Source organism: Aquirufa sp. OSTEICH-129A (genome assembly GCF_054558355.1).
The window spans coordinates 1-57,671 of the sequence record NZ_JBPXKC010000005.1 but is presented as its reverse complement, the minus strand read 5'-3'; the positions used below and the strand labels follow the sequence as shown (position 1 = coordinate 57,671).

51 protein-coding genes (1 of these 51 running past the window's edge) are annotated in these 57,671 nt (G+C 38.0%); 32 read left to right on the top strand and 19 right to left on the bottom strand.

All coding sequences use genetic code 11. From position 1 onward, the window contains the following. The 3 genes from SKC36_RS10190 to SKC36_RS10180 form a co-directional block, all read right to left on the bottom strand. On the bottom strand, positions 1 to 600 hold the beginning of the coding sequence (locus SKC36_RS10190; RefSeq protein ID WP_459465795.1) for a helix-turn-helix domain-containing protein. Its footprint begins 603 nt before the window's first position; the window shows 600 of its 1,203 coding nt (coding positions 1-600); the start codon lies at positions 598 to 600; its stop codon lies beyond the left edge, outside the window. A 481-nt stretch (positions 601 to 1,081) separates the two neighbouring features. Continuing rightward, positions 1,082 to 3,316 carry a xanthine dehydrogenase family protein molybdopterin-binding subunit gene (locus SKC36_RS10185; RefSeq protein ID WP_459465794.1) on the bottom strand — a complete coding sequence of 745 codons (2,235 nt, stop codon included), beginning with the start codon at positions 3,314 to 3,316 and terminating at the stop codon, positions 1,082 to 1,084. Between the two features lie 91 nt (positions 3,317 to 3,407). Next, a complete protein-coding gene (locus SKC36_RS10180; protein ID WP_459453695.1) occupies positions 3,408 to 3,851 on the bottom strand; it encodes a nuclear transport factor 2 family protein in 444 nt (147 codons plus the stop codon). Between the two features lie 162 nt (positions 3,852 to 4,013). Between SKC36_RS10180 and SKC36_RS10175 the strand changes: the two genes are divergently transcribed. The 5 genes from SKC36_RS10175 to SKC36_RS10155 all read left to right on the top strand — a co-directional run bounded on the left by SKC36_RS10175 (position 4,014) and on the right by SKC36_RS10155 (position 9,597). Continuing rightward, a complete protein-coding gene (locus tag SKC36_RS10175; protein ID WP_459465793.1) occupies positions 4,014 to 4,928 on the top strand; it encodes a helix-turn-helix domain-containing protein in 915 nt (304 codons plus the stop codon). Positions 4,929 to 4,936: 8 nt separating this feature from the next. After that, entirely contained in the window at positions 4,937 to 5,785 is an 849-nt protein-coding gene (locus SKC36_RS10170) for an aldo/keto reductase (protein WP_459465792.1), read from the top strand. Positions 5,786 to 5,863: 78 nt separating this feature from the next. Then, on the top strand, positions 5,864 to 6,325 hold the full coding sequence (locus tag SKC36_RS10165; protein WP_459453999.1) for a (2Fe-2S)-binding protein: 462 nt from the start codon (positions 5,864 to 5,866) through the stop codon (positions 6,323 to 6,325). Position 6,326: 1 nt separating this feature from the next. Beyond that, a complete protein-coding gene (locus SKC36_RS10160; protein ID WP_459465791.1) occupies positions 6,327 to 8,561 on the top strand; it encodes a xanthine dehydrogenase family protein molybdopterin-binding subunit in 2,235 nt (744 codons plus the stop codon). Between the two features lie 115 nt (positions 8,562 to 8,676). After that, entirely contained in the window at positions 8,677 to 9,597 is a 921-nt protein-coding gene (locus tag SKC36_RS10155) for an alpha/beta hydrolase fold domain-containing protein (protein WP_459465790.1), read from the top strand. Here SKC36_RS10155 and SKC36_RS10150 read toward each other — a convergent pair. The 3 genes from SKC36_RS10150 to SKC36_RS10140 form a co-directional block, all read right to left on the bottom strand. Then, positions 9,594 to 10,355, bottom strand: coding sequence for a hypothetical protein (locus SKC36_RS10150; RefSeq protein WP_459453700.1), 762 nt, complete (start codon positions 10,353 to 10,355; stop codon positions 9,594 to 9,596). The two genes, SKC36_RS10155 and SKC36_RS10150, sit on opposite strands and share 4 nt — an antisense overlap. Positions 10,356 to 10,563: 208 nt before the next feature. Next, a complete protein-coding gene (locus SKC36_RS10145; protein WP_459465789.1) occupies positions 10,564 to 11,202 on the bottom strand; it encodes a YdeI/OmpD-associated family protein in 639 nt (212 codons plus the stop codon). Between the two features lie 91 nt (positions 11,203 to 11,293). Further along, positions 11,294 to 13,357 carry a glycoside hydrolase family 3 protein gene (locus SKC36_RS10140; RefSeq protein ID WP_459465788.1) on the bottom strand — a complete coding sequence of 688 codons (2,064 nt, stop codon included), beginning with the start codon at positions 13,355 to 13,357 and terminating at the stop codon, positions 11,294 to 11,296. Between the two features lie 179 nt (positions 13,358 to 13,536). Between SKC36_RS10140 and SKC36_RS10135 the strand changes: the two genes are divergently transcribed. Further along, positions 13,537 to 14,529 carry an amidohydrolase family protein gene (locus tag SKC36_RS10135; protein ID WP_459453705.1) on the top strand — a complete coding sequence of 331 codons (993 nt, stop codon included), beginning with the start codon at positions 13,537 to 13,539 and terminating at the stop codon, positions 14,527 to 14,529. A gap of 63 nt (positions 14,530 to 14,592) precedes the next feature. Here SKC36_RS10135 and SKC36_RS10130 read toward each other — a convergent pair whose 3' ends face one another. Next, positions 14,593 to 15,837, bottom strand: a complete 1,245-nt coding sequence (locus SKC36_RS10130) for a hypothetical protein (protein ID WP_459453706.1) — start codon at positions 15,835 to 15,837, stop codon at positions 14,593 to 14,595. Positions 15,838 to 16,022: 185 nt separating this feature from the next. Continuing rightward, positions 16,023 to 17,135, bottom strand: coding sequence for an MBL fold metallo-hydrolase (locus SKC36_RS10125; RefSeq protein WP_459453707.1), 1,113 nt, complete (start codon positions 17,133 to 17,135; stop codon positions 16,023 to 16,025). Positions 17,136 to 17,255: 120 nt separating this feature from the next. On the opposite strand from SKC36_RS10125, the gene SKC36_RS10120 reads away from it, so the two are divergent. Then, on the top strand, positions 17,256 to 17,891 hold the full coding sequence (locus SKC36_RS10120; protein WP_459453708.1) for a peptidoglycan DD-metalloendopeptidase family protein: 636 nt from the start codon (positions 17,256 to 17,258) through the stop codon (positions 17,889 to 17,891). On the opposite strand, the gene SKC36_RS10115 is transcribed toward SKC36_RS10120, so the two are convergent. Then, complete coding sequence (locus tag SKC36_RS10115) at positions 17,878 to 18,285, bottom strand: DUF1801 domain-containing protein (RefSeq protein ID WP_459453709.1); 408 nt, start codon at positions 18,283 to 18,285, stop codon at positions 17,878 to 17,880. The genes SKC36_RS10120 and SKC36_RS10115 overlap by 14 nt on opposite strands. Positions 18,286 to 18,401: 116 nt before the next feature. On the opposite strand from SKC36_RS10115, the gene SKC36_RS10110 reads away from it, so the two are divergent. The 5 genes from SKC36_RS10110 (at position 18,402) to SKC36_RS10090 (ending at position 22,136) form a co-directional block, all read left to right on the top strand. Further along, positions 18,402 to 19,823: an adenosine deaminase gene (locus SKC36_RS10110; protein WP_459453710.1), complete on the top strand. Its 1,422-nt coding sequence runs from the start codon at positions 18,402 to 18,404 to the stop codon at positions 19,821 to 19,823. 57 nt (positions 19,824 to 19,880) lie between these two features. Further along, the gene (locus SKC36_RS10105) at positions 19,881 to 21,002 is read left to right on the top strand and encodes a DUF1624 domain-containing protein (protein WP_459465787.1); all 1,122 of its coding nucleotides are present in this window, start codon (positions 19,881 to 19,883) and stop codon (positions 21,000 to 21,002) included. 84 nt (positions 21,003 to 21,086) lie between these two features. Next, a complete protein-coding gene (locus tag SKC36_RS10100; RefSeq protein WP_459453713.1) occupies positions 21,087 to 21,296 on the top strand; it encodes a toxin-antitoxin system YwqK family antitoxin in 210 nt (69 codons plus the stop codon). A gap of 118 nt (positions 21,297 to 21,414) precedes the next feature. Continuing rightward, positions 21,415 to 21,927, top strand: coding sequence for a DUF2975 domain-containing protein (locus SKC36_RS10095; RefSeq protein ID WP_459453714.1), 513 nt, complete (start codon positions 21,415 to 21,417; stop codon positions 21,925 to 21,927). A 2-nt stretch (positions 21,928 to 21,929) separates the two neighbouring features. After that, positions 21,930 to 22,136, top strand: a complete 207-nt coding sequence (locus SKC36_RS10090) for a helix-turn-helix domain-containing protein (RefSeq protein ID WP_459453715.1) — start codon at positions 21,930 to 21,932, stop codon at positions 22,134 to 22,136. A gap of 45 nt (positions 22,137 to 22,181) precedes the next feature. On the opposite strand, the gene SKC36_RS10085 is transcribed toward SKC36_RS10090, so the two are convergent. From SKC36_RS10085 to SKC36_RS10075, 3 genes are read right to left on the bottom strand one after another with little or no spacing between them, the layout of a single operon-like run. Beyond that, positions 22,182 to 23,567: a TolC family protein gene (locus SKC36_RS10085; protein WP_459453716.1), complete on the bottom strand. Its 1,386-nt coding sequence runs from the start codon at positions 23,565 to 23,567 to the stop codon at positions 22,182 to 22,184. Beyond that, on the bottom strand, positions 23,557 to 24,870 hold the full coding sequence (locus SKC36_RS10080; protein WP_459453717.1) for an HlyD family secretion protein: 1,314 nt from the start codon (positions 24,868 to 24,870) through the stop codon (positions 23,557 to 23,559). Before SKC36_RS10080 ends, SKC36_RS10085 begins: the two co-directional genes overlap by 11 nt. A gap of 1 nt (position 24,871) precedes the next feature. Then, on the bottom strand, positions 24,872 to 26,500 hold the full coding sequence (locus SKC36_RS10075; protein ID WP_459453718.1) for a peptidase domain-containing ABC transporter: 1,629 nt from the start codon (positions 26,498 to 26,500) through the stop codon (positions 24,872 to 24,874). Between the two features lie 127 nt (positions 26,501 to 26,627). Here SKC36_RS10075 and SKC36_RS10070 point away from each other — a divergent pair, with 127 nt between their 5' ends. Next, positions 26,628 to 27,308, top strand: coding sequence for a TetR/AcrR family transcriptional regulator (locus SKC36_RS10070; protein ID WP_459453719.1), 681 nt, complete (start codon positions 26,628 to 26,630; stop codon positions 27,306 to 27,308). Between the two features lie 13 nt (positions 27,309 to 27,321). Here the strand turns inward: SKC36_RS10070 and SKC36_RS10065 are convergent, their stop codons facing one another. Further along, entirely contained in the window at positions 27,322 to 28,524 is a 1,203-nt protein-coding gene (locus tag SKC36_RS10065) for a multidrug effflux MFS transporter (protein ID WP_459453720.1), read from the bottom strand. A gap of 119 nt (positions 28,525 to 28,643) precedes the next feature. On the opposite strand from SKC36_RS10065, the gene SKC36_RS10060 reads away from it, so the two are divergent. From SKC36_RS10060 to SKC36_RS10040, 5 genes are all read left to right on the top strand, one after another. After that, positions 28,644 to 29,582 (top strand): DMT family transporter, encoded by a 939-nt coding sequence (locus SKC36_RS10060; RefSeq protein WP_459465786.1) that lies wholly within the window; start codon positions 28,644 to 28,646, stop codon positions 29,580 to 29,582. 37 nt (positions 29,583 to 29,619) lie between these two features. Next, positions 29,620 to 30,207 (top strand): TMEM175 family protein, encoded by a 588-nt coding sequence (locus SKC36_RS10055; RefSeq protein WP_459453722.1) that lies wholly within the window; start codon positions 29,620 to 29,622, stop codon positions 30,205 to 30,207. Between the two features lie 108 nt (positions 30,208 to 30,315). After that, a complete protein-coding gene (locus tag SKC36_RS10050) occupies positions 30,316 to 31,242 on the top strand; it encodes an MBL fold metallo-hydrolase (protein ID WP_459465785.1) in 927 nt (308 codons plus the stop codon). Between the two features lie 14 nt (positions 31,243 to 31,256). After that, positions 31,257 to 31,793 carry a DUF2911 domain-containing protein gene (locus tag SKC36_RS10045; protein WP_459465784.1) on the top strand — a complete coding sequence of 179 codons (537 nt, stop codon included), beginning with the start codon at positions 31,257 to 31,259 and terminating at the stop codon, positions 31,791 to 31,793. A 118-nt stretch (positions 31,794 to 31,911) separates the two neighbouring features. Then, entirely contained in the window at positions 31,912 to 32,775 is an 864-nt protein-coding gene (locus SKC36_RS10040) for a ChaN family lipoprotein (protein ID WP_459453725.1), read from the top strand. Positions 32,776 to 32,781: 6 nt separating this feature from the next. On the opposite strand, the gene SKC36_RS10035 is transcribed toward SKC36_RS10040, so the two are convergent. Beyond that, positions 32,782 to 33,567, bottom strand: coding sequence for a PhzF family phenazine biosynthesis protein (locus SKC36_RS10035; protein ID WP_459465783.1), 786 nt, complete (start codon positions 33,565 to 33,567; stop codon positions 32,782 to 32,784). Positions 33,568 to 33,688: 121 nt separating this feature from the next. After that, positions 33,689 to 35,299, bottom strand: a complete 1,611-nt coding sequence (locus tag SKC36_RS10030) for a carboxylesterase/lipase family protein (RefSeq protein WP_459465782.1) — start codon at positions 35,297 to 35,299, stop codon at positions 33,689 to 33,691. Positions 35,300 to 35,495: 196 nt separating this feature from the next. Between SKC36_RS10030 and SKC36_RS10025 the strand changes: the two genes are divergently transcribed. The 12 genes from SKC36_RS10025 (at position 35,496) to SKC36_RS09970 (ending at position 47,693) form a co-directional block, all read left to right on the top strand. Beyond that, complete coding sequence (locus tag SKC36_RS10025) at positions 35,496 to 36,215, top strand: NUDIX hydrolase (protein ID WP_459465781.1); 720 nt, start codon at positions 35,496 to 35,498, stop codon at positions 36,213 to 36,215. Positions 36,216 to 36,293: 78 nt separating this feature from the next. Then, positions 36,294 to 36,845 (top strand): pyridoxamine 5'-phosphate oxidase family protein, encoded by a 552-nt coding sequence (locus SKC36_RS10020; protein WP_459453729.1) that lies wholly within the window; start codon positions 36,294 to 36,296, stop codon positions 36,843 to 36,845. A gap of 2 nt (positions 36,846 to 36,847) precedes the next feature. Further along, a complete protein-coding gene (locus SKC36_RS10015; protein WP_459465780.1) occupies positions 36,848 to 37,306 on the top strand; it encodes a hypothetical protein in 459 nt (152 codons plus the stop codon). Positions 37,307 to 37,361: 55 nt separating this feature from the next. Beyond that, the gene (locus SKC36_RS10010) at positions 37,362 to 39,029 is read left to right on the top strand and encodes a PQQ-dependent sugar dehydrogenase (RefSeq protein ID WP_459465779.1); all 1,668 of its coding nucleotides are present in this window, start codon (positions 37,362 to 37,364) and stop codon (positions 39,027 to 39,029) included. A gap of 55 nt (positions 39,030 to 39,084) precedes the next feature. Continuing rightward, a complete protein-coding gene (locus SKC36_RS10005; protein WP_459465778.1) occupies positions 39,085 to 39,384 on the top strand; it encodes a rhodanese-like domain-containing protein in 300 nt (99 codons plus the stop codon). A gap of 143 nt (positions 39,385 to 39,527) precedes the next feature. Beyond that, complete coding sequence (locus SKC36_RS10000; protein ID WP_459453733.1) at positions 39,528 to 39,941, top strand: OsmC family protein; 414 nt, start codon at positions 39,528 to 39,530, stop codon at positions 39,939 to 39,941. 137 nt (positions 39,942 to 40,078) lie between these two features. Next, entirely contained in the window at positions 40,079 to 41,236 is a 1,158-nt protein-coding gene (locus SKC36_RS09995) for a Gfo/Idh/MocA family protein (RefSeq protein WP_459465777.1), read from the top strand. Next, complete coding sequence (locus SKC36_RS09990) at positions 41,236 to 42,612, top strand: Gfo/Idh/MocA family protein (protein WP_459454000.1); 1,377 nt, start codon at positions 41,236 to 41,238, stop codon at positions 42,610 to 42,612. The genes SKC36_RS09995 and SKC36_RS09990 overlap by 1 nt, the downstream gene beginning before the upstream one ends. 165 nt (positions 42,613 to 42,777) lie before the next feature. After that, entirely contained in the window at positions 42,778 to 43,149 is a 372-nt protein-coding gene (locus SKC36_RS09985; RefSeq protein ID WP_459453735.1) for a BlaI/MecI/CopY family transcriptional regulator, read from the top strand. Beyond that, positions 43,139 to 44,728 (top strand): TonB family protein, encoded by a 1,590-nt coding sequence (locus tag SKC36_RS09980; protein WP_459465776.1) that lies wholly within the window; start codon positions 43,139 to 43,141, stop codon positions 44,726 to 44,728. Before SKC36_RS09985 ends, SKC36_RS09980 begins: the two co-directional genes overlap by 11 nt. 654 nt (positions 44,729 to 45,382) lie before the next feature. Continuing rightward, positions 45,383 to 46,567: a pyridoxal phosphate-dependent aminotransferase gene (locus SKC36_RS09975; protein WP_459465775.1), complete on the top strand. Its 1,185-nt coding sequence runs from the start codon at positions 45,383 to 45,385 to the stop codon at positions 46,565 to 46,567. Between the two features lie 10 nt (positions 46,568 to 46,577). Then, on the top strand, positions 46,578 to 47,693 hold the full coding sequence (locus SKC36_RS09970; RefSeq protein ID WP_459465774.1) for an AEC family transporter: 1,116 nt from the start codon (positions 46,578 to 46,580) through the stop codon (positions 47,691 to 47,693). Between the two features lie 9 nt (positions 47,694 to 47,702). On the opposite strand, the gene yiaK is transcribed toward SKC36_RS09970, so the two are convergent. Continuing rightward, complete coding sequence (yiaK, locus tag SKC36_RS09965) at positions 47,703 to 48,728, bottom strand: 3-dehydro-L-gulonate 2-dehydrogenase (RefSeq protein ID WP_459465773.1); 1,026 nt, start codon at positions 48,726 to 48,728, stop codon at positions 47,703 to 47,705. A 779-nt stretch (positions 48,729 to 49,507) separates the two neighbouring features. Between yiaK and SKC36_RS09960 the strand changes: the two genes are divergently transcribed. Next, positions 49,508 to 53,125 carry a family 78 glycoside hydrolase catalytic domain gene (locus SKC36_RS09960; protein WP_459465772.1) on the top strand — a complete coding sequence of 1,206 codons (3,618 nt, stop codon included), beginning with the start codon at positions 49,508 to 49,510 and terminating at the stop codon, positions 53,123 to 53,125. 123 nt (positions 53,126 to 53,248) lie between these two features. Next, positions 53,249 to 53,665, top strand: a complete 417-nt coding sequence (locus SKC36_RS09955) for an SRPBCC domain-containing protein (protein ID WP_459453741.1) — start codon at positions 53,249 to 53,251, stop codon at positions 53,663 to 53,665. A 55-nt stretch (positions 53,666 to 53,720) separates the two neighbouring features. Here SKC36_RS09955 and SKC36_RS09950 read toward each other — a convergent pair whose 3' ends face one another. The 3 genes from SKC36_RS09950 to SKC36_RS09940 form a co-directional block, all read right to left on the bottom strand. Next, on the bottom strand, positions 53,721 to 54,251 hold the full coding sequence (locus tag SKC36_RS09950; RefSeq protein ID WP_459453742.1) for a DinB family protein: 531 nt from the start codon (positions 54,249 to 54,251) through the stop codon (positions 53,721 to 53,723). A gap of 142 nt (positions 54,252 to 54,393) precedes the next feature. Continuing rightward, complete coding sequence (locus SKC36_RS09945; RefSeq protein WP_459453743.1) at positions 54,394 to 55,317, bottom strand: Abi family protein; 924 nt, start codon at positions 55,315 to 55,317, stop codon at positions 54,394 to 54,396. Between the two features lie 309 nt (positions 55,318 to 55,626). Beyond that, positions 55,627 to 57,372, bottom strand: coding sequence for a DNA/RNA helicase domain-containing protein (locus tag SKC36_RS09940; RefSeq protein ID WP_459465917.1), 1,746 nt, complete (start codon positions 57,370 to 57,372; stop codon positions 55,627 to 55,629). Positions 57,373 to 57,671: the final 299 nt, after the last annotated feature.

Here is a 57,671-nt window from a genome sequence, read left to right as displayed (position 1 = left end):
TAAAATCATAGTAACCCACAGAAATCGGTAAATCTGTTTATTTCTTTCTATTTGAAGGCTAGCATCATAGATCTTTTTATGCCAATTGGTTAACAATTTTAAGCAAGCAAAGGTACTTATGACTAATACGATTATTCGGATAATGGCTATCCATCCAGGAGGCAATAACCCTTCCGATTCATTGAAAAACACCATTCTGTTACTAAGCGCATTTTTTACAATTAGATACTTTTCCTCTTTTTTCAATAAATCAAAGGGAAGGCGATGAATTTGATATAATAATACAGGAACAAATAGCCATAAATCCTTCCAAAATAGCTTGTAAGATTGATTCAGAACGGTTCTGATGTATAAATAGAGGAGTGGGCCAAGGCAGAAGGCAGACCAAGTATATGTTTTAAAGAATTGTGGATAATCATACAGAAAATGGGTCAGCGTGAGGCTATTTCCTGTAGATAATATGACTAGACAAAAAAGTATACCAGCCAATAATTTAGAACTTAAGGTGGAAATGCTTTGTCCAAAAACTAAAATTAAACTAACTACCAGGCCGATGGTGGATGCAAGAATAAGGTAAATAAATAAGGATAAATCTGACATTTGATAGATAGAAAACTCAAAAGCAAAGATCTATCTTATTTGATGTAAACAAATTCATGGAAAAAGTATTAAGTCTACATTTTCAATGAGTGGATAAATTATTAGGTTACAAATGAGGATTTACTTAATTGAAAATTTATAGAAAAACAAGTTTAAACATTTTAATTTTAAGCATTTTAGTGTGTTCAAATGGCGACTAAAAGTGCCCTTATTTGTTCAAAATTCCCCAAAATGAACAATGGTTTTTTTACTTAACGGTAATTTTGAAGCAAATTTGCATTGTAAAAAAATATACTTCATTATGCTTAATCAACGAAATATTAACTGGCACAGGTTATCCTAAAACCAGGGCAAAAAAATTATAATTTATAGAACACAGGTTTGGAAATCCTTTAGCTAATGGCTAAAGGGTTTTTAGTTTAAGGGAACTAATGAATTAATGTGAAGGTAAAGGAAGCTTTGACTAGATGAAGCTTGAAATCTAGATATGATCAATGAAAGGTTGATGATATTGACGTTTACCTGTGGCTTTATAAAGGGCATTGGCTAATGCGGCAAATACGGGAGGATAGGCAGGCTCTCCCATGCCGCTGGGATCAATCTCATTTTTCACAAAATGAACAGCAATGGATTTTGGTGCCTCATTCATGCGAATCATGCGATAGGTATCAAAATTTTTATGCTGAGGAACACCTTGATTTATGGGCATATTTCCAAATAAAGCCGTACCAATTCCATCGATTACACCACCTTCTACCATATTTTGTGCTCCGGTGGGATTAATCACAATACCGCAATCAATGGCGCAATGAACTTTTTCAATTACAGGAATGCCATTTTTCATCTCTAGTTCTATGATATTGGCTGCATAAGAATCATGGCAGAAATAAGCAGAAACCCCTACTTTTTTAGTCGATTTGATATGGTTCCAATTTGATTTTTCCTTGATTAATTGTAAAACTCCTGCATATCTTTCTGGCTCATATTCATTGTTTTTACCTACAGGTTTTTCAGCGGCACGTTTTAACAATTCCAGCCGGAAATCAATCGGATCTTTACCAGCGAGTTCAGCTACTTCATCTAGAAAAGACTGTTCAGCAGCTGCCATAAAATTGGAACGTGGAGCGCGAAATGAGCCTACAGTAATATTGGAATCTATGGTCCAGTCTTCAGCTAAATAATTTTCAACAGCACCTGCAGGAAAGCGGTTTGGATATAAAGGAGACTCGGGGATACCTCCCGCTTTTACATGAAAAGCTATCAGGTTATTTTGCGCGTCCAAAGCGGCCTTATATGTGGCCGAATATGTCGAGCGGTAAACACCTGAAGTCATGTCATCCTCTCGGGTATAAACAAGTTTAACGGGAGCTTGAACTTTTTGTGATATAAGTGCTGCCTCAATCATCCAGTGTGCATAAGATCTCTTTCCAAAACCACCACCTAGACGAGTCATTTGAATATTGATTTTATCTAGCGGGAGCCCTAGTCGGGCAGAAAGGGATTGCTCTGTTAGTTCAGGTTTTTGTAATGGTCCAGATAAATAGGCGGAATCATTTTTTACATCAGCGAAAAAATTCATGGGCTCCATGCAATTATGTGCCAAATATGGCCCATAGTAGGTTTTTTCGATGACTTTAGCGGCAGATTTAAGAGCTAATTCTACATCGCCGTCTTTTCTCCTAACCGTTGCTGCTTGGTCTTTTTTAGCGGCCATGCTGGCCATGTGCTTCGATGTGCTTTCAAGGCCAGCAGGTATATTTTCCACCATTTTTCGGCCTAGCATATTTCTGGGCTGAGAATAAGCTTTTGATTCCTGCCAAGTGACTTGTAGTACTTTTTTGGCTTGTAGTACTTCCCAGGTAGAATTTCCTACAATGGCTACGACCTCATTGAAACTTGTCGTATCAAAAAAGGATTTTTCATATCCATCGTTGAATATTTTAATCGGGAAAATATCTTTGATGCCCCTCATTTTTCTAGCTTCTGCATCTTGGATGGATTTTAATTCAAGTCCAAAGGCAGGAGGGTGAACAATCATGGCAATCAGCATACCTGAAACTTGGGTATCAATGCCAAATAATGGTTTTCCGGTAACAATTTTCTTTAAATCAACATTTGTTTTGGACTTACCAATAATGGAAAATTCCTTAACTATTTTTAATGGAATCGTGGTAGGTATTTGAATGCTTGCCGCTAAACTGGCCAGATCCCCATATTTAGCAGATTTACCACTTTTTTTATGGAAAAGCATTCCTTGGGAAGTAGTAATTTCTTGGATAGGTACTTGCCATTGTTTGGCAGCCGCTTCTATCAACATCAAACGGGCTGCAGCACCTGCTTGGCGAAGGGGTTTCCATCCTTGGTGTATAGCTTGGCTTCCCCCGATGTATTGTCTAGTGAAATGCTTAGTATCTAAATCCGCTTGAATTACCTGAACTTGTTTCCAATTCACATCCAATTCTTCTGCCACAATCATCGGCATGGAGGTTTTTACTCCTTGTCCACCTTCTGGATTGGGCGACATGATTTGAATGATATTGTCTGAAGTAATTTTAACAAAACCATTCATTTCATGGGGCTTGGTACCAACTGTTTTGGCGGAATTTGCAGAGGAGGCTATGCTTGGAAAATAGGTGAAACTTAATATGAATCCCCCGCTACTAAGTGCGGCAGCTTGTAAAAAGGATCTACGTGAAACGGATTTTTGCTTTTCCATGATACAATTAGGTTTAATCTTGGGGAATCAATATTGGAGCCTAAGCAATTTAATACAACCATTTCTAAATGTTAAATTCAGTCTACATTCATTATTGATTATTCGTCATTAATTTAGTGAAAGATAGTGAACCTAGTCGCCATCCCTTAGCTTGTTTGATGTAAACTTCGGTTACCTCAAAAGGGTTCGTTACCTCGTTTCCACCAACTACAGCTAGTAAAGTGATGCGGTTTAATAGGATAGCCGTTGAATCAATGATTTGGACCGAAACGGAATGTATGTCAGCCTTTTTATAGTGAATCATTCCCCCTTTGATAATGTTAACTTCGCGGTCTTTTCCCCAACTTCCTCCCATGTGAACAAAAACCGATTTTTCATGGAATAATTGACTGAGCTTATCCACATTTTTATCCGCCATCCACTGCCATTTATTTTTGGATAATTGAATGATTTCTTGTTCTGCTGAATTATTTTGACCTAAACATCCTAAAGTGGAAACAAAGATTAATATGGAGGTAGCGAGTAAATTTTTCATGGGATATTTGCTTTTTGTTGTATGATTAGCTGCAAATCTCATGCTATTAATACATAAACATAGTAGATAAATTACGGATTTGTCTACCATAATTACTGATTCTATTTAATAGAGAATTTAGAAATTAGAATTATGTTAATTTCGTTTCAAACTAGAAGTATCATGATACGTAACTATTCAATTGACTCGATAAGTCAATACAATACGGACAATAATCATCCCACACTTCACCCCTTAGTGACGGTGATTGATTTTTCTAAAGCGGCTCCTCGTGAATGGGGCGATGAAGTAAATCGAGTTAAGTTTCACTATGGCTTGTATTGTGTTTATTTGAAAGATGTAAAATGTGGTGATATCGTATATGGTAGGCATACCTACGACTACCAAGCAGGAACCTTGGTATTCTTTGCTCCCGGCCAAATATCTGAATTTGAAATTCCCGCTAAATCCTATCAGCCAAAAGGCTATGGATTAATTTTTCATCCTGATTTAATGCATGGAACGTCCTTAGGGAAAGCTTTGGCTACCTACCATTTCTTTAGTTATCAATCGAATGAGGCATTGCATATTTCGGATTCTGAGCGACAAATTGTATTGGACTGTTTTTCGAAAATAGCTTTTGAATTATCTCAAAGTGTAGACAAGCATAGTAAGAAGTTGATTACAGCCAATATTGAATTATTCCTCAATTATTGTGAGCGTTTTTATGATCGCCAATTCATCTCTCGTGAGCATGTAAACAAAGGTATTTTAGCTCGTTTTGAAGACCTTTTAAATGAGTATTTTGTATCCGATAAACCTCAGTCCTTAGGCCTGCCTTCGGTGGCCTACTTTGCAGATCAAGTTAATCTTTCGGCCAATTATTTTGGGGATTTAATTAAAAAAGAAACCGGTCAATCTGTGAAAGAATTGATTCAAAATAAATTAATTAACGTAGCCAAAGATCGAGTTTTTGATGGCAACAAAACGATCAATGAAATCGCATATGAATTGGGTTTCAAATATCCACAGCACTTCACTCGTCTCTTTAAGGAACGGGTTGGAAATACACCTTTACAATATCGCCATTTGAACTAAGCATTGGTATGGAGTATGTTGCATTAAATAACGGAGTTAAAATGCCCATTTTGGGTTTTGGAGTTTTCCAAATCCCGGATCCATTTGCATGTGAAAAAAGTGTCAGCGAAGCCCTTGAAGTAGGCTATCGCTCCATTGACACAGCAGCCTCTTATGGTAATGAGGAGGCCGTTGGTCGGGCTATTCAATCTTCCGCATTGCCTCGTGAGGATTTATTCATTACCACTAAACTTTGGATTCAAAGAAATGGATTGGAAGGTACCTTGGCAGCCTTTGATAAATCCATGAAAAAACTTAAACTTGATTACCTGGATTTGTATCTAATCCATCAGCCTTATGGGGATGTTTTTGGAGAATGGAGGGCTATGGAGAAATTGTACCAAGAGGGTCGTATTCGTGCCATCGGACTTAGTAATTTCCAGCCTGATCGAATCGTGGATTTGATGAATCATACCGACATTCTTCCCGCGGTAAATCAAGTAGAAACCCATCCGTTCCAGCAACAAATAGCTAACCAGCAGTTTTTAAAAGAACAAGAAATACAGATAGAATCATGGGGTCCTTTTGCGGAAGGCAAAAATGGAATGTTTGAAAATCCAATGTTAATGTCCATAGCTCAAGCCCACAATAAATCCATAGCTCAAATTATTCTTCGTTGGTTGATTCAACGCGGCATTGTAGCTATACCTAAAACCATTCAAAAAAGTAGAATGCAAGAGAATTTCCAAGTCTTTGATTTCCATTTGACGGATGGGGAGATGGAAATGGTGAGGACGTTGGATACGCAAAAGAGTAGCTTTTTTGACCACCGAGATCCTGCCATGGTTAAGTGGCTAGGAACCAGAAGTATAGAGTAATTTAATTGTTTGATTATTATAATTTATTCGAAGACCAATTGAATACATTTGTAACCTTGATAAAAATACCAAGCTATGATAAAGAAATTCACCGTACGAATTAACAAAAAATCTCATACCGTTGAGGTAGATGAAAACATGCCTCTATTGTGGGTATTAAGAGATATTTTGGACATGAAAGGTACCAAGTATGGATGCGGAGTAGGATCCTGCGGAGCTTGCACCGTTCATTTAAATGGGATTGCAGTTCGTTCCTGCCAATTGCCGATTTCTTCTTTAGCAAACCAACAAATCACTACGATTGAGGGCTTAGCTGAAAAGGGAGATCATCCTGTTCAAAAAGCCTGGTTAGACCTGGATGTGGCACAATGTGGCTATTGCCAGTCTGGACAAATCATGAGTGCTGCCGCCTTATTGAAAAATACACCTCGTCCTACTGAAGAAGATATCGATAATTTTATGTCGGGAAATATTTGTCGCTGTGGAACCTATACCCGTATTAAAAAAGCCATTCAATTAGCCGCTTCGAACACGAAATAACATGAAAAAGACAGATTCAAATTACAGCAGACGCTCGTTTTTAAAGGTCTCTTCTCTTTCAGGAGGGGGATTTATGTTGGGGATTTCCTGGTTTGCTAGCGCTAAACCCGTAGAAACATTAGCCGAATTAGGCGCAGAACCTATTTGGCAAGAGCTGACCAGTTATATCAAAATCACACCTGATAATGTGATTAAAATTTTCTCTCCCAATCCGGAGTTTGGTCAGAATGTCATGACCTCCTTACCCATGTTGGTTGCGGAGGAATTGGATGTTGATTTTAAAGCTATTGTGGTAGAACAAGCTAGCTATAATCCTGCACTTTTCAACCGTCAATTTACTGGTGGAAGTCAGTCGATCCGTTCTGCATGGAAGTTATTGCGAACAGCCGGTGCATCGGCTAGACAAATGTTATTAACGGCAGCGAGTCAAGCATGGAATGTTCCAGTTGCCGAATTGACGACTTCTAAAGGACAAGTAAAGCATGCCGCTAGTGGGAAATCTGCTACTTATGGGTCATTCGCTAGCGCAGCTTCTAAATTACCTATGCCAAAAGATATTGTTCTAAAAGCCAATAAAGGATTTAGGTTATTAGGTACTCCACAGAAAAATGTTGAGGGAAGTAAGATTGTCCATGGTAAGCCCTTGTTTGGCATGGATTACAAGGAGGAAGGTATGCTAATTGCCATGACGGAACGTCCTCCAGCATTTGGTATGCGTTTGAAATCGTTTGATGCAACAGCTGCCAAGAAAATGCCAGGCATTGTGGATGTATTTACCATTCAAGTGTACGAGCCAACACAAAAATTAGCCATGTTTGACACGCGTTCATTTAATGAGGTAATCGCTGTTGTGGGTAAGAGCACTTGGGATGTTATGAATGCCCGAAAAAGGTTAAATGTTGTTTGGGAAAATGCTCCAGATACCAAGGAAATAATGAATAATCGGGAGACGGTTGTTCCTGGAGGATTGGAAAGTACGAGCAAACACTATGCGGATATGTTGGCTATGGATAAAAAGCCAGGTCGTGTGGAGCGAAAAGATGGAGAGCCTGAAAAAGCATTTGAAGCAGCTAAACATATCATTGAAAGAACCTATACTGCTCCGTTTTTGGCCCATAATATCATGGAGCCCACCAATACCTTTGCGCATTTCCAAGGAAATAAAGTGAGATTTGTAGCACCGATACAAGGTCCAGATTTTATTGCTAATACCATTGCTACGCGTTTGGGTATTCCCAAGGAAAATATTGAGATTCAATTAGCCCGTATGGGAGGAGGCTTTGGTCGCAGGGCCTATGGTCACTATATGGTGGAGGCGGCCTTAATTTCCAAGCAAGCTAATGCACCTGTAAAATTGGTCTATAGCCGCGAGGATGATGTGAGTGGAGGTATTTATCGTCCAACTTACCAATTAACCTATCGGGCTGCTTTTGATGAAAACAAGCGATTAACCGCGATGCATATTAAAGGTGGAGGTATTCCAGAGTCACCCTTACATGCCAACCGTTTTCCTGCAGGAGCTATCGACAATTACATGGCTGAAAGCTGGTCTATTCCATCGAACATTACGGTGGGAGCATTCCGTGCTCCACGCTCCAATTTTAATGCCGCAGCTGAGCAATCTTTTTTAGATGAAATAGCAGAATACATGGGTAAGGACCCTATTGCTTTCCGATTGGAATTATTGAAAAGGGCTAAGGAATCGCCAGTAGGTAAAAACAATGATTATGATGCGTCTAGATATATGGGCGTATTGGAATTAGTTAGGGATAAATCGGGATGGGGTAAGCCTGAGAATGCCAACAAAAAGCGAGGCGTTTCGGCATATTTCTGTCATAATTCCTATGCTGCGCAAGTGATAGACTTGCATGTAAAGGATGGTCAAGTAATAGTAGATCATGTTATATCTGCAGTGGATTGTGGCGTAGTTGTAAACCCAGAAGGAGCAAAGAATATGGCAGAGGGAGCGGCGATAGACGGGATTGGGAATGCCTTATTTGGCAATTTGACCTTTACAGAAGGAAGCACAAATCAAAAGAACTTTGATACGTATCGAATGATTCGTCATAATGAAGCACCGAAGAAAATCGATGTGCATTTTGTGGCGAATGAAATAGATCCGACCGGTTTAGGAGAGCCGCCATTCCCACCAATTTTTGGTGCGATGGCCAATGCAATATATCAGGCTACGGGGAAGCGTTTATACAAGCAACCTTTTGGAAATCAAATAGCGTAGTTTCTTTAAATTGAAAGCCCGTCCTTGCAAATGGATGGGCTTTTTTTGATATTCTGGTTTTAAAAATGCTTATTGGTAGTTCAATGCACGTTGAGTAATTATTTTGTAATACATCATGATGAAATTAATTCCTAAGAAATTGACCAATTGGGGCTTTTGCCTCCTTCTTCTTTTGCAGGCGAATTCGCTATTGTCCCAAGCAAGCAATCCTGTTCTCAAGCTTTTTCCTGCAGGAACTGTCCTTCATGCGAACATTCCCTTTGCTCAGGATACCTTGAAAAAGCATTTATTGGATATTTATTTGCCTGCTAATACGACTGGAAAACTTCCTTTGGTAGTTTTCATACATGGTGGAGGCTGGTTAGTTAATGATAAATATGCCGATATGGGCTATATGGGAAATACGCTAACTGCCATGATCAATCAGGGCTTTGCGGTGGCATCCATTGATTATCGCTGGGCGAGTCAAGCTATTTTTCCCGCTCAAATACAAGATAGCAACCAAGCATTAATTTACCTAGTTGAGCAGGCGGATAAATACCACTTAGATAAAAACAAAATCGCCATCATGGGATTTTCTGCCGGTGGGCATCTTGCTTCCTTGCTTGGTCTTGCAAATAATAACCAGGTAGGAGCCTTTTTTATGAATGGGAAAGCCCAAAAATTCAATATCAAAGCAGTCGTAGACTTTTATGGCCCTTCTGATTTAACAAGTCTTGAAAGTAGTGATGATCCAAAAGCACCCGAAGCTATTTTATTAGGGGCCGTTCCGGTGGACCGACCAGACCTAGCCAAGAAGGCCAGTCCGGTTAGCTATGTAGATCGACAGGATCCTCCTTTTTTAATTATCCATGGAGAAAAAGACAAGAGTGTAAATAACAAACAATCTAAGCTATTAAGCGGATGGTTGAGTACCGTTGGCGTAAAAAACGAACTGATTATTGTTAAAGATGCGCCTCATTTTGGGCGCATGTATGATACAGAAGATTTAAAAACCAAAGTGCTTCAATTCTTGGTAGGAACCTTAAAGCCTTAGTTGATTCTTCTGAATTTGTGGTTGAAGTTATAATTTAACCCGACACTCCAAAGCAAGTCATCTCCAGGCAATGCAGAACGCAGTTTTTTGCTAAACATGGTCGTTAAAGTCATCGGACTTTTTTTCTTGGAAATAACCAATGCCCCGCTGACATAGGTGCCATCTAGGTCATCCATTTTTAAGTAAAAAAACTGAGGGATAATGGTTGCTTCCCAATCTTTGTACCAGGTAAGATGGGAGAAAATACTTTTTAAGGATAAAAAGGTGGTGCTTTGTGTCACATCTTTGGTAAGTCCCACAGAGCCTAAATAATTAAAGCCTAAGGAAATATTTTTGTGAACCGATAATAAGGGAGTGGCTTCCCAAGCAAAGAAGCGTTGGGCTTTTAAATAGGAGGTATTTACTCCATTGACATTGGCTTCTTCACTTCGAAAAACAAAGGCAGGGTGAGCCCCTACGCTCATGTTGAATTTTTTTTGCTGGATAGCTTTATATCTCCACCATAATACAAAAGCCCATGGTTTCCCGTCCATGGCAAAGCGCAACATAGGATCAAAACTTAATCTTCCTTTGCCTAGTGATAAGTCGAATAATAAGGCAGGTTTACCTAATGAAAACGAAGGAATCAATGAAACACCATTATTGGTAGCGGTGATTTGTCCTGCAAAAAAAGAGGGTGTTTGTGTACTGTCTTTTTGAGCGTATAAGTGGTTAGCACTTGCTAGTATACATAGCAAAAGTGTGGTTTTAAATTTCATGAAGATTAATTAACAGAGCTGCAAAGGTCTGAATTTTTTTATTGAAATGAAATTTATGGGCCTATTTTAGCCCTTTTAATGGATAAACGAACTTAATATTCCATAAGAATAGCTTGGTATCTTCACACGGAGAATCAAAAAAATGGGTCAAACTCCGAATGAGTATAGGATGAAGTTGAATCAAAAGATTATTTGATTGAGCAAATGATTACTTCAATTGTTTATGTGATCCATCACATGAGGGCATTCTTTGAGAAAGTCCACATATGCAATCATTGAGCCCTTTTCCACTTAAAATACGTTTCATGTTTTTTTCGATTCTCGTCAAGCGAGTGGCCGATTGTTTGGCTTCCGAAAAATGCAAGAGGTAGGCTCTTTGCCTGCCGGGCGTTAAACTTTTAAAAGCAATTTTGAAAGCTTCATTTTCCTCCATGACGGCCTCTAGTTCCTCGGGCACCGCATATTCATCCAAGGTTTTTAAAACGACTTTGGCTCCTGTTTTTTCTACCTCGATGGCTTCTAAAATATAGGCTTTTAGGAGGTCCTCCTGGCTTAGGATTTCATCCAGATGTCGAAATCGAATCTGTCGACTCGACTGAGTATGTTCTCCCGGTTTACTAAATACCTTGGCGGGATCTTGTAAAAGAGCCCCTTTAAAAAACATGATGGCAAAGTAGTCTTTGAATCCTTGAAGTATAACAATATTGGATTTTTCAAAAGTATAACAAGGCGAACCCCATTTCAAATCCTCTTCCAAACCCATATCCAATATGAGGCTTCTGAGCACACTCAATTCACTTTGCCATTGGGCTAATTTTACCAGAAAGGCATCTACTTTGGGGTTCATGGAATCACATTTTTTAAAATTAAAAGAAATTGATAAAATGTCCCCCTTTTGCCTTTTTATATTGATAAGTCATTTAGCCAAAACCTACGTTTTATTTATAGGTTAAGCCATGTCCAAATGGGAATAAACCATAATTTGGACCTTCCATATAACCAGGAACATCAGACTTATTTTCCTCCACCGCTTTCATGTTGATCGGTGTCGTGAATGGCATTTTTCCACTTGGCTTGAATTTACCTGTTACGATATCCAATAATGCTTCTTGGGTAGTTCCAAAGGTGGCAATAATGGACTTTGTTTTTCCTTTATCAATTTCCTCAATCACCCAAGGATTGGTATAATTGATCGCTACGATGGTAGGTTTGCTTTGGATTAACTCATTGACATGATTCACATCAATGCGATTAGCAGATAATCTCAAATCAATTTTAGTGCCTTGAGAACTGAACAATCCTCCGCCATTTGGAATGAGCCAAACTAAGATGACATCTGCCTCTTCCTTGCTTGAAACAAATTCTACATCAGGGTAATTGGGTTTAGCTACTTTGATGAAATCCGTATTTCGTCCTGTGTTGAAATATGTTTCAAAAAACACCTTAGTCTTCTTTTTAATGGGTAGAACATGCTCGTCATTGCGAAGTAGGACGATGGACTTACGAAGGGCAATGTTGGCTAAATCCGTGGAGGCTTTATTTCCTATAATTTTGCTCGCTTCTTCCACGGAAACGTAAGGATTTTCAAACAAACCTAATTCAAATTTTTCCTTTAATAATTTAGCTACTGACTGATTAATTCGATCCTCGGAAATCATTCCTTTTTTAACGGTTTCCAATAAAGTACCAGGGTCAGCAGCACCAGAAAATATATCCACTCCTGCTTGAAGGGCTTTTTGATAACGCTCAGGAATAGTCAAGTTTTCCACTCCCCAAGGCATCATTTCAATGGGACCGGTGTCTGAGTTGATGATACCATTAAAGCCTAATTTCTTTTGAAGTAAATCATTAATCATGGCCTTATTGAAGGAAAAGCCCACTTCCTCAAATTCCTTTCCCTTAGGAGCGGAATAATAGGGCATAATCGCCGAGGTACCTGCTGCTATGGCTGCCTTAAATGGTTTTAAATGAAAATCAAACATGCCTCCTGGATAATGGGCAAACTTTCCCCAATCAAAATGGGAATCTTGTCCATCCACTTGTGGCCCACCTCCCGGGAAGTGTTTCGTTGTCATGGCCACGGAATTGGCGCCTATTTTTTTCCCTTGAAAACCAAGGATGATTTCTTGAATCATCCGTGAAGTCAAATCCGCATCTTCACCAAAGGTTCCTTCTACGCGTTGCCACCTAGGCTCAGTCGCTAAATCAGCCATGTACATATAGCCTTTTCTTAATCCAACGGCTCTCCATTCTTGTGAGGCAATTTCAGCAAATTGGCGTGTTAGGCTAAAATCCCGCATGGCTGCTAGTCCCAATTCTCCTGGCCATTTAGAAAAGGCCGTAACCCCCACGCTTAATCCTACGGAAGCATCGGTTGTTACATGATTTCTGGGATTGGATGCAACGATGGCTGGGATCCCTAGTCGCGTGTCTTCACACAATGCCTGAAGATTATTAGACCATTTTGCCATAATCTCTGGTGATGCATTAGCTCTTAATATGAAATGGCGTAAATGAAATTGGCGCACTCCTTTCGTAGTTCCTGCTGAGGCCATGTTAGGTGCACTTAGAGGTTTTCTAGTAAACATGTTCGTATTTTGAACTAGGTCTTCCTCATTGAAACCATCATTTATTGGCGTTGCCGTTCCTGAGGCAGGTGCTGCTCCAAAAACGTTGTCGCCTCCCATGCGCGTGGTGGAGATCAACATGAAACCTACTTTTTCTTCCAAGGTCATTTGAGATACCAAATCCTTAATTCTTTCCGAAATAGGCAAACGCCAGTCTTCGTAACGATCTAGCTTTTTGTTTTTATTCAGGTCTTTAAACTTTAAGTTTTGGACTTGAAGTATTTCGACCTTGCGGCTACCAAGATTTGCTTGAGTAGAATTTTGCTGAGCCAGTATGTTGGAAAAAGACAAAATAGCTAATAAGCCAAAAAGAATAGGTTTTTTATGGGAAAGTGGGTTCATATGATTGGGGCTATATTCTTTAAAAGCATTCATGGATGCTTTTCTAATGTCTTTTTAAAAAAATATAGGTTTATTGAGTGGTAAAAGCTACAAATAAAGCCAGAAAGGCATACAAAAATTCGTTAGGTTGTTTATATTGTAGCATAAAGATACAATAAGAGGCTTTTGTAAATTTTATTAGAAGAAAAATACAATATTTATCTCCAGAACGCATGAAAAAAACACTATTATTCGCAGGTTTTCTGTTTTTGTTAATGGCTCAACTGAGTTTGGGACAAAGTAAGGCTGAGAAGCATTTACCGATCATTGACGTACATGTACATGCCATGAAAGTCAATCCCAATTTTGCTTCTGACATGTCGCCTTGGTTTTTAAGTAATATGCCAGGCACAGATCCTAATGAACCAACTCCCAAGTTCTTGAATGCAGAAGGTGCCATCATGTTAAAAGCAGCAAAATCCGATCAAGAATTTCAAGAGGAGTTAATGAAGACCATGAAACGGTTAAACATGACCATTGTGGCATCAGGAGACCCTCAAGTGATTCGCAATTGGAAAAAGGCTGCTGCTCCGGATCGAGTAATTCCTTCCATTGGCTTTAATTCTGCCAATGGGATCTCCGTGCAGGCTTTTGAGGATTCTTTGAAAACCGGATTTTATAAAGTTGTAGGAGAAGTGGGTTTGCAATACCAAGGATTATCGCCTAGTGATCCGTCGGTCGATAAATATTTTGAAGTTGCGGAGCGATTAAATGTCCCAGTAGCTATTCACATGGGCACTGGTGGAAATGGCATGGCTAATTTAACATCACCTAAATACCGGGCATCTTTGGGGAACCCTTTGTTGTTGGAGGATTTATTAGCTCGCCATCCAAAATTAAAAGTTTGGGTAATGCATGCCGGCTATCCGATGATCGATGAAATGGTGGCTTTGATGGGAGCTAATTCCCATGTGTATGTCGATTTAGCCGGGTTAATTTGGAGTTATCCTTTGGAAGAAATTCACCTGTATTTGAGAAGATTGGTACAAGCAGGCTTTGGAAAGAGAATCATGTATGGCACAGATTTGATGGTGTGGCCAAAATTGTTGGAGACGTCCATTGGAGTAATTGAAAATGCCAATTACCTTTCATTTGATCAAAAAAGAGACATCTTATTCAATAATGCAGTTCGTTTTTTCCGTTTAGATCCAGCTAAATATCAATAAGCACCAGAATCATGTTGATAAAAAAAGGCCTTCATTTATAGAATTGAAGGCCTTTTTTATGTTTTATTTAAACTGAAATAGTAAGGGGAAAACAAAGCAAACGATTGCTGCCCAGATCACATAAATTGGCAAATATTCCGCGATACTTTTGGCTACCTGATTAAGGTCAGATTTTCCTTGGCTAGCTTTAAATAGGGATTTGGCCACTAAAAGTAGGTGAATAAATATCAATAAATTACTCCCTAAGACCGCAATTCGGTTGGGTGTAATTCCCCATTCTATGATGCGGAAACTAATAGCAGAAAGCGCAATTCCATTTACGATAATGGTTAAAGCTGAAAGACCCAATAAAAGCAACGTGGTTTTTGGGCCAGTTTCATGCTTTTCTGCCTCTGCTACTGAAAAAAGAATCAATGCCATGACGCCAATTAAAAGGCCATTGAATATTAATAAAAACTCCCGATTTGTGTAAGGGTCTTTGCCCGTGTATAGCATGGCAATCAAATAAATGAAAAGGAACACAAATACCACAGGGGTAAAGATTTTGGCAATAACGGGAGAAACATTTTTGACTAAAGTGGGGTTCTTTTGAATTAAAAAATTACCTAAAATAGGAGTACATGAAAGGCCACTAACAATCACATATTTTCCATAAATTTCTTTAATATCCAAGCCAATAATTTCAAATAAACCCAAGGAGATTGCTGTAAATAATCCTCCCGATAAGAGAATGATGGCACACATTACCAGTAAATCACCGTGCATCCGTAAAAATTCGATTCTTTTGGAGTAATTAGACAAGTCTCCGCCTAAATAAGCATATGCCCAGATAGACCAGCCGATCAAAGGTAAATGAAGGCAGGCCAACAAAATGGAATCAGAGTGAGTGCTTGTGGGAAGTAGGTTGATGTAAATTACGGCCAAACAGCCAATACCTAATGGCAGAAGGAATTTAGAAAAAGCTAATTGCTCTTTCCAAATGAAATAAAAGCTTAAAACAGGAAAAACGACAAAAGATATATTTCTTTGGAAAAAGACATCCTGATTGAAGCCAAAGAATTGTGGTATTTGTGAGATAAGGGAAGCCAAAACAAATAAAGCTCCTATAAAAAGCAATTCGTTTCTGTCGCCTAAACCAATGCCTTCTTGTTTAAAATTTAAGCGCTGATTCCAAAATTGAACACTGGGTTCTTTGGAATATTCAGGAAAAACCAGGTTAAATTCTCTTTTAAAAGCAGCAGTATTTTCTCGGTAGAGGCTTTCTAGTTTTTCCGGATTGTTTAGATTTTGGATGATTTCGCTTTTCATGGTTTTAGAAGAAATGGGCTAAAAATTGCTTACAAAACGATTTTACTCGTGTATTTATTTCTTATAGAACACTTGGCGGTTTTATATCCACCTAAAGACTTACAAGCAATAACCGAATTCTTTGACCTATAATGAATGATTTTTTGCTCAATGGCTCATTTTTGGGAGTAAGCGGTTTCATAGGCTTATACAATCCCTTCCCACCAATTGTAAAATGTCGATTGATTATCCTTTAGGTCTACCAGTTCGCCAATTTTAGGAGTAATTACAGGAATATCTTGTTTTTTACTGTTTTCCCATAAGCGTTTTAAGGGTTCATCCCAAGGATGCACACTTAATTTAAATTTGGAATTATGTCCTGCAAAAATCTTTTTGGCATTTAATTCCTTGGCTGCGATGAAAATTTCTTCGGGCATTAAATGAATGTATTTCCAAGCTAAATTGTATTGGCCCTGTTCTATCAAGGCTAGGTCAAATGGTCCATATTTTTCGCCTATGTTTTTAAAGTGATGGTCATAACCACTATCTCCACCCAAGAATAGGTTGTGATGAGGGGTTTTTAAAACAAAAGACAGCCAAAGTGTTTTGTTTCTTTGTATCCCTCTACCTGAAAAATGTCTTGCTGGAGTGGCCGTTAATTTCCAATCTTTTTCTAATTCAATGGACTCATTCCAATCCAATTCCTCTATGATATCGGGAGAATAGCCCCAATGCTCTAGATGAGCTCCCACTCCCAAACCACAGATCACTCGCTTAACTTTTCCTTTTAATTTCAGAATCGTTTCATAGTCGAGATGGTCATAATGATCATGTGAAATAAGTAAATAATCTATATCGGGTAAGCTTTCTGCAGTATAGGGATCGGTTCCTTTAAATGAGGCATTTAACCAGGAAAAGGGAGCAGCATAACCACTTAAAACAGGGTCAATCAACAAGGTTTTGCCTTCTATTTGAAATAAATAAGAAGAGTGTCCGAACCAAATCATATAGTCGGTGCTAGGACTAATTTTGGTGAAATCAGTTTTTACCGTAGGCAATGCCACGCTAGGTTTAGTGCGGATGTTTTTACTGGTCATCACGCGCCACATGGAGCCTATTTTATTATTCTCCTCTGCAAATGTGGGCGTGTAAGATAGATTTTGAAATTCTCCATTTTTAAAATGAGGAGAGTTTTTAATCCGCTCCAGTCTTTTCCCTTTGGGGTTTGCACCCAAAACAGCTTTATTGAAGGCAATCCAAGAACCCAGCGAGATACTTGTTAATATTCCTAGAAAGCCTAGCATACGTCTTCTTTTCATAATTTAGTGGGCAATTTAATGTTTTTGTCTAATCTTTAAGCAAATTTCATTTTCCATGGGATGGATCATCAATTTTGTTTAAGGCTGTGGTTAAGCCATTCCATACTTATTTAGTGAACTATGATTTCTACCTTATTTGTTCCCCCGCTTTCGAATGCTAACACCCAAATCTTAGATTTAAGTGCACAAAATCCTATTTTTAATGCCGATGTATATCAAAATATTGGCCGATTTTGTCAGTTCATTCGGGAATCATTGGGAACGAACAAATATGGTTTAGGGGGTTATTTAGAGCATCGAAGGATGTATGAATCGCACGATTATTTTGCAACAGACCAACAAGACTTTCGAAATATTCATTTAGGCATTGACATTTGGGCGGAGGCAGGTACAGAAGTCTTTGCTCCCATGGATGGTATAGTACATAGTTTTCAAGTGAATGAAGGCTCAGGAAACTATGGGCCCACCGTGATTGTAGCGCATCAAATCCAGGGAGAACTTATCTACAGTTTGTACGGCCATTTGGCTACTCAAGATTTGGAAGGCTTGGTTTTGGGCCAAACTATTCAGCAAGGTCAATTGATTGGGCATTTGGGAAATTCATCTGAAAATGGTGGATGGCCCCCTCATTTACATTTTCAATTGATTCGAGATTTGCAAGGATTTGTTGGGGATTACCCAGGGGTTTGTTCACGTAGAGATATGGATTTTTATGCTCAAAATTGTCCTAATCCAGAACTTTTTAGGTTGGATTAATTTTCGTTTGTATTCTTTCTAACAAACCTCTTCTTTTGACGATATTCTTATAATCCCATTGTATGGTTTTGGCTTTTTGAAGCCATCTCCGTAAGTCTTCTTGGGGAATTTCTTCGAGGGTATTGAAATAAATTCCAGCGGCTTTAAACTTGCCTATCCCCTCTAAAGAATTTTCTTCAAAAGACTGCCCACTCCAGAATAGCAATTGAATCCCCCTTTTGAGTGAGCTATAGCCCACCACCGGATTATCCTGGATAAACCAGACGGGTATCGCATGCCAAATTTTACAAGTGGCCTCGGGCAATTCTTCCGAAATATATTGAGCCAAAAAGTTCCCAATTTTTGCTTCTTGGGGCGAAAGGGACTGATTAAATGCTTGTATGGCAGGGTTCATGGATTTAAATTATGTTTTAGGAATTATTCTTTTAGAGGTGTTTCTAGTTCAAATGTATTCAATTACCCGTAATTTTAAAGAGCCCTTTGAATCAACAAGTACCTTTATACTAATTCATGAAATACATTTTAGCCCTCATCTTTAACATACTTATTCCTGTTAGTCTTTTGGGGCAGGAGCAAAAAGCTGCACAATATTTGCAGAAAATTAGAAATAATGAGGCTCAGTTGACGGCTTTTATGGCCCAAATGCCCAAAGGAGGAGATTTGCATCATCATTTTAGTGGCTCTATTTACGCGGAACCCCTTTTGGAAAAAGCCATTAAATTGGATTACTACCTTCATACTGAAACGATGGCTGTGGCTAAGGATCAAGCGGGCCAAAAGAATTGGAAACGATTTTCTGAACTTGCCTCGGAGGGTCGATTGGAAGGGATTAAAAATGAGATTTTAAGGCGCTGGTCCGTAAAGGATTTTTATACAGGGTTTTATCCTTCTGATCAATTGTTTTTTGAGTCTTTTGATAAATTTTTACCGGCTCTACATGAAGAATATGCGCCTGGCATGGTGGAGTTAAAGAATCGGGCTATAGCCGAAAATGTGAGCTACCTTGAAACCATGTTTACTCCCGTTTATTCCAAGGTAAATATTCAAGATTTAACAGCTTATGATGCTGAATTACGTCAATTGATGCATCAGTCAGACCAACAAGCCGTTTTGAATTTACTGGAAAATATTTATTCGAAGTTGATGCAAAAGGAGTCGATGAATCAGGCGGTAATTTGGAATAATTCTTTCATTCAACATCTTCATGATAGCTTGAAAATTGACGATGAAAGATTTAGCATGCGGTATCAAAAGTATGTATTGAGATTCAAAAATCCCGTTGATTTATTTAAGGACATCGTCATTAGCTTTATGTCGGCTAACCAAAGTGATTTAGTGGTGGGGGTGAATATGGTGGCTCCTGAACATGGTGAAAATTCCATGAAGGATTATCGTTTACACATGTTGATGTTTCAGTTTTGTCACCAGAAATTTCCTCGAGTGAAATATTCTTTACACGCCGGGGAATTAGCCATGGGCCAAGTGGCCCCAGAAAATTTGACTTGGCATATTGATGAGGCTATTCATACAGCAAAAGCTAATCGAATTGGTCATGGCGTGGATATGCCTTATGAAAAGCATAGTTATGAGCTTTTGAGGTACATGAGTCACCAGAAAATTCCGGTTGAAGTGAACCTTGTTTCTAACCGATTTATTTTACAAATCAAGGGCGATAAGCATCCCATTAAATTGTACCACGATTTTAAGGTTCCGATGGTAATTAGTACGGACGATGCCGGTGTCCTTCGGACTAGTTTAACTGAGCAGTTTGTATTATTGGCTAAGTCCTATCCATTTTTTACCTATGCCAATATAAAGCAATTGGTATATAATAGTTTGGACTATAGTTTTATTAAAGAAGCGGCCATCAAACAGAAATTACGTCAAGATTTAGATCGAAGATTTAAGGAGTTTGAGGCAAAAATCCCTTGAAACTTTATCAAGAAAAGAATTTACAATGCTTAAAATATACTTTCTAATATCTAGAAAATGCTTTTAAAAAGAGTAGAATCCATCGATTTTTTAAGGGGTATGGTAGTGATTCTCATGTTACTAGATCATGTGAGGGATTTGTTTCATATCCATGCTATTGATCAATCTCCCACGGATTTGGCCGTAACCAGTCCTTCTATTTTTTATACTCGTATCATCACCCATTTATGCGCCCCAATTTTTGTATTTCTAGCCGGAAGTTCAGCTTATTTGGTCTATCAAAGAACGGAAGATAAAGGGCAATTTCGGCTACGTATGATCCGCCGTGGGCTAGGTTTAATTTTGCTGGATTTAACGGTTGTTAATTTTGGATTGTTTGTTGATATTCATTTTGGACTAATACTCATTGACGTGTTAAGTGCCATAGGGTTTTCCATGGTGATCATCGGACTGGTTCATGGTTTTTCAACCAGGCAAATTTTAGGTTTGGCTATTGGTATTATCTTAATTCAGCAAGCCCTTTTGTTACTTCAACCTTCGTGGCTTCAGGCGCTTTCATTTTTAATTAGTCCCAATGCCTTTCCATTGCCTAATGGAACCCTTCTAGTTGTAGGTTATCCGCCGCTAGCTTGGTTAGGTATATGTTTATTGGGTTTTTCACTAGGGTATTATTTTAAGGAGAAATCGGATAAGGATTTTTGGAAAATGGGGCTAGTCTTTTTAACCGTATTTTTGGCGGTTCGATTCCTAAATTTAGGAGGAGATTCTCCGGCTTTAACTGATGGGACATGGGTCAAACAAGGTATGTCATTTTTCAATGTTTCCAAATATCCACCAAGCTTGAGCTTTACCGCCTTAACCTTAGGCATCATGTGTTTGTTGGTAAATTTACGTTCGGTTTTAGGGAAAAAATTAGTTGAAATTATTTCAAGTTTTGGACGAGTACCGCTATTCTTTTTTGTTAGCCACTGGTTTGTCCTCCACCTTCTTTTGTTTATTTTCATTTTTAATCAAGGCTTTCAGTGGGCTGATTTGGCATTCGGCTTTCAATTAAGTAGACCTAAAGCTTTTGTTGGATTGAGTCTTTCAGAAGTCTATATCATTTGGCTTTTAGTGGCATTATTCTATTATCCCATTTGTCGGTATTACTACCAATGGCAAGTGAAGAATAGAAATTAATGAGGTTATTTTTTAGGTCAATATTCTCCTTCATGAGGGAAGACCTATGGGCATGCTTTAACTAAGATTTAAACCGTACTAATTATGGAGGAAAAATATGAGCTTTTTCATCGAGATGGATCACTTTGGGCAAAGGGCCAGCATATCCAAGGTATTTATACGGGGTATTGGGAATGGTATCGAAAAGACGGTACCATTTTGCGCTCGGGTTTTTTCAATCAAGGTAAACAAACGGGCGAGTGGACTACCTATGATAAGGAAGGAAAGGTATATAAAGTGACGCATAAAAAATAAGGTTCTTGTTTAATAGCCATCCTTATCATCAATAAAAATTTATTGAAAATTATTATAAATTTATTGTTTATCAATAAATATTGTTTAAAATTTGCAAAACAATTTAAACAACAAATTAATGAAAACGAAAACACAGAGTATTTTAACCGTCATGAATGTGCTTTCTTGGGTCGCATTCATAGGCCTAATGATTAAATGTGGGGCTATACTTTTCACTTTTGCCCTGAGTCTATTCAATGAAATAGTCGCCAAAGATCTTTACGAAGGATGGAATTTGTATGAGCTTAAAAAATCGAGTTTAGTGGATTATAGCTTGGTGATTGCCTTGACAGCTGGCCTTTTGGCCATAAAGGCCTATGTAGCTCATTTGGTCATTAAAACCTTATCAAAAATTAATTTGTCCAATCCATTTCAATGGGAAGTCGCAAATTTGATGGAAAAAATAAGCATTATGATTTTGACTCTTTGGCTTTTATCTCTTGGCTCTTATGCTTATCAAGAGTATTTAGAGCTACCCAATTTAGAATGGAATGGAGGGGAAACACTTTTTTTGGCGGGGGTGATCTTTATTTTTGCCCAAATCTTTAAAAAAGGAATTGAGATACAATCAGAAAACGATTTAACTGTATAGATATGCCTATTGTTGTAAATCTAGATGTCATGATGGCAAAAAGAAAAATGTCTTTAAATGAACTATCCGAAAAGGTCGATTTAACCTTATCCAATTTATCCATATTAAAGACAGGGAAGGCTAAAGCCATTCGATTTAGCACTTTGGAGGCCTTATGTGAGGCTTTAGAGTGTCAACCGGCTGACATCCTAGCTTATCAAGCATCTTAGGGGAAAGAAGAGACAAAAGGCAAGTCGGTTTCTTGCCTTTTTTATTTAAATCAAAAGGCCGGCACTTGCTTGTAAGGCATAGACGGTTTTAAATAAATAGGCCTTTAGGTCCAATAATTTCTCAGCAGCCTCTAAGGCCTTTATCTCTCGGCTGTTGATTAAAAACAAGGATGATTCCCCTTGAGAAAATTTAGATTCTTCTGCCTTGGTTAAAGCTTGGTAACTGGTAACAGCTTTTTCCTGGGTTTGTATCTGTTTCTTAAGATTCTGAAATTGATTGAAATAGCTGTTTATTTTGATTTGGATCTGCTGTTTTTTCTGTGATAGTTGGATGGTCGTTTCCTCCACCTTCAACTTGGCGGTTTGGTATTCTCCTCTTCCAGATGAAAGCCGCAAAGGAAGTTCAAACTTGATTCCATATTGGTAATTATTAGCAAATAATGCACCAGCATTGGAGGAATATTTATCCTTCATGAGGTGATTGTATTGAAGGTCAATTTTGGGTAATAAACTTTGAAACTTTAATTTTTTCTCCACGTTAAGCCCTTCAATTTTGAAAAGATAGGCTTGTATTTCAGGATGAAAGGAATCAACTTTTTGTAAAATAGAATTCAGGTCTAAATCAAAATTAGAAAATAGACTAAAATCTCCCCATACTTCGGCTGGGCTTACGTCTTTTGTTAAGATGTTAGGCGTATTATTTTCTTGCCAGAGAAAGGCTGAAAGCTGAAGCGTCGAATTTTCATATTCTACCATTTTGGCTAGGTTTTGATTGTCCATGTACATGAACTGTGTGCTGGCCTCCAAGGTATCCACAGCGGGTCTATCACCTAATTCTACACTTCTTCTGACAAAATCTACTCGTTTTCTAGCCGCCTCTAAGTTTTGGTTCGTAATTCGTAAGGCTTGATAACATTTTAACCAATGCCAATAGGCCTCCATGGCTTCTAAAAACAATTGATTCAAAACAACCCTTTGTTCGGCAAAGGCCATTTTATTCATCAATTTGGCTTGTTGCAAGGCGGCTCTTCTTTTATCCATCAAGAGGTTTTTAGCCACAGGAATTTGAATTCCAATGTAGCTAGTTTGCCCCATGGTTTGGCTAATATCTAAACGATTTCCTTGTAAGTTTTCTACTCCCGCATTAAGCTCAATTCCATACCAAGTAGGAATACTAAGTTCAGGGGCATTGTATTGGTAATAACTGGCACCATCCAAGGTTTTACTCGCAATATAATGCCTTAAAATAGGATCAAACGCACCTCTTGACGCTAGAATTTGAGCATCAGATTTACGGATATCAATCTGGGCTTGACGCGCCACTGGATGATATTTTTCTACAATTTTTAAAAACGCTTCTGGATGCAAGGTTTTGTTTTGCGCCCAAGACAAATTGGCCAGTAATAAAAACCAAATAATATTACTTTTCATAGGCAGTATTTTTATCTTGTTTAGCATGGTAGAAATCAGGAGGGAAGCCATTGATATTTCTCCATAATTCATACCAAAGAGGTACATCGTTTAACAAAATAATACCCTTAACCCCTGCACCAATTTTTATCTGCTTGGGCCATTTTTTAAAACGGGCGTCCTCTTGAACTATGACCCTAAAAAGGCCGTTTTCATTGATGGCATTTTCTACTACCAAAATCTTACCAGCGAAGGTACCAAAACTTTGCTCAGGCCATCCTCCAGAGAAAATAATGGCCGGGAAGCCATCGAATATGAATCTGATGGATTGCCCAGGAGAAATGAGGGGCAAATCTACAGGCCTAACAAATACTTCTACGGCATAATTTTCATTTTGAGGAACAATACTCAAAAGTTCTTCACCCTCTTTGATGATTTCCCCAATACCCGTTTTTTTACCCTGTACAATTTGGCCACTTTGAGGGGCTAAAATATAGTACATGCCATTTCTAATGGAATAATTGGTGACTTGGTTAGCTAGTTTAGCTACTTCCCCTTTATTGGTTTCTATTTGTCCTAAACTTTGTAACCTTTCACTGTCTGCTTTATTGATTTTTTCATCGTATTCTTGATCCACACTTTTCAGTTCTATTTGTGTGTTATTGATTTCTTGAATAGTCTGATTTACCTTATTTTCAGACATGATTTTTTTGGCTAAAGCATTTTGTGCTGAAACGTTTCTTTGTTGGTATTGAGTCTGTGAAATCAAACCTTCTTTATACATCTGCTGATAACGGTCCAATTGATCTTTCGCCAAGTTTTGCTCATTGGTACTCGCTACTAATTCAGCTCTTTCGGCATTGATTTTTTGCTGAAGTTGAATCAACTTATTCGCTAGCTGACTTTTCTTTAATGTTTTTGATTGTTTTAAATTAGCTATTTGTGCTTCCGTGGCTTTTACTTTTTGGATGTAGTATTCCAATGACCCTTTTTTCGCGTTTAATTGGTCTTGGGTTCGACCAATTAAATTAGGATCTAAGTAATCATCCTTGATCTCACTTATTCTAACTAGGGTGTCTCCTGGTTGAACGATGTCTCCTTCTTTTACCCACCAATTCGTTATTTTACCGGCTATCGGGCTATAAATTTTTTGAGGCTTTTGTTCTTGGTATAGGCTAGTAATATTTCCTTTGGTTTGAATATTTTGAGTCCATGGAAGAAAGATAATACCCAAGCTAATTAATAAAAGCCCGATAATCCAAAAGCGTATTTCGGTACTTTTGCCTTGCTGATAGATTAATTTAAATGACTTAAAATTTTCCATGTTATAAGTTGATTTGTTGATCAGTGGCACTTACATAATCTGGGTCATTCGACACGATGATGGTTGTGGCTTGATTCGCCGGGTTGATCAAATAGCTTTTCAGGCGTTCGGCACTAGGAAGATCTAGCCCACTCCATGGTTCTTCTAAAAGAAGTAAATTTTTGGAACCACAAATAGCCCGAAGTAATAATATTTTTCTGATGATGGTTTGGGGCGTTTTTTTGCCTATTGGCTCTATTTGATGGTCAAATCCTTTCGGGAAATGGGAGATGAAATTCTCAAACCCCAATTTTTGAGCAGTTTCCATTATGACTTTGGGACTTATCTCTTCTTGTCCTAGGCTGATATTTTCCCAAACAGTTCCCCCAAAAATTTCTTGGCCATGTAATAAAACACCTGTATGTTTTCTTAAACTGGCTAAACTATAATTTTGAAGAGGGATGTGGTTAATTAAAATAGACCCTTTAAAACTCTGATAATTTCCTGTCAGTAATCTTAAAAACATGGATTTACCAGCGCCTTCTTCTCCCAACACAGCCACTTTTTCCCCTGCTTTAATGTGCAAGGAAAGGTTTTCAAAAATAGGGCTACCTGATGGGAATTGGAAAGACAATTGGTTAATTTCTATTTGTATCCCTTGCGCAACATTTAGCTCAAGTTCACCAGAAGATTCCATGGGGCTTTCTACCACGCTAGCCAATTTCTCTAAGCCTGTAATCACATCATAAGCACTGTCTAGACTAGTGATCAATTTTTCAACGGCACCTATTACCATCAAAATCACAATTTCTGCAGCAATGAATTCACCTAAGTTGATTTGTTGATTAATTAATAAATAGGCACCTAAGGAAAGGGTTAAAATGGTCAAAACGACTTTAAATGTGACTAAGGTTTTATACTGAAATAATAATACATGAAAGTGCTTAGTTCTAGCTAACAGATATTGACTCACATTATTATCTGTTCTATCGATATTTAAGTTAGAGCCCTGGCTGAATTTAAAAGACTTGACAGTTCGAGCGATTTCACTAAAGAAATTAGCTACGCCATATTTATAATTAGATTCCTCTATGCTGGTTGCAATACCCACTTGACTAGTTCCGTACAATATAAAAACTAACGTGAGTAATAAGGCTATACTAAATACGATGAAAAATGGATGGTATAAAGACAATAAAATCGTTCCAAAAAGAATCTGTACACTCGCCATAGGAATGTCTAGCAAAATCTTTGCGAATCCTTTTTGAATATTGACAATGTCAAAGAACCTAGATACTTTTTCTGGGATGAAGTATTGGTCATTTTTCATCAAATCCATTTTGGGGATTTTAACTGCAAAGTCATACGAATATTGAGTGAATATTTTTTGTTGCAATGCCTCAATAATCTTCATTTGATTGATTTGGAGCAGACCTACTAAAAATACACCCAATACGATTAAAAAGATTAAAATGTAGATGGAGGTAACCATGGTGGCACCCATTACCAGACCTATGATGGACTGTACACCCAAGGGAAGACTTAAATTCACTAAACCACTTACTATTGAAAACAAATAAATGGATGTGATCTCTTTTTTATGATCACCGACCAGTTTGCTTATTCGATCAATGGGTTGTTTTTTCATCATACATGCTTATTTCTCAGACAAAATTAAAACACTTTTTTAAATAATAGTAATACTATTACGAATAAAATTAAAAAATGTTTTGAGATAGTATTTCTATCATTTATGTTTGTAAAATATTTCTAAGGGCATGGACTATTCATTAAGCTTTAAGGTCAATGATAAAATCTACTTGCGAGATCCAGAAAGTACTGAACTGGGGAAGCAAATAGTGAAACATTCCATAGATTTAATTTTTCAATTGGGTTTTGAACATTTTACGTTTAAAAAACTCGCGGTTGAAATGAATACGACCGAGGCGACCATCTATCGTTACTTTGAAAATAAGCATCGCCTCCTTCTTTATATTCTAAATTGGTATTGGTCTTACATGGAATATTTGGTGGTAATCCAGCTAGAACCTATACAAAATTCAAAATCTAAGTTAGAAAAATTAGTTGAGCTTCTAACGCGTGCTTTGCCCGAGAGTATTGGTCAGACGGATTATAACAAGAATTATTTACATCAAATAGTGGTCTCAGAGAGCAGCAAGGTGTATTTGGTTAAAGAAGTTAAGGAAATCAATCAACATGAGGTTTTTAAACCTTACAAGGATTTATGTGAGCGTATTTCTAGTTTGATACAAACCTATGACTCAAATTATTTATATCCTCACTCTTTGAGTAGTACCTTGATAGAGACCTCTCATTCTCAATTATTCTTTAGTATGTATTTGCCAAAATTGACGGATTGTCAAAACGAGAATAAGCAAATATTTGTAGAAAAATACCTCAAGGATTTACTTTTTACTTTGCTTAAGAGTACTCATTAATACCGTCAATAGCTTAGGCTTGAACAGGCTGAAAGTATTTTTTCCCCAGTACAAATAAAATAAAATTGGCAGATAAGGCGCAAAAGACCATGATGATAGCCATGGTAAAAGGAGTACCATCAAAAAGTAACCCTAGTAAGGTTGCGCAGATAGATCCCCAGGCCATTTGCATAGCCCCCATCATGGCAGAGGCCGCACCAGCCCCTTCATGGAAAGGTTGTAAAGCCAGACTGATGATATTCGGAAATACTAAACCCTGACAAGCCAAAATCAAGAAAAGAAGTAGGATATTGATTTGAATATTAATCAATCCAAATTTAGATAATAGGGCAAGGGTAATCCCCAATATTAACTGAAGGGGTAAAACAAAAGAAAGAACTTGTTGGCTACTGAAACGTTTTAATATCCAGTGGTTAAACTGACTAGCACCAATAATCCCAGATGCCACCATGGCAAATATCCAACCAAATTGCTTTTCATCAGCATGGTAAAAATTCAAAAAAGTAAGGGGGGCACCTGAAACAAAGGTAAAGATACAACCGGAGCCTATGGCCCCTGAAATAGCGAAAGTTAAAAACTGTTTTTCAGGTAAAAGTGCCACGTAGGAGGTTAAAATACTTCCCAATTTAAATGGCCCTTTCGGGTGTTTATTGATTTTTTCTGGTAACCAACTTTTGATCAAGAAAATGATGAAAAGCGTAATAATTCCCAACAATACAAAGATGATGTTCCAGTTAGTAATTGTTAAAAGCAAACTACCTAAGGAAGGAGCTAAGATGGGAGAAACCCCCAGAATTAGCATCATCAAGGAAAGAATTTTAGGTCTTTCGGCTTCTTTAAATGTTTCTCGAATGATGGCGTTAGGGGCAACCATTCCAATACTTCCACCAATGGCCTGAAAAAAGCGCCAAATGATGAGTTGTTCCACGGTGAAGGAGAATGCTGAGCCGAATGAACTGATGACGTAAATACTTAGTCCAATGTATAGGACATTTTTTCTGCCATAATGGTCTAGAAGGGGCCCATTGACTAATTGCCCTAGACAAATACCAAAAAAGAAGCTAGATAAGGTATAGCCCATTTGTTCTTGAGAACAATGCAAGGCTGCCGCCATATTTTTAAAGGCAGGCAAATACATATCAATGGATAAGGGCCCTATCGCAGATAGTATTCCGAGAATTAATATAATTTTGGTCCGATTTGACTTTTTTGACATGTAGTGTAGGTATTTTTTATCTAGAAAAGGGACGCAAAATTAATCCCAAAATATGGTTTTCAATAGTTTATTTTAAAAGAAGATTTCTTTTCTTTGTTAGCAAGGCAAGAAAAGCCATTGTGTTAATCAATATTATCAAAGGGGATTATGGCATTTCCCTACCAGCCCCTCAGCTAGATTCCATGAAAAATGTCGCTTTTGGCCTTTTATTTGCTATGTTGTGGTCATCTGCGGCAGTGGCCACAAAAATGGGAATTCTTTCGGTTCATCCCTTTATTTTAGCCAATGTTCGCTTAGTTTTTGCAGGTATTTTTATTTTGTTTATCTCTTATTTCTTTCGGCCCCAACATCGGATAAAACCGAGCTGGAAAGAGCTGAGGCAATTATCCTTTTTTGGCTTATTTAATTCCACCATTTACCTAGGAGCCTTTGTCATGGCTATTAAATTCCTAAGTCCGGGGATTGGTAGTTTGGCCACCGCTACAAATCCTATATTCATTACTATTCTTTCGGCTCTTTTGTTACAAAGAAAACCTCAAGTAAAAGAAATGGGAAGTTTAGTACTAGGCTTAGCCGGAATTTTGATTGCATCTTATCTCCAATTACAAGTAGAGCCGGCCGTATGGAAGGGTTTGGTGATTTTAATTGGTGGTATTATCACCGTTTCTGCGGCTACGGTTTATTATGTTCGAACAGATTGGAAGTTAAATTCATTGGTTATTAATGGTTGGCAGGTTTTATTGGGTGGAATTTTCATGTTGCCATTTACTACCAGTTTTGCTTCATTTCAGGAGGCAAATTTTGATCTACGCTTTTTGTTTGCAGTAAGTTGGTTAATCATTCCAGTGTCTATTATAGCCTTATGGTTATGGTTTTATTTGATTGATCAAGACCCCATTTCAGCCTCATTATGGATTTTTCTTTGTCCCCTATTTGGCTACTTTTATGCCTATCTATTTAGTGGCGAAACTATTACCATTTACACGCTTATAGGAACGGTTATTGTAATTGTGGCTTTGTATGTAGGTAAAAAACAAATGCCCAGTTCGTCAGATTAGTTCAAATTTTTTATACCTTTCCAAAAATTGTATTCCTGTGACTACCAATCGTTTAGAAGCCTTTAGTGATGGGGTATTAGCCATCATCATTACCATCATGGTTTTGGAATTAAAAGTTCCTCATGGAGCAAGTTTTGAGGCATTGGAGCCCTTAATGCCTAAATTTCTTTCCTACCTGTTTAGTTTTATTTATGTGGGGATTTATTGGAATAATCACCATCATATGTTTCAAGCCATAGAACGGGTTAATGGGAAAGTTTTATTAGCCAATTTGGCTTTATTATTTTGGTTATCTCTATTGCCATTTGTTACGGGTTGGATGGGAGAAAATGACTTTGCGAAAAATACAGTAGCCTTATATGGTTTTGTTTTATTGATGTGTGCTTTAGCCTTTTTAGTATTGGAAAAACTAGCCATTAAACATGAAGGACATGAGTCGACCATCGGTCAAGCACTAACTGACCGGTGGAAGGAGAGAATTTCTACGGGGGGCTATTTTTCCGGTATAATAATCGCCTTTTTTTATCCCATGGTAAGCTTATTGATATTTTATGGGATTGCCATTTTATGGATTATTCCTGATTCAAGAATTGAACAGGCATTAAATAAAACTCCCGAAAATTGATTAATTCCCATAAAATAGGGGGATTTCGTGAGATTACTTTATGTTTTGGTCTCAAAAATTAAAGCCATTGGTATTACTCAATTACATTTGAATTTAAACGTAATAGAAATGATAAAACGTCGACAGTTTATTCAAGGCTCTGCCAATACCTTGTTGCTTTCATGTCTTCTAGGGTCAAAATCATCCCTTTTTGCACAGTCATCTTTATATCAAGGTCCAGCTTTTACCTGGAAAGAATTACGTGGGGGTATTTCTCTTTTTAGTGAAAGAGGGGGTACCATAGCGGTATTGAAAACTAAGGATGGATATGCAGTAGTCGACACACAGTTTCCTGACCAATCCCAACATGTTATCGATGAGTTGAAAAAACAATCCGATCAGAAAATTCAGCTATTGATGAATACCCATCATCATGGGGATCATACCAGTGGGAATATTGCTTTTAAAGGAATAGTTAATCGAGTGGTGGCTCATGAGAACTCATTGAAAAACCAAATCGCCGCCGCCGCACGCGCAAAAACAGAGGACAAACAATATTATCCTACCGAAACCTTTCAAGATACCTGGACAGCTAAAATCGGTAAAGAAAGAATTAGGGCTCATTATTTTGGGCCGGCACATACTAACGGAGATGTGGCCATTCATTTTGAGCATGCCAATGTTGTCCATTTAGGTGATTTATTCGGCAATAAGCGGTATCCTATCATCGATCGAAGTGCAGGAGCTAGTGTGGCTAATTGGATTCATGTGAATGATAAAATTCAAAAGCAGTTTGATAAGGACACCATTTTTACTTACGGTCATGCCTTTAACCCAACGGAAATTACCTGCAAAAAAGAGGATTTACTGACTTTAACCGATTATTTAGAAAAATTAATTATTCATGTATCTGCCGAAATTAAAAGTGGTAAAACAAAAGAGGAAGTCATGAAGTTAAGCGCGGTAAATGGAGTTCAAGGAATGAACGGAGATTTCTTAAAGAATAATTTCCAAATGGCTTATGAAGAATTAACAGAAAAAAATACTAAACAATAAACACCCATAATCGTATGAAAATCAACACATTTTTAAAGCCTATTTTAGCTGTATGCTGTCTTTTGATGGTGACAAGTAGTTCATTTGGACAAGATGCACCACGTCCACCACAAAGCCCTAAAGTAACGGTAACTGGAACTATTGGAAAAGCCAATGTTTCGGTTGTCTATAGCAGCCCATCTGTAAAAGAAAGAAAAATTTGGGGAGAATTAGTGCCATTTGGTAAAGTTTGGAGAGCAGGGGCTAATTCAGCCACAATCATTGAAACCGACGCAGATTTGAACATTGCTGGAAATACCTTAGCAAAGGGTAAATACAGTATTTATATGTTGCCAAGTGAAGGTGATTGGCAAGTGATTTTCAATACAGAAGTAGGTCAGTGGGGCATCAAAAGAGGAGGCGAAACAACCAGAAATCCAGAAAAAGATGCCTTTACGATTACTGTCAAAACAAGTAAATCTGATTTTAAAGAAGCCTTGGAATATAAGTTAGTTCCTGCTGGACTTGCTTTTGGATGGGAAAATGTAAGCCTATTAATTCCAATAAAATAAATTTACACCGTAGTTCTATCTAGAAGCGGCCATTTTTGGCCGCTTTTTATTTTTATAGTAGTCATGTATTTTGATGTGTAAATTTTTTCTAATTTGAAGAAAATCAACAGCTAAAGAAATGATGAATTTGACAAGGCGAATCTGCTTATTGCTAATACTACTTTTTCCTGCCGGCCTTTTCGCACAAGATAAACCTGCTTACCGCTTATTTAATGCCCAAGGAAAGGAAGTTTCCTATCAGAAAATGATCAAGCATTTACAAAAACAAAACGTAGTGCTCATTGGGGAATTACATAATAATCCCATCAGTCATTGGTTAGAACTAGAGATTGTTCAATCCTGTTTTTTACAGAGAAAAATCATATTAGGAGCTGAGATGTTTGAACAAGATAATCAAGGGGCATTGTCGGCCTATCTAGCTGGAAAAATTTCAGCCAAGGGTTTAGATTCTAGCGCCAGACTTTGGAAAAATTATAAGACAGATTATGCTCCCTTAGTAAATTTTGCTAAAGAAAATCAAGTCCAATTTATTGCGACAAATGTGCCCAGAAAGCATGCTAGTATGGTCTCTAAGGGCGGTTTCGAATCTTTAAATGCCTTAAGTGAAGAGGAAAAATCTTGGATAGCTCCTTTGCCCATTCCCTACGATAGCCAATTACCAGGCTATCAAAAAATGATGACAATGATGGCAGGACATGCCACCCCCAATATGCCTAAAGCTCAAGCCTTGAAAGACGCCACGATGGCTCATTTTATTTTGAAAAACTGGTCAGAACCTCAGCTATTTATTCATGTCAATGGCTCCTACCATTCAGAGAATTATGAAGGAATTTCATGGTATTTAAGGTTAGCTAAACCAGAAATTAAGATAGCCACGATAGCCACAGTTAGTCAAAAAGATATTAAAAAACTGAGCCCCGAAAACAGTCAAATTGCGGATTATATTATTTGTGTAGTGGAGGATATGACATCTACCTATTAGTGGCTTTTAGACAAAAATTTCGCCCTGTAAATACAAAACGCAAGTCCCACTTATTTTCACCCGGTCACCTAGGAGTTCACAGGCTAAATCACCTCCTCGAGGGGAAAGTTGCTTGGCTTTCAGTTGGGTTTTATTTTTTTGTTTTACCCAATATGGCATCAGGGTGGTATGCGCTGAACCAGTAACAGGATCTTCATTGATCCCTGATTGTGGCCCAAAAAATCTAGAAACGAAATCGACCTCATTCCCGGGTGCGGTGATGATAATCCCGCGGGCAGGTAATTTTGCGATTTCAAGAAAATCAGGTTTCATCTTCGCTATTTGATCTTCGTTTTCATAGACAAATAGAAAATCAGTTTTACCCCTGAAAACGTCCTTGGTGGTGATATCCAATCCTTTAAACTCATTCCAATCAAAATCAATTTGTTGGATGTCATCTGCAGGGAAATTCAAGGTTAGTAAGTCGCCATTTCTAGCAACACTTAAATGCCCACTTCGAGGTGAAAAAAATACGATTTCATCAGAAACGATGCCTAAGTGATGATATAAAACAAATGCTGCAGCCAGGGTGGCATGACCACATAAATCCACCTCTACACTGGGAGTAAACCATCGGATGTCAAATTTATCCCCATTCTTAACGATAAAGGCGGTTTCTGCTAAATTATTTTCTGCCGCAATTTTTTGCATTAAGTCCGAATCCAACCATTGATCTAAAGGGCAAATGGCGGCAGGGTTTCCTGCAAACAATTGATTCGTGAATGCATCTACTTGGTATAAGGGTAATTTCATGGATGTACATTTAATCCCGTAAAATTATGGATCTATGGGAGATTAATATACCCACTCATCCCATTTTAGTAAACAAAAAAGCCCCGACTTTCGTCGAGGCTTTTTGCTAGGTAGAAACGGCTTAATTCGTTTTTACTAATTCAAATAATTCTTTGTCCATTTGAGGTTTAACGACACATGAATTATCAAAGTGCATGGTTGAGGTATTTGATGTATTGTAGGTAGGCCATGTAGGCAATCCTTTGTGATTTGGATTTCCTAAACGAGCGAAATTAATCCAAGCTTGACTCATTTTATCGGCTAATGCGTAGGCTTCTTTAGTACCTCCTGTCATCTCTTCACAACGAGCGATGTTATTAAAACAGAAAGGAAGTTCAACGCAGTGTATGGCCTTGTATTTTCCATCAAAAACGGGAGATTGCCAGGTGAATAAATACATATACACGGGAGCACCACCAGCCACTGCAGATTTAATGTTGGCTTGGTCTACTGCACCAGGTCTGAACCTAGTGTCTACGTCCATTAAATCAGTTGGTTTGGTATCAGCAGGATAAGCTTTCTTCACAGCAGCTTTATATGCTTCTGCCTTTGCACCATAGGTTTTTTGAAGGTATGCTTCTACTTCCGCCATGGAAGCATCATGGCTTATACCTGAAAAAAGGGTTGGCATAAATTCATTTTTCACTGTTCCAATCAGCAAAGGGACTTGTTTGGATAATTCCATAGCTTCTGCTGACATGGGTTGATAAGGTAATAAATTGGCATCGATACTCGGACCCCAGCTCAAGCCAAATCCACCCACAACTTTTCCTGCTGCTTTTAATTTAGCAGAAACCGCTTGCAAGGCTTTTTGACCCGCTGCAGCTAAGGCAGAGAAAGGAACTTTTTGTAAACTATCCACCTTAGACTCATCGATATGCAAGGCATTTAATACTTCCTTGGTGATGGCTTGGGTTACCGACTTATCCTGCATATTGGTGGTAAAGGCACCACTTTGATTGATGGCTTTATGGAATAAACCTTTAGCAGAAGGCATGGCCATTAGGGTATTTACTTTTGCCCCGCCACCAGATTGTCCAAATATGGTCACATTTGATGGATCGCCACCAAATTGACTGATATTTGCTTTTACCCATTCCAGAGCAACTTTCATGTCCAAAACAGAATTATTGGCGGAGGTTTTATATTTATCCCCGTAAGCGGATAAATCTAAATACCCCAAAATGTTTAATCGGTGATTGATTGACACCACAACTACATCGCCTTTTTTCGCTAAATTTTCCCCATCATATGAAGGTAATTCTTGTGAAGATCCTGAAGTAAATCCACCTCCATGTATCCAGAATAATACCGGTCTTTTCTTACCGTCATTGATACCCGGAGTCCAAACATTGACACGCATGCAGTCTTCATTGGGGTAACCCCAAGAGTGATTGTAAACAAATTCGGATTCATCAGCTACTTGGGTAGTTGGCGTCAATAAATAAGCAACAGGGCCATAGCTGGTAGAACTGCGTACCCCATTCCATGGCTTGGGTTTATGAGCTGTCTCAAATCTACCCGCCTCCGCATAAGGAATTCCTTTGTAGGTATAAATACCCCCATGCACATAACCGCGTACTTTACCGGCATCTGTTGATACTACGGCTACATTTTGCCCCGTAGTTACCTGAGCTTGTAGTGACATGCCCGCTAATAGGAATAGGCCTACTAATAAACTAGCTTTTTTCATTTTTGTATATTTTAAATTTTAGAGAATTTCAACTTTAAATCATCTTGACACGCTATTTTCTCTTTGTATCAATTTGATAATTTAGCCAAATGTAATAAAATATTTTGATTTTCTATTTTTTAGAAAATCACTTTGATAAAAACATTTTCTTCTTAAAATTTGTCAATAAATTAGTGTTGAAATAAATCAAAATTCTTTGAAATCCACCAAACATATTGCTCAACTGACCTTGGATTGTGTCATTTTTGGCTTTCATCACAAGAAACTCAAGCTTATTTTAAGCAAACTCAAGTTAGCGGAGGAAATATATGCACTGCCAGGAGGATTTATTTTACAAGAAGAAGACATAGAAGATGCGGCAAAAAGAATATTATTTGAAAGAACAAGCATCCAAGATGTGTATTTGGAGGAATTTGGAACTTTTGGTCGGGTTAATCGTATGTCTGATGAAGAATTCCAACTCTTTTCTGGTTTAGCCAAAGAGCTATATCCTGATGTAGAACCTCCGGTTAACGAGGAAAATAAAAAAATGCGCATCATTAGTATTGGGTATTATGCCTTGGTTGATTTTGAAAAAGTGATACCCAAAAAAATTGATTTAGATGAAAGTGTTGGCTGGTATGATATCAATGAATTGCCAAAATTGATTTTTGATCATCAAGAAATGGTTCAAAAAGGATTGAAAGTGCTTCAAGAAAATTTAGATAAAAAATTACTTTTCAATAACCTATTACCCGAGACCTTCACCTTGAAGGACATTCAAGAATTATATGAAACGGTGTATGGAAAAGCATTTCCTGCCAATAACTTTCAGAAAAAAATGTTGGATTTACAGATATTGGAGCGGCTCGACAAAAAATTTACGGGAGCTAAGAGTAAAGCACCATATTTATATCGTTTGAAATCCAATAAGTAAGCTTGGTGGAAACAGTGATAAACGCTTAGTTTGAGCACCGGATTTAATCTTATATTTGTTTCAAATAATACCAATCATATGGGCAAATTTTATGATTCCATTTCAGAAGCTCATCGCGAGTTTATCGAAAAACAACATCTTTTTTTTGTAGGCACTGCACCGCTTCAAGGAGACGGTCGGGTAAATGTTTCACCTAAAGGATTAGAAGCATTTCGGGTGATTGATGAGCATACCGTTGCTTATATGGACATCATTAGTTCGGGTAACGAAACCTCTGCGCATACCCTAGAAAATGGGCGAATAACCTTCATGTTTTGTTCCTTCGATAAAACCCCCAACATTTTACGTTTATATGGAAAGGGCTTTACCGTTTTGCCAAATTCGGCCCTTTGGGAGCAGTATGCGCCCTATTTTACTATTTTTCCAAGTACCCGACAAATTATTGTAGGGAAGATTGATTTGGTTCAGACCTCTTGTGGGTATGGAGTACCCCTGTACGAATACCAAGGAGAAAGAGATATACACTTTACCTGGGCGAATCAAATGGGTCCGGAAAAACTAAAAGAATATATGTTGGAGAAAAACCTGAAAAGCCTAGATGGTTTACCTACTGATTTAAGTCGTCATTAGCCATGTTAGATCCTTTATTTAAAAAACTTGCCTATAAAAACCAGGCTGAACTTTTAGTTTTGAGCGCACCAGAGGCTTTTTATAAAGTGTTAAAAAATGTACCTGAAGAGACCGTTTTACTCCATTCCTTGGATCAGGTAAAACAAGTGACTTATGCCTTGGTTTTTGTAAGTTCCAAGGCGGAAATCCAATCCTTTGTCAAGGCTTGTCAAGGCAAAATTTCTGGAGATGTGGTTTTATGGATGTGTTATCCCAAAGGAAGCTCTAAAAAATACAGCTGCGATTTTAATCGAGATCAAGGTTGGGAACCCATGGGAGAGATTGGATTTGAGCCAGTTAGTCAAGTGTCTATAGACGAAGATTGGAGTGCCTTACGATTTAGGAATGTGCATTTCATCAAAAGCTTAAAAAGAAACCCTGACCACATTCTCTCGAAAGAAGGAAAGACAAGGATACAGTAATTTAGGGGATTTCTTTTCTTTGCATGGAAAAGCCTCCTTTGGCCATATTTGACCTATGAAAATTTTTATATTACCCTTAGCTATTTTTCTATTCGTTTTTTCCATCTCCATTACAGTTCATTCTCAAAATCTTAGTCGAGGAGCCCAAGTATTCGATCAAAATTGTGCCAATTGCCACAACTTTAAAGAAGATGGTATTGGCCCACAGTTGGGAGGCTTAAAAGGAATTGTAGACAAAAAATATTTATTGGAATTTATTAAAAATCCGAAAGCATTGATCGACGCGAACGTCGCAAGGGCTCAAGACAAGTACAAGAAATTCAAATCCTATATGCCGGGATTTAGCCACTTGAATCCCCAAGATCTTCAAGATGTGATAGCCTATATTTTGGAGAAACCAAGGCCAAAGAATTTGGGCCATAAAGCTAGTTTAGGATTAGAAAATCCAATACCAGAAGGCATACCATTTTCAGGCGAAAAGTTAACGATTAAAAAGATTTTAAAGTTTCCTTATACCCATACGCCTCAGTTGAATACACGGATTAATAAAATGAGTTATCATCCCATCACTCACGAACGTGTTATTTCTGATTTGCAGGGGAAGATTTATTTATTGGATTCCCAAAACCAGTTGACAGAATTTTTGGACATGGGCAAACATTTTCCTCATTTTACCAATAAACCAGGCATGGCAACGGGTTTAGGGAGTTTTGCATTTCACCCCTTATTCGCTCAGAATAAGCTTTTTTATACGACCCATTCTGAGCCTGAAGTTAAGGGTATTTCTGATTTCACTTATGGAGATAGTCTTCGGGTTAAATTACAATGGATTATTACGGAATGGACGTTAGACGATCCGAATGCTAAGGTGTTAAGGGGTAAATCCAGGGAAGTGATGCGCGTTAATGTGATTGACCAGATCCATGGTATGCAAGAAATATGCTTTAATCCTTATGCCAAAATGGGGGACCCTGATTTTGGATTACTTTACATAGGATTAGGCGACGGTGGGGCTTTGGAGCAAAGGAGAGGTTTTATTCCTAATAATAGTGAACATGCTTGGGGTAAAGTCTTGCGCATTGACCCATTGGGAAGAAATAGTCAAAATGGCAAATACGGGATACCCGCATCCAATCCCTACGTAGGGAAAAAAGGATTGGATGAGGTTTTTGCTCAGGGATTCCGAAATCCGAATCGAATTTCTTGGTTAAAAGATGGACGAGTGATAGTGTCCAATATAGGCCAAAGAAACATTGAATCTTTGTATTTGTTGAAAGCGGGCAAAAACTATGGTTGGCCATTAAGGGAAGGCACTTTTGCCATTGATTCTACGCTCAGCACAAATACGGTATTTCCACTCCCAAAAAATGATGCTAAGATGGGATATACCTATCCGATAGCTCAGTTTGACCACGATGAAGGTAACGCCATCATGGGTGGATTTGAGTATACCGGAAAAGCAGTACCTAGTCTTCAAGGCAAATATATTTTTGGTGAAATTGTTCGGGGAAGAATATTTTATATACCTATTTCAGAAATCAAAGTAGGAAGCCAAGCTCGGATTCGAGAATTTCACCTTCAAATGGATGGCAAGCCAGTTACCTGGAAAGACTTGATTCAAGGTAATAAAGTTGATTTGAGACTGGGTCAAGACGCTCAAGGAGAAATTTATATCATAACCAAAACGGATGGTATGTTATACCAAATTGTCTCTTCCAAGTGATAAACATCACGGCAGTTTATTCTTGAAATTCATTCCTTTGCGGAAAAATTAATACATGATACCATCAATCTCAATTGATCAATTGAAAGAAAAATTGAAACATCAAGAATCGCTATTGCTTTTGGATATTCGAAGCAAAGCAGAATTTGATGCTCGACATATTCCTAATGCCATGCATGTGCCAGGGGAAGACCTTCCTCAAGGCTTACCTCCAAATGCGAATCAATCACTTTTGGTGACTATTTGCGGTAAAGGAGGAGGCAGGTCTGAACAGGCTGCTGAAAAATTAATTTCATTGGGATTTCAGGCTAAATTTCTAGAAGGAGGAACCAAGGAATGGTTTGAAAAAAGCTGATTAGATTAAAATCATTCATCTGAACTTCCTGCCAATTTAACTTTCGTTGATTTCCTTAAATTAGCTGAGTTAACATGGATTATTGTAAGAGAAATAGAGTAATATTGGAAAATATTGATTGTCTCAAAACTAAATAAAAAGTCATGATAAGAAAAGCAAATGCCGTTTGGCAAGGAACAGGGAAAGAAGGTAAAGGAGTACTTACTACCCAAAGTGGGGTATTAAACCATACCCAGTATTCTTTCAATACGAGATTTGAAGATGGTATAGGGACTAATCCTGAAGAATTGGTGGCCGCTGCCCATGCGGGCTGCTTTGCCATGAAACTAAGTTTTAATCTAACAGGCGCTGGATTTCCTCCCAAAGTATTGGATGTTCAAGGTGAAATTAACATGGAAGAAGGGTCTATCATAGAATCTCGATTGATACTAAAAGCTACTGTGCCGGGTATTGACCAAGATACTTTTTTAGCACAAGTAAAAGATGCGGAGGCTAATTGCCCCATCTCTAAATTATTAAAAACCAGGATTGTGGTGGACTCAACATTGACTGTTTAATCCAAGGTCATCTAGATATTAAGGCTTACTTAGGTAAGCCTTTTTCTTTTTCCATTGATTAAAAAAAGGGTTGTTTTCAGTAAGAAAACAAATATTATTACTTTTAGAATTAGTATCACAAAACTGGAATATACCCCATGAAAGAAAATGCTTCTAACCGTAGGAAATTTTTGCAAGATGCCAGCCTGTTATCAGGTCTAGCTTTTATGCCATCGATGCATGGCCCCATCAAAGATGGCACGTCCTTGTTTGTTCCTAAAGTTCAAGAAAAGATTATTGCACCACGTTTAAAATTTGGTGTTATTGGAATCAATCACGGGCATATATATACCATGGCTAATTCCATTATTCGTGGAGGAGGGGAATTTGTATCTTATTATGCCAAGGAACCTGAGTTAATCAAAGATTTTGCCAAGAAATACCCGACTGCTAAACTGGTAAAAAGTGAAGCTGCCATCTTGGAAGATCCATCTATACAGTTGGTTTTAAGTTCTATTACACCAGTAGAAAGAGCACCATTGGGCATTCGCGTAATGAAAGCGGGTAAGGATTATATGGTGGATAAGCCGGGTATCACTACCTTAGAACAATTAGCGGAAGTACGTAAAGTTCAAAAGGAAACGAAGAGAATTTACTCCATTTCCTATTCTGAGCGTTTTGAAAACAAAGCGACCGAAAAGGCAAGTCAATTAGCTCAAACAGGAATTATCGGAAAGGTTGTTCAGACCTTAGGTACAGGGCCTCACCGTATGAGTATTCCATCTAGACCTTCCTGGTTTTTTGATAAGAAATACTTTGGAGGCATCATTACAGACATTGGCTCGCATCAAGTAGATCAATTTTTACATTTCACAAAATCTACCCAAGGGCAGGTTGTGGCTTCTCAGGTTGCCAATCACAAATACACTCAATATCCAAATTTTGAAGATTTTGGAGATTTGATGTTGCGTGGAAATGGAGGTTCGGGATACATTCGGGTGGATTGGTTTACCCCAGATGGGTTAAATACTTGGGGAGATGGTCGATTGACGATTTTGGGAACTGATGGATATATGGAGGTTCGTAAAAATACGGATATAGCTTCTCCACATGGAACAGGAAGTCATTTATATTTAGTGACCAACAAAGAAACTTTGTACATTGATTGTAAAAATGTGGAACTTCCACATGGAGAACTTTTGGTTAATGACGTGTTAAATAGAACCGAAACAGCTATGACACAAGACCATTGTTTCTTAGCAACGGAATTGGCACTTATAGCACAAAAACAAGCTACTAAAATATCGGCTAAATGATGAAAAGGAGAAAATTTATCAATAACATTGCCCTAGGGGCTGTTGGAACTTTAGGGTTCCCAAGCATTGTACCTGCTCATGTATTGGGCGGAAAAGATGCTCCAAGTAACAAAATAAACATTGGTCAAATAGGTTGCGGACGTATTGCACGTACCCATGATTTACCTAGTACATGGAGGTATGAGAAAGCCAGAATCATGGCTGTTTGCGATGTAGATCGGAATCGTACGGTAGACACTAAAAAATTGGTGGAAGAATACTATACGAAGAAGACCGGGCAAAGCAATTATATCGACGTGAAGATGTATGACGATTACCGTGAAATGTTATTGAATAAGGACATTGATGCGGTGATGATTAGTACGCCTGACTTTTGGCATGCACAACCGGCCATGGAAGCAGCTTTAGCAGGTAAAGATATTTATTTACAAAAACCCACTTCTTTGACCATAAAAGAAGGCCGTCAATTAGCAGATGTCATTAAAAAAACGGGTAGAATTTTGCAGGTGGGTACTCAGCAACGTTCCACTAGTCAGTTTAGACGCGCTGCTGAATTGGTAAGGAATGGTCGAATTGGAAAGTTGCATACCGTTAAAGTGGGTTTACCGGGTGATCCTAGTGGTCCTGTAGTTCAAGCCATGCCAGTGCCGAAAGGCTTTAATTATGACATGTGGTTAGGCTCGACACCATATATCCCTTATACCGAATTAAGTGTTCATCCTCAAGTAGGGTATGACAGACCAGGCTGGTTACGTATGGAACAGTTTGGCGCAGGTATGATTACGGGTTGGGGACAGCACCATTATGATTCTGCGGCTTGGGGTATGGATACGGAATTAACAGGCCCCGTGTCTGTTCAAGCCGTAGCCGAGTTTCCTAAATCAGGAGTTTGGGACGTTCACGGTGACTTTATGGCAAAGGCAGAATATGCTAATGGCGTGACCATGTATACGAGTGGAGGATTTCCAAATGGTATCCGATACGAAGGTACCGAAGGCTGGATTTTTGTTTCCAGAGGAGATTATTCCGCCACACCAACTGACCCAACCTCAAAAGTTAGGGCAAAGGCCATTGATGCTTCCAATCCTGCCATTTTAGAATCTGTCATTGGAGAGAAAGAAATACATTTATATCACTCAGATGAGCAGCATGGCAACTGGCTTGATTGTATTGAAAGTAGAAAAGAGCCTATCTCTCCAATCGAAATAGGTCACAGGGCTTGTACGGTTTGTTTAATTACTCACGTAGCCATGAAATTGCCTCGTAAATTGAATTGGGATCCTAAAAAAGAACAGTTTATCAATGACGCGGAGGCTAATCGTTTCTTGAGTCGTGCACAAAGAGCACCGTATGGAACGGATCGTATCAAGTTTTAATAAATTAGGTTTATAAGTTTATTGATTAAATAAAAACGCCCCTGAAATTCAGGGGCGTTTTTTATTTAGCTTCATTTCGACAACAAATTTTAACTAAAAAAATAGTTATAAATATTTTGTAACTAAAAAATTAGTTATACTTTTGGTCCAACAAAAGGAAGCACTATGAAAAAATTAACTCAAGCAGAAGAGCAAATCATGCAGGTAATATGGACCTTACCAGAAGGAGGGTTTCTCAAGGATATTATTGAGAATTTACCAGAGCCAAAGCCGCATTCCAATACGATTGCCACACTTTTAAAAATTTTGGTAGAAAAGGATTTTGTGGGTATTAGTAATCCTAATCGGAACAACCTCTATTTTGCCAAGGTCAGTAAGCAAGAATATTCTGGTCAGCGCATAGCTGGTTTGGCAGAATCCTTTTTCGAAGGTTCTTATACCAATGTGGTGTCATTTCTTGTCGACAAAAAACAGATGTCCATTGAAGATTTGGAATTGTTACTTAGCCAATTAAAATCTAAAAGCAATGATGAATAATGCCTTATTAATCTATTTGTTAAAAAGTAGCCTACTATCGGGGATTTTCTATGGCTATTATGTTTTGGTTTTGCGAAATAATCGATTCCATACATACAATCGATTTTATCTATTGGCTAGCCTATTTTTGAGCTTATTAATTCCATGCTTTCAATTCCCTCTTTTTTCGGTTGATGAGTCGGAAGTGGCAGGAGCAGGACAAGCCATATATTTACTTTCTGCCACTGCTTCAGCCACTCCTGAGCGGTTTTCTTGGTTGAATTTACCTTGGCTGGATTATGGAATAGGCTGTATTTATTTAGTTTCAATCTCTCTATTTAGTTTTTTCATTTACCAAGTTTATCGAATATTTCAAATGAAGCGAAGGAATTCCAGTATGCTCATGGATGGATTTCACTTCATTGAGACAGAAGAAGACGATGCTCCTTTTTCATTTTTACATTGGCTCTTTTGGAAGAAATCCATTTCAATTTCTGATCCCAATGGTCAGGCCATATTTAAACATGAGCTTAGCCATATTCAGCAAAAGCATACCCTAGATCGGGTTATTTGTCAAATCATCACATCGCTTTTTTGGGTCAATCCTTTTTATTGGCTCATACATAAAGAATTGCAAAACATACATGAATTCATTGCTGACCAAGAGGCCGTTGGCAGTGATAATGTGGATGCCTTTGCCCAAATGATTTTACAATCACATTACGGAAATCACTTTTTAAACCCTGGACATTCATTTTATTATTCATCCATTAAAAGAAGAATTATCATGTTAACAACATCCAAAAATACGCCATATGAATACCTAAGAAAGGTATTGGCATTACCCTTAGCTTTACTAGCTATTTTAATATTCTCCATTCAGGTAACTGCGCAAGAGAAGGCAGAAAACAAAAAAGTGGTAAAAATTATCACTTCAGCCGATGGGAATGCTCCTATCAAAATCAATAAAAACAAAAATGTGACTAAAAGGGATTTACCTCCTCCTCCACAACCGCCTTTGGGCATAAAATTTGTTCCAGCAGCTCCGCCTTCCCCACAGATGAATGCAAAAGGTACTCCTGCTGTTCCTCCAGCACCTCCTGTTCAAGCATTGTATGTGGTAGATGGTAAAATAGAAAGGGCCTTGGCATTGAATCAAATCAATCCGAATGATATCCAATCCATTAATGTTTTGAAAGGAAATTCAGCCTTGGAAAAATATGGATCAGATGGCAATCATGGGATAATTGAAATTACGACTAAGAAAAATGGTAATTCATTGAATATTCATGCTATTATTGAAGAGCCGGCATCATTTCCAGGTGGGGCAGAGGCATTTCAATCTTACCTTCAAGCTAATCTTAAATACCCTGAGGAAGCAAAAAAAGCAAATATTTCCGGTAAGGCTTATGTACAATTTTCGGTGGCAGCCGATGGACTTATCTCAGAAATTAAGGTGTTAAGATCTCCAGGATATGGTCTAGCGGAAGAAGCTGCTCGGATAATACAGCAGTCAGGCAAGTGGATTCCAGCGAAAACCAATGATGCCAATATAGCCTCCAAAATAGTTCAACCTATTACTTTTTCACTAGGGAAATAATAGACAAAGTGATTTCCAGCATTTGTAATAGCCGGTGATTTTCATCAGGCTATTACCTGTTTATGCTCATTCATTAACCTATAATTTTAGCAGATTCGACTACTATTAACTACCCTACAGGTAATATCAATGAATGGGAATAATACCATAAATGGCAATTTTTTAAAAAATCTTATTTTTACTTATTTTTCAAATATTTTAGACAAATAGCTAGTTTATAAAACCTATTTTTTTGATAAATTCAATTTTATAGTAAAAAACTATTGATTTTGTTATCTAATATTTAAATCATCAACCTGTTTAATTTTTTTATTTTTTAGGCCATTTTTTACATTTTTTGCCCAAAAATTGAAATTTTTTAATGTTTTTTCAGGTATTTTTTTAAAAATTGAGTGAAAGTTGTGGTATATTTCAATAATCCTGCTACATTTCAACATGTTTCATCAATAAATACAATTTATGCGCCCTTTACTGGTCATATTGGGCGTATTTATATTCATCTCAGAATCGATATTTTTGAGGGTCGTTTCAAAGAGTTTATGAATATAGTCTTAAAAGCTGCTTTGCTGACATAGGATTAAATTGTTATGTAAGATGAATCGCTCTGAAATGAGCTTATACTGGTAATCTTGCATTTATATAAATTCAATCATTATGAAAACGTTCTTAAGCAGAAGAAATGCCTTGAAGTCTGGACTAGTAGCCATGGGCGGAATGGCTATTGCCCCTCATCTAAGTTTAGGTGCATTTGCGACTAAATCATTTCCATTAGATTCCGAGAATCGATTGTATTATAGTCCATTATTGCGGGAGCATTTTATGGATGAAAGACCTAATGTGCCTGCCATGATAGCCCGATTGAATGCAAACGAAAATCCCTACGGGCCACCTGAAAGCGCAAGAAAAGCAGTCGCAGATTCTGTATCCGGAGGAAACCGTTATTCGTGGAAAGAATTGGCCACTTTGGTGGACATGCTAGCAGCTAAAGAAGGTCTGACCAAAGAACACATCATGATGGGACCAGGCTCCTCCGATTTATTGGAAAAGGTGGCCATTGTTTTATTTGCTAAAGGGGGAAATATCGTTTCAGCGGATCCGACCTACATGTCGCTAATCCGTGTTGCCGAAGCTGTCGGAGCTACTTGGAAAGCAATTCCATGTAAAGCTGATTGGACCCATGATTTAAAAGCTATGGAAGCCGCTATCGATTCCAATACTAAAATGGTGTATATCTGTAATCCCAATAATCCCGTTGGTTCGGTTATGGACGCCAAGGAATTAATGGACTTTTGTTCTAGGGTATCTGCCAAAGTTCCTGTCTTCATTGATGAAGCTTATTTAGAACTGGCAGAAGGAAAGACCGAGAGTATGGTTTCCTTGTTGGGCCAAAAGAAAAATGTCATCATAGCCAGAACATTTTCAAAAATCATGGGAATGGCAGGTTTACGCGTAGGCTATGCTGTTGCGCAACCTGAATTTCTAAGTAAAATAGAAAAAATAACCCGTGGAGGGATGGGCATTTGTCATACTTCGGTATTGGGAGCTATCGCTAGTTTACAGGATAAGGAGTTTCAAGCCATGACGAAGCGTCTCAATACGCAATGCAAAAATTATTTATATCAAGAGCTTAGTGCCTTGGGCTATAATTATATTCCTTCTTTTACCAATTTTGTGATCTTCCCTATTAAAATGGATGGTAAGACTTTCTTGACCAAAATGGCGAGTAAAGGAGTGATGGTTCGGTCATTTGATATCTTGAATAAACCATATTGTCGCGTCAGTATAGGAACCATGGCCGAAATGGAGTATTTCGTCACATCTTTAAAAGAACTCGCTTAAATTTTTTGGTATGGTTGATGCTATTGAAAAGACCTTGACGCTGATTTTCCTCATCGGATTAGGTATCGCCTTGCGTCGGAGAATCAAAAACAAATCAGAAATTCAGGGCTTAAAAGAAGTCATACTTTCTGTGGCACTTCCTGCTACGGTATTTATTGCTTTGATGGGCATCAAGATGAGTGCCAGCTTGCTGATCTATCCTATAATCTTGGTTTGTTTTAATTTTTTCATCTTTTTCACAGCGCCCTATTTTTTAGTTTTTTTCGGTATCGCTAAAAGTACACCAGCGAGTCGTACCTTAACCATGTTGCTTCCTTCTTTAGCACCAGGACTTTCCAGCTTTCCCTTTATTTCGGAATTTTTAGGAGGAGAACCTTTGGCTTTGGCGGCTATGGCGGATGTAGGAAATAAGTTCTTTGCGCTCAACTTTTTGTACTATATTTCATTGAAAATGCACATGGCAATTCAGCAAGAGGGGACCATAGGGAATAAAAAAGGTATGAAGGATTTTTTATGGAGCCTAATTAAAGAGCCCATCAATGTGGTTATGTTAATGGCGATTGTGTTTTTGTCGATGGGCTTCCATATGAGCACATTACCTGTTATTGTTCAAGAGATTTTTTCACGTGCCAGTACTTTGATGGGGCCCTTGGTCTTGATTTATATCGGAATGGCAGTGGAATTGAAAGAGGGGAAAGAGATTAAAATGATACTCTCCATCTTATTTTTCCGAGCGGGAATTAGTTTACTTTTCAGTTTATTGATCATTTTGGTTTGGGGAATCAATGACCCCAACATGATTTTATTATCGGTGGTGGTGCCCTTGAGCGCCTGTAGCTTTTGGCCTTTTGCCCATATTTCGGCCATTCATCACAAGGAGGAATCGAGTGAAATACCGGATTACCGGAAAACTTTTGATGCCAATTTAGCCTTATTGACCCTAGCCATTTCGCTACCATTGTCCACTATTTTGGTGATTGGAATTTTAGCTTCTGGTCAAACTTTTGCTCAAACGAGTAATCTCGGACTGCTTTCATTAACCTTGCTGGGGGTCAGCATTATTCCTAACCTGAAAGCATTCAAAAAAGTAAGGTCAAGCTGGCGCAACTTTAAACAAGCCCACTAAATTTAGGCCTTAGGGCGTTTTCCCTTGACTAAATCCTAGGACCTTTTTCCAAACACCTTCATCCACCGGAATACCTAATTCCATATTTTCAAGTCTCGTTTTTAGGGATCTTTCTCCAGGGTAATTCACTTCGCCTCCCTCTGAAACGGGAGTGGAATTTCGTAATTGAGCAATAGTATGTTCTAAGGCCTGATCCAAAAAGGCTTGATCATTTATTTTAAGTGGATCAATGGCAATAAATACTTGAGAGCAACCCCCACAGGCTCCCTTACCAACCAAGTCGATGTCTGCAGTAGTCCTACCTTTGGAAAGAATAGCTGAAAATAAATCGAGCATTACCGCTAAACCAGAACCTTTCCAATAACCTGTAGGTAAAATTCGGCGAGTAGCTTCAATGGGGGCTGGATCATCTGTCAGATTTCCATCGTGGTCAAAGCCACCCGGGAATGGGAGTTTTTCGTTTTTTAAGCGGGTGGTTTCTAATTTTCCATAGGAATATTGGGACATCGCCATGTCAAATACAACATGCCCTTCTTTTCTTGGAATGGCCATAATGAAGGGATTGTTACCTATACCTCCAGAAGTGGCGCCCCAAGCTGGCATGCATGATTCAGTATTGGTCCAACAAATGGCCATAAAACCTTTCTCGGCTGCTTGCCAGCCATAAGATCCCCCTCGCATCCAATGGGTGGTATTGTTTAAGGCCACCAGTCCTAATCCATATTGTTTGGCTATGTCCATCGCACGATCCATGGCGAATATGGAGTTGGTAATGCCTATACCCATATTTCCATTGTATATTTCAATGGAGCCTAAGTTTACCTCCAAGCTAGGTTCTGCATGAACATCTACCCAGCCTTTTGAGACAAAATCCAAAAATCGTTCTACTCGGTTTAAACCATGAGAATATACGCCATCTCGACTCGTTTCGGTATGCGTTTTGGCACAAATTATCGCCTTTTCTTCAGGTAAACCAGCTAATACAAATGCTCTTTTAATGGTAGAGAACATGTCATTAAATGTAATTCTTTTCATCATACATAGTTTGAGAAATAAAGATATGGAAAGAAGTTGGCTTAAGCACTTGACGGTGGCTTCGAGAGCCTCAGCCACCGTCGAGAGCCTCAGCCAGCTTTGAGAACTTTAGCTAAATTCGAAAAAGTTTTTCACATCCTTATTTTAGAATGATCTCGGTGGCTGAGGCACTCGAAGCCACCTCTTTGTTCCAACTAGAATCTTCATTTATCTACAACATTCATATGTATTTTGAGTCGTCTTACATGCAGTTTATAACAAAAAAATGGTGGCTTCGAGAGCCTCAGCCACCATTAGAGCCAACCTAAAATCTCATTATCGTTAAAATTACACCGATCGAACAAACAAACAATCACGGTGACTGAGGCACTCGAAGCCACCTTCTAAAGTGGCTCTAGTATTTGTAATTATAGTTAGCTGAGTTTTTCAAAGCTCGGTGGCTGGGCTCTCAAATACCAATTCAAGCAATCACGGTGGCTGAGGCTCTCGAAGCCACCGACCAAACCAAGCAATAAAAGTGGCTGGGCTCTCAAATACCAACTCAAGCAATCTCGGTGGCTGAGGCACTCGAAGCCACCTTCTAAAGAGGCTCTAGTATTTGTAATTATAGTTGGCAGAGTTTTTCAAAGCTAGGTGGCTGAGCCACTCGAAGCCACCGTGATTCTGGAACTATCCTTATAACTCTAAGGATAATTTTATCGCTTAAATTAAGTCTTTCATCGAATTAAGTATTACAACTCATGTAAAGACATCATATTTATGTAAAATATCCCAAAGTGATGAAAAAACATTTATTCTACGTACTATTTAGTGTAATAAGTATTTGTAACCTTCAGGCTCAACATTCCATTCAACAACTGAAGGTGGAATATCAAACACAGCCAATTGGTTTGGATGAACAACATCCTCGGTTTTCTTGGCAAATGCAAAGCCAAGATAAATCTCGTGGAAACCAACAAACCGCCTACCGTATTACGGTTCAAGATTCCAAAAAACAAGTTGTTTGGGATAGTAAAAAAGTAAATTCATCTATATCCCTTGGGATTAATTATGAAGGCTTAGCCTTACAAGCAAGTCAAAAATATCAATGGACTGTTCAGGTTTGGAACCAACAAAATAAAGTAAGCTCCGCTTCTTCCTGGTTTGAAACGGGCCTATTAAACCCCAAGGCCTCCGCATGGAGCGGGGCTGAGTGGATAGGAGAAAACGACCTCCCGCTGTATTCCCATTATTTATCCATGTACAAAATCCAATTTGGTATCCAATTGGATGAAGCTTCCAAATCGACCAAAGCTTCCTTTGTTTTTGGAGCCAATGATCCACGCCTCCAAAATAGAAACTTGAACATTATGGATGTGGCTAATGCTCCAAATGCTTCTTACATCCAACTAGAATTGGATATCAACCGTGTTTCTGAATCAGATTCTGGGCTGGCCCAATTAAATGTTTATCGGGTAGGTTATGACAAAAAGGACAATCCCAATAAGGTTTTTGCCAGTTTTAAAATTGCTAAAACCCTCATTTCTCCTACGAATAAATACCAGAAACATACCATTTTTGCTCAATGTAATTTCGGCGTTTTCGACTTTTACCTTGATCAAGTAGATCCTGCTCATAAAATTAATGGAGCTCCAGCTGGAGCCGCTGCTGCCCCCAGAGGAGGACAATCTGGGCTTAATCTAAACCCTGTAGGAAGAGGAAACAATTTCATCAGTTTCCCGATGTTATCCGATATTGGATTTCAAGTACCCGCTAATCAAAAAGCCATGTTTTCAGGCGTCTTGATTAAAAACTTCCGTTTCCCAAGTAATACCTTATTTGATGCTGCTGAAAATCCTAGTCTTTTCAGCCATACGTCTATTCAATGGGATGGGAAACAATTTCAAATAGCAGCAGCTGCCGAGAATGTACTCGTTTGTGCTAATCCGAGTAGATTTGCCGCTCCTATGCTAAGGACTCAATTCGCCAGTTTACCCAATAAAACCATCAAACAAGCGCGTGTTTATTCTACCGCTCGGGGGATTTATGAATTGTATTTGAATGGGGAGCGTGTCGGAAAAGACTTTTTTAACCCAGGTTTGACCCAATACAATAAAACCCATTTGTATCAGACCTATGATGTAACCAAACTACTTAAATCAGGAGAAAATGCATGGGGTGCCTGGTTAAGTGAAGGCTGGTGGAGTGGAAATATTACCTTTAGCGGAGATAGTTGGAATTTCTTCGGTGATCGTCAATCCCTGCTGGCTAAACTCGTGATTCAATACACGGATGGTACCGAACAAATCATTACCACGAATCCAGATACATGGACTTATACCAACGATGGGCCCATTCGTTATGGTAGTTTCTTCCAAGGAGAAGTGTATGATGCTAGAAAAGAAGCAGCCATTTCCGGTTGGTCTACTCCTGAATTCCAAGCCAAGAACTGGAAACCTGCCGTCAAAATTCCCTTAGAAGGTACTGCTTATGTGGGTGATGTACCCAATGCCTTGAATTACAGTGGTATGAAGTTGGTAGGTCAGTTAGACGATGCCGTTCAAGTGAGAAAAGTGATGCAAGCCAAGGCGATGCATGAGCCAAGAAAAGGGGTATATGTCTATGATATGGGTCAAAATATGGTGGGATTCCCCAAAATATTTATTCCTAATGGCAAAGCGGGACAAACGGTCACCTTACGTTTTGCCGAAGTCCTTTACCCTGATTTAGCTGAGTATGCTTCGCAAAAAGGAATGATCATGTTGGAAAATATCCGTGCTGCTTTAGCCCAAGATATTTATATATTGAAAGGTGGCGATGAATACATTCAACCACGTTTTACCTTTCATGGATATCGTTACCTTGAAATTACGGGTTTAGATTCAGCCCCTGCCTTAAGTCAAGTGGCAGGCTTAGTTCTTTCTTCGATTCAAGATATAGGATCCTACTATGAAAGCTCAGATCCACTGGTAAATAAATTATGGCAAAACATTACCTGGTCTATGCGTGGAAACTTCCTTTCTATTCCGACCGATACCCCTGCTAGAAACGAGCGAATGGGTTGGAGTGGAGACATCAATGTTTTCTCGAAAACGGCAAGCTACATGGCTCCAGTGAATAATTTCATGCGCCGTCACTTATTGGCGATGAGGGATGTTCAACGGGCAGATGGTCGATTTACCGACGTGGCTCCTATGGGAGGAGGCTTTGGTGGAACGCTTTGGGGAAGTGCCGGAATCATCATTCCTTGGGAGACTTATCAGCAATATGGGGACAAAAATATGCTGCTAGAGCATTATGATGCCATGAAGCGCTATGTGGCATTTCTAGAAACAAAAGTGGATCCCGCCAACGGAATTTTGAATGAAGGTCCTTTAGGCGATTGGCTAAGTCCGGAAAACAACAAAAATGACAATACACTTTTTTGGATGACCTATCAGGCATATAACCTGAAAATTATGTCGCAGGTGGCCAACATTTTGGGCAATAAAACGGATGAAAGTGCTTACCTAAGTCAATATGAAATCAAAAAGAAATTAATCAATTCCATTTACATTGATCCTAATACACATAGAACAGTAAAATCAGGAGTAAGAGCAGCGCGTATGGGCCCTCCGGGAGCAGCACCTGCAGCGCCTGCTACACCGCCAGTTTCGGATAAAGGACAATTGATGGATACGCAGGCTTCTTATGCCATTCCTTTGGCATTGGGAGTTATTGATGAAATTAATAAACCTTTCATCGTAAAACACCTGGTTGAAACAGTTCAGAGATCCAATAAAGATGATGAAGGCGTAGCGCGCCCGCCATACTCATTGATGACTGGATTTATTGGAACAGCCTCCATTGCCGATGCGCTTTCGAATAACCAGAAACATGAGGAGGCATATGGCTTATTAACCCAAAAGACCTATCCATCTTGGTTGTATTCAGTAGCGAATGGCGCTACCACGATTTGGGAGAGATTAAACTCCTATACCATTGAAAATGGATTTGGAGGAAATAATAGTATGAACTCATTTAACCATTACTCCTTTGGGGCGGTTGCCGCATGGATGTACCAGACATCTTTAGGAATTCAACGCGATGTAGCTTCACCAGGATTTAAGCACTTCATGTTACAGCCTAGCCCAGATGTATCAGGTAAAATCAATTTTGCCAAAGGCTATGTAGAAACCATGTATGGCAAAGTCACGAGCGAATGGAAAAAGGAAGGAAAAATCATCACCTATAAATTTACCGTACCAGCCAATACCACGGCTCACTTAAAGCTTCTAGCTAGTTCAGCCAAGGTCACAGAAAGCGGTCAAGATATAACCAAATCCAAAGGAATTTCCGATATTCAACAGCAAGGAGATTACATGGAGATGGAATTAAATTCAGGTTCATACGAATTCAAGGTTTTTCCGCTTAAGTAAAAATACCCCGCCATTAATGATACAAAGGCGGTTCGAAAGAATCGCCTTTATTTTTTTAATTTTATGAGAGCTCATGTAAGAATCCAATTGATTAATATATTCACGAAACAGTAATTCAAAATAATGACACAAATACACGTCTCTGCCCGAATAAAAGCATCTATCCAACAAGTATGGGATTGTTGGACCCAAGCGGAACATATACAACATTGGAATTTTGCTAGCGATGATTGGCATTGTCCGCAAGCCTCCATTACACTTGAAGTTGGAAAAGAATTTCACTATACCATGGCAGCTAAAGATGGCTCATTCAGCTTTGATTTTTGGGGGACATTTTCTCGGATAGAGCCCTTAAAATACCTTGAAATGACTTTAGGCGATGCTCGTCAAGTGAGTGTCCACTTTATTGTTGAGGGAGATAGCGTAATCGTTAATGAATCTTTTGATCCTGAAAATCAAAATCCGGAAGATATGCAAAAAATGGGTTGGCAAATGATTTTGGATAATTTCAAAAAATATGTGGAGCAGCTACCTGCATAAAATAAGAAAGGCAACCAATGAGGTTGCCTTTTCTATGAGTAGCCAAATGGTTTGACTAGAATAATTTCTCTTGTGGAGGTTTAGCTCCGGCCAAACGGATATACACGGTAGTTTGACCTCTGTGATGGGCCTGATGCTCCAAGCATTTAGCGATAGCTTCTTCTTTGGTCATATCGAATCTTCCGAACATTTTAACGGATTCAGCCATTTGAGCAGCGGTCATTTTTTTAACCGAATTAATGACAAAATCATAGCCATCCATCACCAATTTGGTCACATTAGCCTTTGATTTGTCGGTCGCTTTTTCCGAAGCACCCATAGCAATCGGACTTTTTTCCCCAGATGCAGCCGAAGCAAAACTGTAATTGGCATCAGTTAAGTGTAGCATTTGTTCCGCAAAAGAACGCATTTCAGGAGTGGGTTTTAGGGCATAACCAGATTCTGGCATAGCATCTAAATATTCTTTGGTATAGGCTTTAGATCTTTCCCAATCTTTGACCATAGCATCGACAGATGATTGTGCAAAGGACATTTGAAAAAGTCCAAGTGCAAATAGGAGTGACAAGAATAAACGAGAACGTTTCATGATATTTTAGGTTGGTTGAATCATCAATATTCCAATAAAGAAGTCAAATTTCAAAGGAATTGGGGGGAATATTATGGGGGGGGATTTGGGGATATAGTTTATACCGTTATTCTATAGAGCCAAATGATTTTATAGCTAGTGGTTATTTCCATAGCCCTTGATTTTGCCAATTGTTTAAAAAACCTAATTTGTAGATTGGAATACTGGGATTATTTACAAATAGAGCTAAGATTTTATTTTTAATTTGATGATTTGGGGTTATTTCATTGCATAAATAAACCATTGTACTAATGATTAAAAATGGTTTCTTTGTCTGAATGGAGGAAATTGGTTTGTCAAGCCAAATAGAAAGTGGGTTATTTAAATTTGCGATTGGTACTTTTACCATATTTCTACTCCAGAGTCTAGAATGATGGGCTATGATATTTCTAATATATGTAATGGCCTCTAACCAACTTGATAATTCGTTATGTAGGTTCAGCCCCATTTCGTTAGCTATTTTTGCTTTTTCTGGCAACTGATGTTTTAAATTCTTATATAGCTTCGATAAAACTCCCATAGAGGCTACTTCCATTATTTTCCAAGCATCTGCATCTTGGTTAGGAAATCTTAGCTTGTGGTCCTTTATAAAAATTTCTTGACTTCTAAACAATTCTTTTTTGAGCTCTAGGATAGTATTTTGATAAATACTTATGCTTTTATTAGTGGGTAAAGGTGTAGATTCAAATAAATTTGAATCCAAATACCATAAACCACCATGTGCCATGGATAAGTGGTAAATCATTTTGGTGCGTAATGCAATTTCAATTCGCTCAATGGCATCAAAAAGAATCAATCGTAAGTGTCTATCAAATGTATATCTATCTAGAATGTCTTCAAAAAATGTATTGGGTTTAAAGGTGTGCAGATTAAAGTCGGTCTGCATATCCCACCAATAACCCTTGAGGCGATAATAGCTAATATTTTCTAAAAAATGGTGTGCAGATGGTTCGTCTTTGAATAGCATTCCTCGCTGTTTGAGCGAGGCAATTTGGTCTGCTATGGAGTATGGAGCTTTATTTGCCATAGCTATAAAAAAAGAATGACCCGCTAGCAGATCTTACGGTATGCTGAACGGGTACTGTTGATACAAAAGTACGTCTATTTTTGAAATTCCTACACTTTTTCAAAATGATTTTTCTAATTGATTTTAATTAAGAAGCAAATCAATTCAAATTAAGCTTTTTTATTGGGTTTAGTTTTTACTCATGTATATTAATCAACTAATTGATATTTTTTCACAATATCTTGTATCATCTGAAAAAGGGTCCGAATTTAAACGAAAATCCGAACCCCCTATTTTCTAGTTATACAGTTAATGGGATCGTGTCTTTTTCTATAAAACACATTCAAATATTCCAATAACTTTTAATTGACTCAACTCATCAGGTTCAATGACAATATCATTGTAATTTGAATCATATGATAGGGGTTTCAAAATAATAGCCTCATGACTCCATTGGGCACCATTTATTTTCTTTTTACTTCTATATTCTTTAATGGTATAGCGAGAACCAAAATCAGGGTCCTGAATATCTGTAATTTCAACTAAAACGATTTGTCCATTTCGAGAGCCACCTGAATACTTTCTAAACAAGCAAATTGAACCATTTGGAATAACCTTATTCATCGATTCTCCGATAACTGTGCATGCAAATAAATCAGTAGATGGTTTATATCTAGTTGGAATTTCCACCCATTCGCAATCCGATACTGTTTGCAATTCACTAAAATTTCCAGCCGCTACTTTTAAATCATATATTGGAACTGAATTTTGATAAGGTATTACCTTAGATTTTGGAAGTATTAAAGTAGGTTTTTCAGGCTTAAACTTTGTAATATGTTTTGAGAGATACTCTCTCAAATTTTTATCACAAACATATACATAGGTGCCTTTAATGCCTCTTAGCATAACTGTTTTGTAAATATTTATAATAAAGGATTTTAAGTCTTGAACATTAGTAATACCAATACTACCATTTCTATCAAAATAATTTTCCTTTAAAATGACAATCTCATTTTTTTCCTTGTCATATGTAATTTCATTTCCGAAAATTATTCCTGCATAATTTAGATCATAGGCTTGTGTTGTATGAATACACCCTACCTCATTAATTGCATTCGGGGAATTTATCCAATCATCTGCAACACTATTCCATTGTAATTCTTCCCCTTCAATTTTTATGTCATATAACGACTTGTCATTTTTAGAAATCCATGGCCATGAAAACCCTGCTATCAATCGAGATAACCCATTCTCCGATTCTCTTAGTTTTATTTGTGATACTAAATCTGAAATAGAGTCGAATAGAACAAATTCATATTCTTTGGAATTGAAAATTTCAGATTGAGTAGGCATAGAGCAATTCAGAATGTTATCAATGTATTTTACATAATCATTACCTCCTTTTACTCGAAATTGGGATTTTAAGGATTCTACTTTTGTATCCTTTTTAAGCTTCATTAAATCAAAATCTCTCTTTTTGACATCTGAAGGTTTTATGGATTGATTTTCATCATAGAATAAAATGGATTTATTAGACTGTAATTGAATCCAATCAAGCTCACTACAGGTGTACCTGTCGAGATTCAACTTTTCACATACCACATCAAATGCTCCGAAATAGGCTCCCAAATTAACGCGTCTTCTAAGGCGATGAGATTCATCAACAACTACTATGTCATATTTTTCCTTTACAATTTCTGCAGGTCCGATAACCATATTTGGGTTTAAACCTTTGATATTTTTAAATACTTTTTTCAGCGTATTTCTGAAAGAAGACATTGGCACGACTAATGCCATTTTAGGGTTGGAATATTTGTTTTTTAAATTTTTGATTAGTTCTACAAATTCGGTCTCATCTTCGCCGAATTCTTTGAAATTAAAATCTTCATTATTGGTATTTAGTAATTTGAATAAAAATATCGCTAGTATGGTTTTACCTGTCCCAGCTCCGCCTTCAACAATAAAATTCTTATACTCATCATTCAGCAAGTTATTTAATATGAATAACAAGCCACTTCTTTGCTCAGAAGTTAAAGTTTTGTAAGGAGAGTATTTGAATAAGTCTGAGTTGTCTATGTAATCAATGGAATGTTTTGAAACCCCTTCGGCCCTTAATTTGTCCCAAATCGATTTGAAAATATCCCAATAAACTTCTTTCTTTTGATAATAATTATGATTTGCTAAGCCACCATTTCCATTAATTAATTTATACTGACCATCTCCAGAAATATATTTAATAAGATTAGATTGTACTAACCCCCTAATAGACTGGACTAAATTTTAAAAAGAGTTTAGAACCAATTAAATTAGGGAAAATGAAAAGAGAAAGAAGAGTATTCAGTCCAGAAGACCGTCTAGCTATTATTCAAGAAGGT

Excerpts from the sequence above, each read along its gene's own strand:
- SKC36_RS10185 (WP_459465794.1), bottom strand. The coding sequence starts at position 3,316 with ATGGAAAAGCAAAAATCCGTTTCACGTAGATCCTTTTTACAAGCTGCC.
- SKC36_RS10180 (WP_459453695.1), bottom strand. The coding sequence starts at position 3,851 with ATGAAAAATTTACTCGCTACCTCCATATTAATCTTTGTTTCCACTTTA.
- SKC36_RS10175 (WP_459465793.1), top strand. The coding sequence starts at position 4,014 with ATGATACGTAACTATTCAATTGACTCGATAAGTCAATACAATACGGAC.
- SKC36_RS10170 (WP_459465792.1), top strand. The coding sequence starts at position 4,937 with ATGGAGTATGTTGCATTAAATAACGGAGTTAAAATGCCCATTTTGGGT.
- SKC36_RS10160 (WP_459465791.1), top strand. The coding sequence starts at position 6,327 with ATGAAAAAGACAGATTCAAATTACAGCAGACGCTCGTTTTTAAAGGTC.
- SKC36_RS10155 (WP_459465790.1), top strand. The coding sequence starts at position 8,677 with ATGATGAAATTAATTCCTAAGAAATTGACCAATTGGGGCTTTTGCCTC.
- SKC36_RS10150 (WP_459453700.1), bottom strand. The coding sequence starts at position 10,355 with ATGAAATTTAAAACCACACTTTTGCTATGTATACTAGCAAGTGCTAAC.
- SKC36_RS10145 (WP_459465789.1), bottom strand. The coding sequence starts at position 11,202 with ATGAACCCCAAAGTAGATGCCTTTCTGGTAAAATTAGCCCAATGGCAA.
- SKC36_RS10140 (WP_459465788.1), bottom strand. The coding sequence starts at position 13,357 with ATGAATGCTTTTAAAGAATATAGCCCCAATCATATGAACCCACTTTCC.
- SKC36_RS10135 (WP_459453705.1), top strand. The coding sequence starts at position 13,537 with ATGAAAAAAACACTATTATTCGCAGGTTTTCTGTTTTTGTTAATGGCT.
- SKC36_RS10130 (WP_459453706.1), bottom strand. The coding sequence starts at position 15,837 with ATGAAAAGCGAAATCATCCAAAATCTAAACAATCCGGAAAAACTAGAA.
- SKC36_RS10125 (WP_459453707.1), bottom strand. The coding sequence starts at position 17,135 with ATGAAAAGAAGACGTATGCTAGGCTTTCTAGGAATATTAACAAGTATC.
- SKC36_RS10120 (WP_459453708.1), top strand. The coding sequence starts at position 17,256 with ATGATTTCTACCTTATTTGTTCCCCCGCTTTCGAATGCTAACACCCAA.
- SKC36_RS10115 (WP_459453709.1), bottom strand. The coding sequence starts at position 18,285 with ATGAACCCTGCCATACAAGCATTTAATCAGTCCCTTTCGCCCCAAGAA.
- SKC36_RS10110 (WP_459453710.1), top strand. The coding sequence starts at position 18,402 with ATGAAATACATTTTAGCCCTCATCTTTAACATACTTATTCCTGTTAGT.
- SKC36_RS10105 (WP_459465787.1), top strand. The coding sequence starts at position 19,881 with ATGCTTTTAAAAAGAGTAGAATCCATCGATTTTTTAAGGGGTATGGTA.
- SKC36_RS10100 (WP_459453713.1), top strand. The coding sequence starts at position 21,087 with ATGGAGGAAAAATATGAGCTTTTTCATCGAGATGGATCACTTTGGGCA.
- SKC36_RS10095 (WP_459453714.1), top strand. The coding sequence starts at position 21,415 with ATGAAAACGAAAACACAGAGTATTTTAACCGTCATGAATGTGCTTTCT.
- SKC36_RS10090 (WP_459453715.1), top strand. The coding sequence starts at position 21,930 with ATGCCTATTGTTGTAAATCTAGATGTCATGATGGCAAAAAGAAAAATG.
- SKC36_RS10085 (WP_459453716.1), bottom strand. The coding sequence starts at position 23,567 with ATGAAAAGTAATATTATTTGGTTTTTATTACTGGCCAATTTGTCTTGG.
- SKC36_RS10080 (WP_459453717.1), bottom strand. The coding sequence starts at position 24,870 with ATGGAAAATTTTAAGTCATTTAAATTAATCTATCAGCAAGGCAAAAGT.
- SKC36_RS10075 (WP_459453718.1), bottom strand. The coding sequence starts at position 26,500 with ATGATGAAAAAACAACCCATTGATCGAATAAGCAAACTGGTCGGTGAT.
- SKC36_RS10070 (WP_459453719.1), top strand. The coding sequence starts at position 26,628 with ATGGACTATTCATTAAGCTTTAAGGTCAATGATAAAATCTACTTGCGA.
- SKC36_RS10065 (WP_459453720.1), bottom strand. The coding sequence starts at position 28,524 with ATGTCAAAAAAGTCAAATCGGACCAAAATTATATTAATTCTCGGAATA.
- SKC36_RS10050 (WP_459465785.1), top strand. The coding sequence starts at position 30,316 with ATGATAAAACGTCGACAGTTTATTCAAGGCTCTGCCAATACCTTGTTG.
- SKC36_RS10045 (WP_459465784.1), top strand. The coding sequence starts at position 31,257 with ATGAAAATCAACACATTTTTAAAGCCTATTTTAGCTGTATGCTGTCTT.
- SKC36_RS10040 (WP_459453725.1), top strand. The coding sequence starts at position 31,912 with ATGATGAATTTGACAAGGCGAATCTGCTTATTGCTAATACTACTTTTT.
- SKC36_RS10035 (WP_459465783.1), bottom strand. The coding sequence starts at position 33,567 with ATGAAATTACCCTTATACCAAGTAGATGCATTCACGAATCAATTGTTT.
- SKC36_RS10030 (WP_459465782.1), bottom strand. The coding sequence starts at position 35,299 with ATGAAAAAAGCTAGTTTATTAGTAGGCCTATTCCTATTAGCGGGCATG.
- SKC36_RS10020 (WP_459453729.1), top strand. The coding sequence starts at position 36,294 with ATGGGCAAATTTTATGATTCCATTTCAGAAGCTCATCGCGAGTTTATC.
- SKC36_RS10015 (WP_459465780.1), top strand. The coding sequence starts at position 36,848 with ATGTTAGATCCTTTATTTAAAAAACTTGCCTATAAAAACCAGGCTGAA.
- SKC36_RS10010 (WP_459465779.1), top strand. The coding sequence starts at position 37,362 with ATGAAAATTTTTATATTACCCTTAGCTATTTTTCTATTCGTTTTTTCC.
- SKC36_RS10005 (WP_459465778.1), top strand. The coding sequence starts at position 39,085 with ATGATACCATCAATCTCAATTGATCAATTGAAAGAAAAATTGAAACAT.
- SKC36_RS10000 (WP_459453733.1), top strand. The coding sequence starts at position 39,528 with ATGATAAGAAAAGCAAATGCCGTTTGGCAAGGAACAGGGAAAGAAGGT.
- SKC36_RS09995 (WP_459465777.1), top strand. The coding sequence starts at position 40,079 with ATGAAAGAAAATGCTTCTAACCGTAGGAAATTTTTGCAAGATGCCAGC.
- SKC36_RS09990 (WP_459454000.1), top strand. The coding sequence starts at position 41,236 with ATGAAAAGGAGAAAATTTATCAATAACATTGCCCTAGGGGCTGTTGGA.
- SKC36_RS09985 (WP_459453735.1), top strand. The coding sequence starts at position 42,778 with ATGAAAAAATTAACTCAAGCAGAAGAGCAAATCATGCAGGTAATATGG.
- SKC36_RS09980 (WP_459465776.1), top strand. The coding sequence starts at position 43,139 with ATGATGAATAATGCCTTATTAATCTATTTGTTAAAAAGTAGCCTACTA.
- SKC36_RS09975 (WP_459465775.1), top strand. The coding sequence starts at position 45,383 with ATGAAAACGTTCTTAAGCAGAAGAAATGCCTTGAAGTCTGGACTAGTA.
- SKC36_RS09970 (WP_459465774.1), top strand. The coding sequence starts at position 46,578 with ATGGTTGATGCTATTGAAAAGACCTTGACGCTGATTTTCCTCATCGGA.
- yiaK (WP_459465773.1), bottom strand. The coding sequence starts at position 48,728 with ATGAAAAGAATTACATTTAATGACATGTTCTCTACCATTAAAAGAGCA.
- SKC36_RS09960 (WP_459465772.1), top strand. The coding sequence starts at position 49,508 with ATGAAAAAACATTTATTCTACGTACTATTTAGTGTAATAAGTATTTGT.
- SKC36_RS09955 (WP_459453741.1), top strand. The coding sequence starts at position 53,249 with ATGACACAAATACACGTCTCTGCCCGAATAAAAGCATCTATCCAACAA.
- SKC36_RS09950 (WP_459453742.1), bottom strand. The coding sequence starts at position 54,251 with ATGAAACGTTCTCGTTTATTCTTGTCACTCCTATTTGCACTTGGACTT.
- SKC36_RS09945 (WP_459453743.1), bottom strand. The coding sequence starts at position 55,317 with ATGGCAAATAAAGCTCCATACTCCATAGCAGACCAAATTGCCTCGCTC.